Origin of the sequence: Leptobacterium flavescens, from assembly GCF_010671605.1 — a bacterium.
Classification (GTDB): domain Bacteria; phylum Bacteroidota; class Bacteroidia; order Flavobacteriales; family Flavobacteriaceae; genus Leptobacterium; species Leptobacterium flavescens.
On the sequence record NZ_JAABOO010000001.1, the window covers coordinates 1,672,476 to 1,729,189 of the forward strand.

The 56,714-nt window shown below is 38.5% G+C and carries 43 protein-coding genes and 1 tRNA gene (1 of these 44 only partly in view); 7 read left to right on the top strand and 37 right to left on the bottom strand.

Annotation, left to right across the window (positions count from 1 at the left end):
• Nucleotides 1-463, top strand: the 3' portion of a protein-coding gene (upp, locus tag GWK08_RS07270) for a uracil phosphoribosyltransferase (protein ID WP_163606228.1). Its footprint begins 194 nt before the window's first position; only the last 463 of its 657 coding nucleotides appear in the window; its start codon lies off the left edge, out of view; it ends in the stop codon at nucleotides 461-463.
• Here the strand turns inward: upp and GWK08_RS07275 are convergent.
• The gene (locus GWK08_RS07275) at nucleotides 452-1,375 is read right to left on the bottom strand and encodes a DUF6427 family protein (RefSeq protein ID WP_163606229.1); all 924 of its coding nucleotides are present in this window, start codon (nucleotides 1,373-1,375) and stop codon (nucleotides 452-454) included. The genes upp and GWK08_RS07275 overlap by 12 nt on opposite strands.
• Before the next feature lie 48 nt (nucleotides 1,376-1,423).
• Here GWK08_RS07275 and GWK08_RS07280 point away from each other — a divergent pair, with 48 nt between their 5' ends.
• The gene (locus tag GWK08_RS07280; protein WP_163606230.1) at nucleotides 1,424-1,645 is read left to right on the top strand and encodes a DUF6341 family protein; all 222 of its coding nucleotides are present in this window, start codon (nucleotides 1,424-1,426) and stop codon (nucleotides 1,643-1,645) included.
• Here GWK08_RS07280 and purD read toward each other — a convergent pair.
• From purD to GWK08_RS07335, 11 genes are read right to left on the bottom strand one after another with little or no spacing between them, the layout of a single operon-like run.
• Nucleotides 1,640-2,911 (bottom strand): phosphoribosylamine--glycine ligase, encoded by a 1,272-nt coding sequence (gene purD / locus GWK08_RS07285; RefSeq protein ID WP_163606231.1) that lies wholly within the window; start codon nucleotides 2,909-2,911, stop codon nucleotides 1,640-1,642. The two genes, GWK08_RS07280 and purD, sit on opposite strands and share 6 nt — an antisense overlap.
• Nucleotides 2,908-3,672: a glycosyltransferase family 2 protein gene (locus tag GWK08_RS07290; protein WP_239524867.1), complete on the bottom strand. Its 765-nt coding sequence runs from the start codon at nucleotides 3,670-3,672 to the stop codon at nucleotides 2,908-2,910. Before GWK08_RS07290 ends, purD begins: the two co-directional genes overlap by 4 nt.
• A gap of 53 nt (nucleotides 3,673-3,725) precedes the next feature.
• A complete protein-coding gene (locus tag GWK08_RS07295; protein ID WP_163606233.1) occupies nucleotides 3,726-4,712 on the bottom strand; it encodes a UDP-glucuronic acid decarboxylase family protein in 987 nt (328 codons plus the stop codon).
• 3 nt (nucleotides 4,713-4,715) lie between these two features.
• Nucleotides 4,716-5,882, bottom strand: coding sequence for a glycosyltransferase family 4 protein (locus tag GWK08_RS07300; RefSeq protein ID WP_163606234.1), 1,167 nt, complete (start codon nucleotides 5,880-5,882; stop codon nucleotides 4,716-4,718).
• Between the two features lie 38 nt (nucleotides 5,883-5,920).
• Nucleotides 5,921-6,772 (bottom strand): polysaccharide deacetylase family protein, encoded by an 852-nt coding sequence (locus tag GWK08_RS07305; RefSeq protein WP_163606235.1) that lies wholly within the window; start codon nucleotides 6,770-6,772, stop codon nucleotides 5,921-5,923.
• Nucleotides 6,772-7,536: a methionyl-tRNA formyltransferase gene (locus GWK08_RS07310; protein ID WP_163606236.1), complete on the bottom strand. Its 765-nt coding sequence runs from the start codon at nucleotides 7,534-7,536 to the stop codon at nucleotides 6,772-6,774. Before GWK08_RS07310 ends, GWK08_RS07305 begins: the two co-directional genes overlap by 1 nt.
• Nucleotide 7,537: 1 nt before the next feature.
• Nucleotides 7,538-8,239 carry a WecB/TagA/CpsF family glycosyltransferase gene (locus GWK08_RS07315; RefSeq protein WP_163606237.1) on the bottom strand — a complete coding sequence of 234 codons (702 nt, stop codon included), beginning with the start codon at nucleotides 8,237-8,239 and terminating at the stop codon, nucleotides 7,538-7,540.
• The gene (locus tag GWK08_RS07320) at nucleotides 8,236-9,237 is read right to left on the bottom strand and encodes a polysaccharide deacetylase family protein (protein ID WP_163606238.1); all 1,002 of its coding nucleotides are present in this window, start codon (nucleotides 9,235-9,237) and stop codon (nucleotides 8,236-8,238) included. Before GWK08_RS07320 ends, GWK08_RS07315 begins: the two co-directional genes overlap by 4 nt.
• A complete protein-coding gene (locus tag GWK08_RS07325) occupies nucleotides 9,234-9,932 on the bottom strand; it encodes a formyltransferase family protein (protein ID WP_163606239.1) in 699 nt (232 codons plus the stop codon). Before GWK08_RS07325 ends, GWK08_RS07320 begins: the two co-directional genes overlap by 4 nt.
• Nucleotides 9,910-10,923 carry a hypothetical protein gene (locus GWK08_RS07330; protein WP_163606240.1) on the bottom strand — a complete coding sequence of 338 codons (1,014 nt, stop codon included), beginning with the start codon at nucleotides 10,921-10,923 and terminating at the stop codon, nucleotides 9,910-9,912. The genes GWK08_RS07325 and GWK08_RS07330 overlap by 23 nt, the downstream gene beginning before the upstream one ends.
• 5 nt (nucleotides 10,924-10,928) lie before the next feature.
• Nucleotides 10,929-12,086, bottom strand: coding sequence for a glycosyltransferase (locus GWK08_RS07335; protein ID WP_163606241.1), 1,158 nt, complete (start codon nucleotides 12,084-12,086; stop codon nucleotides 10,929-10,931).
• Between the two features lie 131 nt (nucleotides 12,087-12,217).
• Between GWK08_RS07335 and GWK08_RS07340 the strand changes: the two genes are divergently transcribed.
• Complete coding sequence (locus GWK08_RS07340; protein ID WP_163606242.1) at nucleotides 12,218-13,447, top strand: O-antigen ligase family protein; 1,230 nt, start codon at nucleotides 12,218-12,220, stop codon at nucleotides 13,445-13,447.
• Here the strand turns inward: GWK08_RS07340 and GWK08_RS07345 are convergent.
• From GWK08_RS07345 to GWK08_RS07420, 16 genes are all read right to left on the bottom strand, one after another.
• Nucleotides 13,432-14,430, bottom strand: coding sequence for a DUF6369 family protein (locus GWK08_RS07345; protein ID WP_163606243.1), 999 nt, complete (start codon nucleotides 14,428-14,430; stop codon nucleotides 13,432-13,434). The two genes, GWK08_RS07340 and GWK08_RS07345, sit on opposite strands and share 16 nt — an antisense overlap.
• Before the next feature lie 273 nt (nucleotides 14,431-14,703).
• On the bottom strand, nucleotides 14,704-15,978 hold the full coding sequence (locus GWK08_RS07350; protein WP_163606244.1) for an MOP flippase family protein: 1,275 nt from the start codon (nucleotides 15,976-15,978) through the stop codon (nucleotides 14,704-14,706).
• The gene (locus GWK08_RS07355) at nucleotides 15,971-17,110 is read right to left on the bottom strand and encodes a TDP-N-acetylfucosamine:lipid II N-acetylfucosaminyltransferase (RefSeq protein WP_163606245.1); all 1,140 of its coding nucleotides are present in this window, start codon (nucleotides 17,108-17,110) and stop codon (nucleotides 15,971-15,973) included. The genes GWK08_RS07350 and GWK08_RS07355 overlap by 8 nt, the downstream gene beginning before the upstream one ends.
• Entirely contained in the window at nucleotides 17,107-18,237 is a 1,131-nt protein-coding gene (rffA, locus tag GWK08_RS07360) for a dTDP-4-amino-4,6-dideoxygalactose transaminase (protein ID WP_163606246.1), read from the bottom strand. Before rffA ends, GWK08_RS07355 begins: the two co-directional genes overlap by 4 nt.
• A gap of 36 nt (nucleotides 18,238-18,273) precedes the next feature.
• A complete protein-coding gene (locus tag GWK08_RS07365) occupies nucleotides 18,274-19,065 on the bottom strand; it encodes an acyltransferase (RefSeq protein WP_163606247.1) in 792 nt (263 codons plus the stop codon).
• A 3-nt stretch (nucleotides 19,066-19,068) separates the two neighbouring features.
• Nucleotides 19,069-19,938, bottom strand: a complete 870-nt coding sequence (rfbA, locus tag GWK08_RS07370; protein WP_163606248.1) for a glucose-1-phosphate thymidylyltransferase RfbA — start codon at nucleotides 19,936-19,938, stop codon at nucleotides 19,069-19,071.
• Nucleotides 19,939-20,001: 63 nt separating this feature from the next.
• The gene (locus tag GWK08_RS07375) at nucleotides 20,002-22,716 is read right to left on the bottom strand and encodes a heparinase II/III family protein (RefSeq protein ID WP_163606249.1); all 2,715 of its coding nucleotides are present in this window, start codon (nucleotides 22,714-22,716) and stop codon (nucleotides 20,002-20,004) included.
• Nucleotides 22,717-22,760: 44 nt separating this feature from the next.
• Entirely contained in the window at nucleotides 22,761-23,975 is a 1,215-nt protein-coding gene (gene wecC / locus GWK08_RS07380; protein ID WP_163606250.1) for a UDP-N-acetyl-D-mannosamine dehydrogenase, read from the bottom strand.
• Complete coding sequence (wecB, locus tag GWK08_RS07385; RefSeq protein ID WP_163606251.1) at nucleotides 23,954-25,111, bottom strand: non-hydrolyzing UDP-N-acetylglucosamine 2-epimerase; 1,158 nt, start codon at nucleotides 25,109-25,111, stop codon at nucleotides 23,954-23,956. Before wecB ends, wecC begins: the two co-directional genes overlap by 22 nt.
• Nucleotides 25,101-25,901 (bottom strand): dTDP-4-dehydrorhamnose reductase, encoded by an 801-nt coding sequence (rfbD, locus tag GWK08_RS07390; RefSeq protein WP_163606252.1) that lies wholly within the window; start codon nucleotides 25,899-25,901, stop codon nucleotides 25,101-25,103. The genes wecB and rfbD overlap by 11 nt, the downstream gene beginning before the upstream one ends.
• On the bottom strand, nucleotides 25,898-26,443 hold the full coding sequence (gene rfbC, locus GWK08_RS07395) for a dTDP-4-dehydrorhamnose 3,5-epimerase (protein WP_163606253.1): 546 nt from the start codon (nucleotides 26,441-26,443) through the stop codon (nucleotides 25,898-25,900). The genes rfbD and rfbC overlap by 4 nt, the downstream gene beginning before the upstream one ends.
• Before the next feature lie 61 nt (nucleotides 26,444-26,504).
• Nucleotides 26,505-27,554, bottom strand: coding sequence for a dTDP-glucose 4,6-dehydratase (rfbB, locus tag GWK08_RS07400; RefSeq protein ID WP_163606254.1), 1,050 nt, complete (start codon nucleotides 27,552-27,554; stop codon nucleotides 26,505-26,507).
• Nucleotides 27,555-28,613, bottom strand: a complete 1,059-nt coding sequence (locus tag GWK08_RS07405; RefSeq protein WP_163606255.1) for a hypothetical protein — start codon at nucleotides 28,611-28,613, stop codon at nucleotides 27,555-27,557.
• A gap of 4 nt (nucleotides 28,614-28,617) precedes the next feature.
• Nucleotides 28,618-30,303 carry a DUF6909 family protein gene (locus tag GWK08_RS07410; protein ID WP_163606256.1) on the bottom strand — a complete coding sequence of 562 codons (1,686 nt, stop codon included), beginning with the start codon at nucleotides 30,301-30,303 and terminating at the stop codon, nucleotides 28,618-28,620.
• A gap of 40 nt (nucleotides 30,304-30,343) precedes the next feature.
• On the bottom strand, nucleotides 30,344-31,843 hold the full coding sequence (locus GWK08_RS07415; RefSeq protein WP_163606257.1) for a GH3 family domain-containing protein: 1,500 nt from the start codon (nucleotides 31,841-31,843) through the stop codon (nucleotides 30,344-30,346).
• A gap of 6 nt (nucleotides 31,844-31,849) precedes the next feature.
• On the bottom strand, nucleotides 31,850-32,719 hold the full coding sequence (locus GWK08_RS07420; protein ID WP_163606258.1) for a M23 family metallopeptidase: 870 nt from the start codon (nucleotides 32,717-32,719) through the stop codon (nucleotides 31,850-31,852).
• A 213-nt stretch (nucleotides 32,720-32,932) separates the two neighbouring features.
• Here GWK08_RS07420 and tatA point away from each other — a divergent pair, with 213 nt between their 5' ends.
• The gene (tatA, locus tag GWK08_RS07425; RefSeq protein WP_163606259.1) at nucleotides 32,933-33,118 is read left to right on the top strand and encodes a twin-arginine translocase TatA/TatE family subunit; all 186 of its coding nucleotides are present in this window, start codon (nucleotides 32,933-32,935) and stop codon (nucleotides 33,116-33,118) included.
• A 57-nt stretch (nucleotides 33,119-33,175) separates the two neighbouring features.
• Here tatA and GWK08_RS07430 read toward each other — a convergent pair whose 3' ends face one another.
• Nucleotides 33,176-35,302 carry a Tex family protein gene (locus GWK08_RS07430; protein WP_163606260.1) on the bottom strand — a complete coding sequence of 709 codons (2,127 nt, stop codon included), beginning with the start codon at nucleotides 35,300-35,302 and terminating at the stop codon, nucleotides 33,176-33,178.
• A 194-nt stretch (nucleotides 35,303-35,496) separates the two neighbouring features.
• Here GWK08_RS07430 and GWK08_RS19380 point away from each other — a divergent pair, with 194 nt between their 5' ends.
• Nucleotides 35,497-35,664, top strand: a complete 168-nt coding sequence (locus tag GWK08_RS19380) for a DUF6747 family protein (RefSeq protein ID WP_317168141.1) — start codon at nucleotides 35,497-35,499, stop codon at nucleotides 35,662-35,664.
• An 80-nt stretch (nucleotides 35,665-35,744) separates the two neighbouring features.
• Here GWK08_RS19380 and GWK08_RS07435 read toward each other — a convergent pair whose 3' ends face one another.
• The 4 genes from GWK08_RS07435 to GWK08_RS07450 form a co-directional block, all read right to left on the bottom strand.
• Nucleotides 35,745-36,722, bottom strand: coding sequence for a DUF4837 family protein (locus GWK08_RS07435; protein WP_163606261.1), 978 nt, complete (start codon nucleotides 36,720-36,722; stop codon nucleotides 35,745-35,747).
• 20 nt (nucleotides 36,723-36,742) lie between these two features.
• Entirely contained in the window at nucleotides 36,743-38,329 is a 1,587-nt protein-coding gene (locus GWK08_RS07440) for a LysM peptidoglycan-binding domain-containing protein (RefSeq protein ID WP_163606262.1), read from the bottom strand.
• A gap of 741 nt (nucleotides 38,330-39,070) precedes the next feature.
• The gene (locus GWK08_RS07445) at nucleotides 39,071-40,261 is read right to left on the bottom strand and encodes a phosphoglycerate kinase (protein ID WP_163606263.1); all 1,191 of its coding nucleotides are present in this window, start codon (nucleotides 40,259-40,261) and stop codon (nucleotides 39,071-39,073) included.
• 10 nt (nucleotides 40,262-40,271) lie between these two features.
• Complete coding sequence (locus GWK08_RS07450) at nucleotides 40,272-41,330, bottom strand: DUF2652 domain-containing protein (protein WP_163606264.1); 1,059 nt, start codon at nucleotides 41,328-41,330, stop codon at nucleotides 40,272-40,274.
• A 137-nt stretch (nucleotides 41,331-41,467) separates the two neighbouring features.
• On the opposite strand from GWK08_RS07450, the gene GWK08_RS07455 reads away from it, so the two are divergent.
• Nucleotides 41,468-42,619, top strand: a complete 1,152-nt coding sequence (locus GWK08_RS07455; protein WP_163606265.1) for a DNA polymerase III subunit — start codon at nucleotides 41,468-41,470, stop codon at nucleotides 42,617-42,619.
• 37 nt (nucleotides 42,620-42,656) lie between these two features.
• A complete protein-coding gene (locus tag GWK08_RS07460) occupies nucleotides 42,657-43,055 on the top strand; it encodes a DoxX family protein (RefSeq protein ID WP_239524869.1) in 399 nt (132 codons plus the stop codon).
• Between the two features lie 1,452 nt (nucleotides 43,056-44,507).
• Here the strand turns inward: GWK08_RS07460 and GWK08_RS07465 are convergent.
• The 4 genes from GWK08_RS07465 to GWK08_RS07480 all read right to left on the bottom strand — a co-directional run bounded on the left by GWK08_RS07465 (nucleotide 44,508) and on the right by GWK08_RS07480 (nucleotide 56,708).
• Nucleotides 44,508-44,578 (bottom strand) — tRNA-Cys (locus GWK08_RS07465).
• Nucleotides 44,579-44,640: 62 nt separating this feature from the next.
• Nucleotides 44,641-45,006: a dihydroneopterin aldolase gene (gene folB / locus GWK08_RS07470; RefSeq protein ID WP_163606266.1), complete on the bottom strand. Its 366-nt coding sequence runs from the start codon at nucleotides 45,004-45,006 to the stop codon at nucleotides 44,641-44,643.
• A 70-nt stretch (nucleotides 45,007-45,076) separates the two neighbouring features.
• Nucleotides 45,077-46,024 carry a PorP/SprF family type IX secretion system membrane protein gene (locus tag GWK08_RS07475; protein WP_163606267.1) on the bottom strand — a complete coding sequence of 316 codons (948 nt, stop codon included), beginning with the start codon at nucleotides 46,022-46,024 and terminating at the stop codon, nucleotides 45,077-45,079.
• A gap of 13 nt (nucleotides 46,025-46,037) precedes the next feature.
• On the bottom strand, nucleotides 46,038-56,708 hold the full coding sequence (locus GWK08_RS07480; protein ID WP_204336005.1) for a T9SS type B sorting domain-containing protein: 10,671 nt from the start codon (nucleotides 56,706-56,708) through the stop codon (nucleotides 46,038-46,040).
• Nucleotides 56,709-56,714 lie beyond the last annotated feature (6 nt).

Genomic DNA, 56,714 nt, shown 5'->3' on the forward strand with positions numbered 1-56,714 from the left:
AGCTTCTTCCTTTATTTCTAACGACATTGTTATCTGTTCTATTCTCAGGGCGGGCCTTTCTCTGCATCACGGCTTGCTGAACTATTTTGATGGATCGGACAATTGCTTTATCTCGGCTTACCGCCATCACCATAGCGAAACTGAATTTGAGATCGTTGTTGAATATCTGGCGTCCCCTTCGCTGGAAGGGAAAACCGTTCTGCTGGCAGATCCGATGCTGGCTACCGGACAATCTTTTCTGTCTGTTTATGATGCGCTGAAGCCCATGGGAAAACCAAAGGAAGTTCATCTTCTAAGTACCATTGCCGCTCCGGAAGGTATTGCCTACCTAGAGAAAAACCTTCCTAAAGACACCCATCTGTGGGTAGCCGCCATAGACGAACGCCTGAATAATAAAGGCTATATTATTCCGGGGCTTGGAGATGCAGGCGACCTGGCTTACGGAACAAAATTACAGAACTAATAACAGCAAGGGAAGCAACAGGAAAACACCGATAATAGTGTTTTTAAGCCAATCCCGGGAAATAATTTCCAGGTAGTTGGTAATGACGACTGCCAGCGGAAAAGCAATAAATATAAATTCACCACCATTCCTGTTTCCTGACAGAAGTACAATAGAGATCCCGATAAATAATAAGGCCGTTACCATTAAGAGGGAGGCTTGTGTTTTAGAGGTCTTGGCTGCCAGTTTGGAAATAAAAGCCACCAGGGAAATAAAGCCAATGATCATGATAAAAATAAAAGGAAGCAGGTATTTAATATCCTTATTGTCCAGTAGGCTGAAGAGAATATCAAAACTCAACATTTCCTCAAACAGGCTTAGATTGTCATACATAAACAAATAGGTGAATATCAGAATAGCTATCGCAAGAAGTGCAACCAGCGGGATCAACCAGTTCTTAACATCTTTAAAAGCATATACCACAATAGCAATGTAGACCAGGATCAATACCAGAGCCGACCAGTTAAAAAATAAAGTTGCCACACCGATCCAGAAGGTAGCATCGAAAATTTTTCTTTTAATTCCCACCTGCGATTTTAAGCTGATGCATTTACGCACAGCCAGAAGAATAAGGCAGTTTGCAAAAATACTTTCCACATCAAGGAATATCTGAGGAAAAAGGCTTAGCGTAAGCGCAAAAACCAGGATTATATAAGAGTTATTCTGGGATAAACTATTCTTTTTTGCGATAAAATCTATAAGAAAAACAGAGAATACCAATATCCCAAAAGCCAGTAGTTTCGGGAGAAAATAAACGAGTGTTATCTCTTCATCCGAATAGAAAAAAAGGGAGATCAGGAAAAATATAAAGAGGTACGCAATGACAAAAACAAAATTAATGGGTTTAGTTTTTCCAAAAATGCTTGATATCATAATGCGTTTTTATATTTTTGCAGAGTAAATATAATACAACTTTTACTGATGAAAGATTTTTTTAAGGCAATAGAAAGTTTATTTGTAGATGTACTCTTCGCTCCATTAGATTGGTTTCGTTTTATGGACAACTGGTGGGCTTCCAATACTGTAAACTGGATCTTCACGATCATCGGGTTTGTTGCAATGGTATACTGGATCAACAAGCTGAAGCTTTTTAACGATAACAACGAAGAAGATAAGAGCATCACTGCGCATACTTATCTATAGATCGAATCCGATATCTTTACGATAATACATCTTATCAAAGCTTAGGTTTTCTATGTTTTGATAAGATTTTTTTATGGCCTCTTTGTAGGTTTCACCATAGGAGGTAACCGCAATTACCCTTCCACCGCTGGTAACAACCTGCTCATCCTGAAGCTTTGTCCCTGCATGGAAAACAATAGAGTCCTTCACCTTTTCTATCCCACTAATGGCTTTTCCTTTTTCGTAAGCTTCGGGGTATCCTCCCGAAACCAGCATTATCGTAGTTGCCGCTCTTGAGTCAACCTTAATATCGGCCTTATCCAGTTTTCCTTCAGCCACCGCCTGAAGCAATTCTACAAGGTCTGTTTCAACCCTCGGGATCACTACTTCCGTTTCCGGATCTCCCATACGCACATTGTATTCTATGACATAAGGGTCGTCATTTACTTTAATAAGTCCGATAAAAATAAAGCCCTTATACGGGATATTGTCTTTTTGGAGTCCGAGAACCGTTGGTTTTACAATACGCTCTTCAATTTTGGACATAAAAGCCTCATCGGCAAAAGGTACCGGAGATACTGCTCCCATTCCGCCGGTATTAAGTCCGGTATCACCTTCTCCAATACGCTTATAGTCTTTTGCAGTAGGTAACAAGAGATAGCCCTCACCGTCGGTAAGAACAAAACAGCTGAGTTCTATACCCGATAGAAATTCTTCGATAACTACTTTAGCGCTTGCCGCCCCGAATTTAGAATCGACCAGCATCCTGGAAAGTTCTTCTTTCGCTTCCTGAAGATCATTCAGGATCAGTACGCCTTTTCCTGCTGCCAGGCCATCGGCCTTAAGTACATAGGGAGGTTTCAGGGATTCAAGGAATTCATAACCTTCTTCCAGGTTCTCTTTCGTAAAGCTTTTATAGGCTGCAGTGGGGATATGGTGCCTGGACATAAATTCCTTGGCAAACTCCTTACTTCCTTCCAGTCTTGCTCCTTCTTTTTGCGGTCCTATAACAGGAATATGCTTAAGGTTAGGCGATGCCAGGAAATAATCGTGAATTCCGGATACCAGAGGATCTTCCGGCCCTACAACAACCATTGAAATATTCTCGGAAAGAACCAGTTCTTCCACTGCTTTAAAATCTGTTACTTTTATATCTACATTGGTAGCAATAGCCGAAGTACCTGCGTTGCCCGGAGCAACAAAAAGTTTATCTGTTTTAGGGCTTTGCGCGATCTTCCAGCTTAACGCGTGTTCTCTACCTCCCGATCCGAGAATTAAAATATTCATGTTGTGTGTGTTGTAATGAGTCTTGATTTAACAAAAAACTGTTCAAAAAGGAATCTCAATAAATATACTCCCGATTTGAAAGCCCCAAAGTTACATGCCTTTCGGTAAAAAATATAATTATATTTAAGCAAATTGATCTTGTTGGAAGAAACCGAATTTTTTCTCACCCGGTAACCGGCCAGATTTTCCTGTAATCCATAAGCAGATCCTGCTTTTTCGATACACCTTAACCACAAGGCCCAGTCCTGTCTTTTGCGGATGGGTGGCATATAAATTTTACCCAGTTTCTCCGCATTGTAGATCCCGGTGGAATTCCCGATATAATTGGCTTTAAGGATCTTGTTTTTATCTACTTCTGAAAGGACCGTAACCAACCTGTTCAGTGCCTGTCCTTCTTCGTTTATCAATTCGTAGGCAGTAAAGCACACATCGGCATCTTTCTCTTCCATGAATTTAAGCTGTTTTTCCAGCTTTTCAGGCTTCCAGAGGTCATCGGCATCCAGAAATGCCACAAAGTTGCCCTGAGCCATCTCTATGCCCTTATTTCGGGCTATTCCCGCTCCGGAATTCTCCGTCAGTTGAAAAAAACGTATCCTCTTGTCCTTATCTGCAAATTCCCTGATCATATTCAGGGTATTATCTGAAGAAGCATCGTCTATTAAAAGGAGTTCCCAATCCTGATAGGTTTGTGAAATTACGGATGCTATAGTCTCCGCAAGATATTTTTCTGAATTATATGTGGGAGTAACTATAGAAACCAAAGGCAAAAAGGTGTTTAAAAAATGGTCTTATGGATAATTCTTCAGCTTATTCGCTATCTAGTATTATAAACCGAGAAATCTTTGTGTTCTTTTTTTAGCAATTCGCTTTTATCAAGCGATTTAAAATATTCATACGTGATCTTCATCCCTTCTGCCCTTTCTACTTTCGGGCTCCAGTTGAGAACCTCTATTGCCCTGGAAATATCCGGTTGTCTTTGCATAGGGTCATCCACCGGAAGGGGTTTAAATACTATTTTCTGATCTGTTTGTGTCAGCCTGATAATCTCCTCCGCAAAATCCAGAATAGTGATCTCCTCCGGGTTTCCGATGTTAACCGGCTCCACATAATCACTCATCAACAATCTGAAAATCCCTTCTATCTGATCGTCGACATAACAAAAGGACCTGGTTTGAGAACCATCACCAAAAACCGTAAGATCTTCCCCTCGAAGTGCCTGTCCGATAAAAGCAGGTATTACTCTTCCGTCGTTTAAACGCATTCTCGGACCGTAAGTATTAAAAATACGGGCTATTCTTGTTTCCAAACCGTGAAATCTGTGATAGGCCATTGTAATAGATTCCATAAATCGCTTGGCCTCATCATATACTCCTCTCGGACCAATGGTGCTCACATTCCCATAATAGTCTTCCGATTGGGGGTGAACCAACGGATCTCCGTATACTTCAGATGTAGAGGCAATCAATATCCTGGCATTCTTTTCTTTTGCCAATCCTAACAAGTTATGTGTTCCCAGGGCACCCACCTTAAGGGTCTGGATCGGGATCTTAAGGTAATCTATCGGACTGGCCGGTGAAGCGAAGTGTAAAATATAGTCCAGTTTTCCCGGAACATGAACAAACTTGGTAACATCGTGATGATAGAACTCGAAGTTTTCAAGTTTAAAAAGATGTTCTATATTTTTCTGATCACCTGTAATCAGGTTATCCATTCCTATAACATAAAAGCCTTCTTTTATAAAGCGATCGCATAAATGTGATCCTAAAAATCCAGCTGCTCCCGTGATCAGAACTCTTTTCATTGGTTATTCTATTTTGTGTTTTGCAGTGCCCCTATCTATTACCTTGTCTTTGATATTATCTACCTTCTTCTTCATTTTTATTTTCCGCTTAAGGTTGGAAAAGCTGTAATCGAAACGGTAAAAAATATAGCCCAGAATAATAAAAGAGATCATTAGAAACGCCACCAGGATCACATCCGTAGAAGTACTCGCCAACAAAATAAAGAATACCACAAAGATAAAATTAAACGACCCGATGATCAGGCTTGCCTGCTTATGGGTAAGACCCCAATAATCTATTAAAATATGATGAGTGTGATTCCTGTCCGGTGAAAACGGCCCTCTCTTATTGGCCAGTCTTATGGTAAATACCCTGGCAGTATCAAAAAGCGGAACTATCAGGATACTTATTGCTATTATTGGTGCATTTTCCAATAAAAAAGGTAGTTCATTATAAACTGAAGGTTTAAGAGCTAAGAATTTTAAGGTGAGGACACTTATAATAAAGCCCACAATAAGTGAACCGGTGTCTCCCATAAAGATCTTTTTGGTGGAGGAGAAGTTATAGCCTAAGAATGCCATCAGGCTACCATTCAATGTCAGACATACAAGAGCGTAAAAATATTCCTTGGTAACGTAAAAAATGGTCGTATACAGAATAAGGATGACTGTCCCGACTACGGCAGCCAGTCCGTCTATCCCATCAATAAGGTTATAAGCATTAATGATGGTGAGCATCATAAATGCTCCTACCGTGTAATATATATAGGAAGGGATCTCATAGATCCCTAAAAAACCGTTTAAGGAATGGATCCTGAAACTGTCATTCATTAATATGAACACTATAGCCAAAATTTGGGCAGCCAATTTGGTATAGGGAGATAGAACTACGAGATCATCTTTTAAGCCCACTATAAAAAGAATGGTCAGGCCCGGAATAAAATAAATAGCTTCGTCATAGTTGTCCCAGCTTTTCAAAAAGAAGAGTGCAAATATCAGGGTGTAAAAAAAGGATATTCCTCCCAGGGTCGGCGTTCTTTTCTGATGTGAGCTTCGAGCGTTAGGATTATCCATAAGGCTCTTATACTCTACTACTCCGATAATTTTAGGAATGGTAAAATAAGTTATAAGAAAAGCTCCTATAAAAAATAATATTGCCGATGTTAAAAAAGAAAATTCCAGAACCACCATTTTATACATTTAAAAGTACTGACTTTTTTATTAATTTCTCAGTCAAGCCCCACTTTTGTTACTTCATTCCAATTAATCTCTTCACTATATGTTTTCAGATCGACAAAACTATAATCTTTAATAAATTTCTCAAGTTTAGAAAAACTCCCTCCAAGACCATAGTAGGATTTGAATTTTCTGAACGCACTGAGTTCTTTAATAACCGGTTGGCCGGGATCAAAATCTCTGGGATGAAAATACGTCATCATATAAGGTGATTGCTTTGCCATATAATGAACAAGTCTGTAAGGTAATAATCTGAAATACCCTCCTCCAGAAAATATTAAATTCTTGCCAAATAAACTATACGTGTTAATGGGAAACTCTTTTAATTCAATTCCACGATAAGAAATTATACATGGACTGTCCTGTTGAAATTGCGGGATTCCTCCATGCGCTCTGTTAGCTGGGAAAATTGAAGAATCATTTTCAATTCCCATTTCTGCCAATATTTCAAAAGCCCATAAGTTCTCTCTTGTAATAGAAAAGCCCGGAGCTCTATACGATTTAATCTTTTCCCCTATAATTTGTTCCAGAGTATCTATTGAAATTCTAAGATCTTCTCTATATTCATCCGGCTTCATTTCATATGCCAACTGATGCATGTGAGAATGTGTTCCTATTTCATATCCCAACTCATTAATTCTCTTAATTATATCGGGGTATTTTTGGGCAATCCAACCCAGGCAAAAAAAAGTAGCTTTTATGTTATTCTTTTCAAGAACACTAAAAATTCGATCCATATTTTCATGTATTCTGGACTCGTAATTCCCCCACTCCTTCTCTGTTTTTGTAGAGTTATTATCCAATATATGGAACCATTCTTCTATATCAAATGTTAGGATGTTCATCAAAAAAATCTTTTCCCTTTAAGCTTGAAATCCCGAACATCTTCTTTAGTTGGAAAAGAAAAATACGTCTTTTCGGCATCAATATTCGGGATTAGTTTATAATCTCCGTGTTTTATTTTTTTTATAGCTTCAATAATAGCATCCATTCCCAACTGTTTAGAGTCTTTAATAAGCTGTTCCTGCGTTCTATTTCCAATTGCCATTTCCTTCTGAACCAATATTGGACCACTGTCTATTCCTTCATCAACAAAGAAAACACTAACTCCGGTTTTTACCTCGTTGTTCTTCATTACCCAAAAACTTGGCATCAAACCCCTGTACTTTGGTAATAGTGCAGTATGCAAATTTAAGCATCCTTTAGGAGCCAGATTAATTAATTGTGATTTAAAAATTTGGTTTCCTGCTATAGAAATAAGTAAGTCCGGATCATACGATTTTATTTTATCTAACGAATCTCTATGATTAATCGATTTTTCCAGTCTTATTTCGGTAATATTATTTTTTTTGAGAATTCTTGGAACCTTTTTACCTGGCTGCAGTTTTCTGATTAAAAATCTGAAAGAATAAAAAACAAAAAACTTCAAGCCAAAAATAGACAAGGTTTTCTTAGCTTTTTGATAAAACGTTTCTTTTTTGCCAAATGGGGAGGCATTGAAAAGTACAGCAGAAACGATTTCAACATCATCAGGGAGATTGTTCGCTAAATAATCTATATTTTCTGCTAAATAGAACGGCTCGTCCTGAGTAAGTAGGGTTATCTTCATTTTAAATTCTATTGGTAATTACTTTAACGGCAAAATTAAAATAAGTTAGTTGCCTTCTCCATCTTGTAGGTTCAATTAATAATCTGTAAAACCATTCGAGTCCCAGTTTGATAAATAATTTAGGGGCTCTTTTTTTTAAGCCAGTATATACATCAAAACTACCTCCTAAACCCATATATAATGCCTGGTGTTCCTTGTTTAATTCATTCATCAAAAACTCCTGCTTAGGTGTTCCTTGTGCAACAAATATAACATCAGGATTGCATTTTTTGATTTCATTTATTAATATTTCCTTATCTCCTTTCCCCAAAAATCCGTTTCTAAACCCTTTTATATGGATGTCATGGAAGTTTTGCTTCAGTTTTAAAATGGTATTCTCAATCACTTCCTGACTTCCCCCTACAAAGTAAAAGGTCTTGGTTTGCTGGTATCTTTCTATTATATCCAGCCAAAATTCAGCTCCTGCGATTTTCACAGAATCCAAACCTTTTCTGCTAAGTGCCCATACCGCTCCCACTCCGTCAGGATATCCTATATTGTCATTTATGATTTGATCCAATTCTATGTTGGATTTATTTAACTTTTCTGCATTAAGCGCAACCAAAATCTTTTTTTCATTTTCAATTGCATTCAAAAAATCCTCTTTCGACTTGAAGGCATATGTTCTCTTTTTGTTTATGTATGTAAAAGGAGGGGTCTTCATTTATCTCTATCTAAAATGTTTTTATACGTAATTATTGAATTTTCTTTGGACAAAGCACTTGCCAAAAAGTCATCAAACTCGTTAAGTGAGTACTTGGAAAAAGCTTTAGGGTGACCAATCACCACAAAATTATCATTTTCACTATTTTTTTTCCTTTCAGATAACGCTCTTTTAAGGAGGCTTGCCTTAAATCCATCCATAGATACTACAGAATAAGAGGGCAGTAAAAGCATTTTAATAATTTGAAGTTTTGACATCCCGCTGGAAGAGCCATCCCCATAACTCTTATATTTATCCTTACCGAAAAATTTTAAGAAAATAAACTTCCAATAAAATACAGGTGAGACTTTAACGGATGAAATCGGAATCTCAGTAAAATATCCCTTGTCGTTTTCAATACATGGATCGGTATCAAATTTCCAAAAAGACTTATTGGGTGCTTTTGTGAAATCAAACCACTGCGTTTTCGTGGAATTACTGCCATTGAAAAAGACCGTACTATCCATTGAAATCCCATTTTTAATAAAAACATCTTTTGTTTTATTAAACGGCTGAATACACCACCCTCCCGCTCGATAAGCAAATACCTTTTTCCCGGAGAGTTCTTCTAATTCGCTTTTATATTCGTATACAATTCTATCAATGTCCTGGTGTTCAAAGTCACTAAGCCTAAATCGATTTAAATTAAAGATCCATCTATTACCATCATAAAAAGAATCTTCCCAATGAGGGTGAATATGCAATTGTATTTCATGTCCAGAATCTGACAATTCCTTAATTTGAGAAGCAACCAATTCATAATCTTCTCTCAACTTCGGAAACCTTAGATATTCTTTCTTCAGTTTAACCAAATATCCTGCGTCTACGAAAAAAACACACTTGAAATTATATTTGTTCGCAATATTAACCAAGTGTTTTGTCGGTTCAATGATACATTTTTCCGGGGTACCGGACTCACCAAAAAAAAGTTCGTAATCTAAAGTAATAAGTATCTTCAAAGCGTTTTGGTAATAATTTCCTGAATTTCCTTATGCATATATGTATATAATAACCCTCCTTTATTTTCAAAAACGTTTTCTTTAGAACTTTGCAAGAAATCCAGAAGGGTGGAAGGGATCTTTTTTTGAAGTTTTTCTCTCATCATGTAAAAACTATCTTCCTTGTCATAGGGAATCTCTTCTTTTCTAATTATTCCACCTGTATCAATTCCAGCATCAATATAGTGCAAAGTCAATTCACATTTTCCATTTACCAAATAATTCCATTCTATTGCATTTACTCCTTTGATATCCGGAAGTGTAGCATAATGAATATTTAAAATCTTACTATTTATTCCTTCAATAAATCTTTTTGATAAGATTTGATCGATAGCAATTATTAAATAATCATAATTTTTTGATGCAATCCGATCAATGGCTTTTTGAGAATTTATATCCTTAACTTTTACTGGCTTTATTCCCAGTTTGACAAAAAACGAATAATTTTTTTCCTTCTTCTCTTTAAGTCTATTTGAAGCCGTAGAAGTATTCCCGAACTTTCTTTTAGTCAAATATGCTTTTACATATTGGCTTAAATGAGTTTTTCCATAATAAACATCAACGTTATATCCTGCATCTATAGATTTCTGAATAGCAGTTTTTTTCCAATCCACATTATCTATCAATGGATAATTAAATACGAACGCCAGTTTCATTCTTCAACAGGTTTTTAGCACTAATTTTCAAATCTAAAACTTCTACGAAATAAAATAAGGTCCATGCAGGATACTTAAACGGTGACCCGTATTTATAAACAGGAAAAGTGTTAGATATCATTTTTTTATGATTCTTAAGCTGCAGATATTTTCCAATATCGATTAGAAAAAAAGCAGCACTCGCATATCTAAAGTCCTTAATTAACAGAGTGTATCTCAAAAACACTTTTGAGATTAAAAAAATACCTGAGATATTAATTCTATCTGCTTTTCTATAAACAGTTGAGTAAAAGACTTTATGTCTGACGAATATTAAATGTAATTTTTCTAAATACGATTCTAAAATTAGAAAAACATGTTTGCTTTTTGTTTCTTCAAAAATATCCATTAAAATATTCAAAAGATACCCCAATTCATGGCTGGTTGATTGTTTTTCAGGTGAAAAAGAATTATTTTTCATAAGTTCTCTTAAATCCTTGTCTTCCAGGTATTTCATGACTTTGGATTCCAATTCTTTCTTTGTTAAGGCCCCAGAATGGAAATCAAATCTTGATTTTAATAATTTAATATGGAGTGAAGTAACTTCTATTTTCGAGTGGTACGCTTTAATTTGTTCCTCCAGCTCCTGAGCAATCCAATGAAAAGATTTGTTCTTTTTAGAACTAAAATATATTTGGCAAAAATTAAAAAGCTCGTTTTGATTAAGTATTTCTTTTTTCAAGTCAACATTCCCTATATTCTTTTCAAGATCAACCCCATATCGTTTAGAAATGTCGATTGATGCAATAAAATATGCATAACACTTATCACAATAAGCATCGGATTTAAAATTCAAAATGTTAAACTCCCTTATAACTCCTTCTTTTTTGACAAATCTGTTTTTGAGTAAATTAAATGTTATTAATAAATGCTCTTTATCCGATAGTCCTGTAAACCGAATATACTTAAAAAAGGAAAAGAATAATTTATGTTTAAATACATCTAAAATCACAAAGGTTAGTTTTTAATTGAACTGAGGTATACTTTTTTATATTTATAAGCATTTTGAATCCAACTTTTATTGTCAATTATATGCTTTCGTGCACGATCTAAGATCTCTTCTTTACGGCTATCAGTTAAGTCAATTACTTCTTTTAAAATTTTTATAAGCGATTCTGTACTTTCCGATTCAAACAAAAAACAATCGTCATTATCATTCAAAAGATCTTTAATTCCGCCTACATCACTACCAACAAATATTTTTTTATAGGCCATCGCTTCCAATGGTTTTAGCGGTGTTACCGTATCAGTAATTTTATTTTTTAATCGAGGATTTACAATAACATCTATTTCTGAATAGGCTCTATAAACTTCCGACGGTGCAATCTGTCCTTTAAAAAAGACTATTTCTTCCAGAGCAAATTCGCTTATGCTCTTTTCGATCAATTTCATTTCCCTTTCATCCCTAATCGATCCATAAATGATCATTTGAAAATCATCGCGCTCCTTTTTCAAGCATTTTAAAGCTTTAATAAAAAAAGGAATCCCCTCATAATGTGTTATTGATCCAATGTAGCCAAAAACTGTTTTTTTACGTACTACGCTTCTTTCTTGTTTCTTTATATTTTGATCTATCAAGGAGGTATTCACAGCATTGCTAATAATAATTAATTTATCATCTCTGATTCCCAGATTAATCAAGGTGTCTTTTAAATTCTCATTAATAACAAAAACCTTTTTAGAGAATCGCATGGTCATTAATTCAATCTTTAAAGCAATTTTAGCAAGTATTTTACGCGAAAAAGTACCATAAATATTGTCCTTAGGTAACATCCAAAGAGATCGAACCTCATAGAAAACAGGTATTTTTAAGATCCTCCCAACTATTAAGGCTGGTATTCCGCAAAAAAACATTGCATGGGCGTGAATAACATCCGGTTTTTCCCTTTTACATAGTCTATACACGTTTGGAATAAATTTTCCTATTGCAAAGAATTTATTTATCCTTTTTAAAGTGTTTTTTTGCTGGTCGGATATTTCATTTTTTACCCTATTATTAATATTAGTTCTATAATACTTAATGCCATCTATAACTTCTATTTCTTTTCCAGACATATTAGGTAAAAAAGGAACTGTAATTGCAAAAGCATCTATTCCTATTTCCTTTTGAGACATGATTATATCTCTGCTTCGTATAGTAGATCCGGATATTTGTGGAAGGGATTGATAAAGTATATGTAAAACTTTCAATTATTATAAAATTTTTGCCAAAAGTACGTTAATTTGCAGTTTTAACACTGAAGCCCATGAAAAATTTATTTCTGCAAAAAAAGGATGTTTTTTCATTTTTTTTGGTTTGCCTCTTTTTTGTAAGTATTGTTCTAACTCCCAACAGCGTAAACAGCAAAGTAATTATAATTACTCTATTATATTCTCTCTTTTTTTTTAATTGGCGTTCCTTAAAAACCGGCTTATCCAATCATTATCCTTTGCTTCTTTTTTTTATTATATGCTCTTTAAGTTTATTATATTCAGATAATTTATCTCTAGGGTTAAAAAGAATAGAACGACTCACTATTTTGCCAGTTTCCATACTTATTTTTTCTTTTTTACCTCTTAAAAGAAGCTCTCTTACAAATATTTTAAAGTTCTATGTAGTGGTGATTTTCACTGCCACAATTTACTCTCATATAATAACTATTATCACTTTTATTAATAACAATGAACCTCATCTAAGAAATATTTTCAAGTTAAATTATTCCTACCTGGCTTTAGGAAAGACAATCGGGCTACATCCCGCATATTACTCCCTTTACATTCTTACTGCAATCATTATTTTATTTCATTTCTTTAAAAAAAGTAAGCTCCTAAATCAAATATTTGTGGTCTTGGGTATATTATACCTTTCCTTTTTTATTATTCATTTATCATCCAGGACCTCTATTGTTATTCTTTATGTAATAATATTATTTAATCTTATAACATTTCTATTCAAAAAAAAGAAGATTCTAAGAGGTTTTCTTTTTCTTGCCCTTTTTCACATATTTGCTTATTTGGCTATTACCAATATCGGTACTACAAAATACAGGTTTCAGCATATCTTCGGTTTCACCTATTATACTGGTTACACAGTTAATGACGGAGATCATAAACTCAAGTTATGGAGTGCTGCTTTTCATGCCAATAAAAATGTTTTTTGGGGAAATGGGATAGGAGACGTACAAAAAGCACTAAATGAGCAATATGAGTTGAATAACTTAGAAAAACCCTTGAATAGAAGTTATAATAGTCATAATCAATATATTGAATATTATGTTGGAATGGGGGTTATGGGTTTACTGGCTTTTCTTTATATTCTTTTCTATTATTTGAAAAACTTTTATCAACGCCGAAATTTAATAGGGCTTCAATTCATTATTTCAACGTCATTGCTTTATTTGGTAGAATGCGTTTGGAATAGACACAATGGCATTGTTTTCATTTGTTTTATGATCGGTTTGTTGTGGAAACTTAATTCAGATTATGAAGAAGGTTGACTTGAAACTATTTTTTCATCTGTTTTAAAGCCCGCCAGAACTAATAACAAAAATAAAAAGCTATTTTGATACATATAAGATGTCGTGAAACCAATAATTAGAAAATATATTATTACAAATAGTTTAAATTTTTTATTTGTGTGTGTTTTATTTATAAAATAGAAAAGCATAAAAAACAATATACATGACATTAATCCGTATTTGACAAAGAGTGTCATGTAAATATTATCCATGTAAACATTGTAATTATCAATATTGGCCCGGTAAACAAACCACGGTATAAAAAATTTCTCTCCTATTCCCTGCCCTATTATATAATTGTACCATTCAAAATTTGCCATTTTGTCTATAAATGGAGCAAACCTACGTTCGGTGAGTTGGGTAATCAGTAATTGGTAGTCAAATAATGATAATATTCGATCTTTAATAGCATTGTTTAAGTTTAAAATTCCTAAAAACAAAATTATCCCACCTACCAGGAACAATACAGCCCTGCTTAAGAACCTTTTTACATTCGTAACAGACATTAGCAGATTAACTAAAAAGATACATCCTAAAATGATGAAAAAAGTACGGTTACCGGACAAAAAAACAGGTGTAAGTATATAAATTAATTGCAATATCCCTAATTTCCTTTCCTGAGCAATTATTGCTATAAAATAAAAAATGGAAAAAAAAGTTCCCATAGAAAGATATCTCGTTTCTGAAAGTGTAAAAAAGGGATCGTTACTGATTAGCCCTATAAGGTTTGTTTTATTAAGAATAAGAAAGAAAATAATGGATGCATAAAAGTTAATTTTCACAAGTTCATTTGTAAATTTCGCATTCCACTCTATCTGCTTACTCTGCATAATATCAAAAAAAACAAACCCAATTATTAAAAAAAGAATAGGCTTAACATCTTTTAATATGCTAATAATATCAAGACCGGATGTATTTAAGAGTATACTTAAAGGAAGGTAACAAATAACAAAAATGGCCAAGATCAAACTTGAATCAAAAGTTACTTTTTTAATTCTCAGTCTATACAGTTGATTTAACAAAAACAAAATTACCGGGAAAAGCACAAAAGCATAATAGATATTAACTTGAAACTTGGTATGCAGAATAGTTAAAGATGGGGTTATAGGAAGTAATACCGTCCATTTAATGAAATGCTCTAATCTTCGATTTATCCAAAAACTTAATCCAAGATAAAAGTAAAGCAACAAAAAAATAAGAAAAATTATCGCCGATACCATTATTAGAATATCTGATTATTTTATAGAAGGCTTTATTATAGCCCACAAATATTCTTTAAAGCTTGCTCCGGTCATTCTGTTTACCAATAATTTCCAACTTGGGTAGAACAAAATAGCCATTGCAATGTTTAAAGCCCATGCTACATAGGTAATTCCAAATCCAGCTCCTACAAATATAAAAACTGGGATTATCAAAAAGGTAATGCAGTTCCAAATAAATTCTAAATGTGTTTTACCTGTTGCTATTACTAAACTTCCTATAGGGTTACCAATTGCCCTAAAAACCATATAAATACTTAAAATGCGCAACAAGGGAATAACCTCATCAAAACCCTTTCCATAAAAAATCTGTACTAAGATAGGTGCAAAAATTATAGTAACAGCATACACAAAAATGTTAATTTTAGACACAATGCCTATAAGCTTTAAATAATTCTCTTTTAAAAGCTCTTTATGGGACTGAAATTTTGCCAAAGCAGGAGAAGCTACCTTAACCAAAATAGGGTTTAAAATCTGCGCTGGCCTAAAAACCAGTTGCTTTGCTAAACTATATCCGCCTAAAATATCCTGATTAAAAAATTTACCTATTATTAAAATATCCAAATCCCGGTTAAAGTAATTAATTACTTGACCCCCTACCTGATAAACCCCAATTTTAATAAAAGGCTTTGTTTCAGCCAGTTTAAAATGCCTTAGCAGTCCATATTTTTTAATTCCAAAAGAAAAATACAATACGTTCTGAATTAAGTATTGCAGTAGCGCAGAGTATACTAATGAAAGTACACCATAGTCATTTGCAGCTAAATACACTGCAAACAAAAGTGAAGATACCGCAGCAATTATCTCAAAAATTGTAATTTCCTTAAAAAGCAGGTGTTTGGATTCTATTGTTTTAAATATTCTCCCTAGAGCAGAGATGATGAGATTTAGACCCAATAGTTGTATTAGCACATTAAGCTCTGGCTCGTCGTAAAAATTAGCTACCAAAGGAGCAATTAAAAAAAGTAAAGCATAGAGAATAATGCTAAACCCTAAATTAAACCAATACAGGCTAGCGTATTCATTTTTAGTTATTTTTTGTTTATGTAGAATAGCAGAGGTAAGCCCCATATCATTAAAAAGGTTCATAAAACCCATTACAAAGGTTACGAGGGCCATTAATCCAAAATCGGATTTGTCCAAAAATCTGGCCAGAATAGAAATCTTCAACAGAGCAGCAATAGCATTTACTACAGTACCGACTGTAGTCCATTTTACACTTGAAACCACCTGTTTTTTAATACTATTCACCTAATATCTCCAATATTTGTTCTTTGATCTTATTTTTTACTTTATTATAGGAATATAATTCTTTAGCCAGCTTAATATTATGTAGCTGTTCTTCAACACTTAACGGGTTTAGCGCATTTTTATCCATTAGGTCTTTTTGAACTGAAAAAACCAAAAAACCTTCTCTTTTTAAAAAGGAAAATATTGTATTCTCTTCTCGAAGAAAGATTTTACATCCTGCTGTAATGGCCAATAATATAGTATTAAAGGCCTGTTGTCTTTTATGATTCATGATCAAGACCGAGCAGCTTTCTATAATATCATTGTATTCCTTTAAACTAAGGAAATCAACCATCGGATATGCATTCTCTCCGAACAAAGCTTCCGCTTTTTTAATGACAATTCTTTTGTAGTGCTGATCTCCATAACTCAAAGGAATATATATTCTTCTATCATCAATTCCTTTTACTGTTAATTCCTCAAAAATATCAAAATGATTATTGGTTTCTGAGCTGGAATTCCCTATTAAAATATGCTGTTTGTTAATTTGATTATTTATGCTTACTGTTTCCGTATCAAAACTAAAATATGTAAACCAACCGCTTTTCGAATTGTTTTCCGAATATTTATTGAGTCGTTCGACATCTTCCGGAATATTAGTCAATACATAGTCAATTTTGTTTTTGAGAAGCTTTTTAAGCTGTTTCCAATAGTAATGTCTTTTTAATTTCCCTAAAAAGAGCCTTCTAAACCGAACGGATAGTGGAAGGCTTTTTTTGTATGCTTTTTGAGTTAAGGGTAATAGGTTATTAATCTCTTTATTCAAGTTGTATAATTCCGCTCCCCAAAACACCCAGGCAACTTTATTAATATCATCCATATGGGCCCTAAGCTTCAATTTATACTCCTTGTATAGATTGTGGAATATAACAAGAGATGCCTTTTTTACAATTTTCCGGAAAGTTATGATATATTCCCTGGATCCAATATTTTCATATATCACACGATCATGATCTACTATTCCATGGAGATCTTGGACAGGTTTAGGTGAATAAAGGCCTACTAAATAAATATTCCTCCCTGGAAAAACATCTTCAAATATTTTAACGACGCTCTTTAAGAATTTTTCTTCCTCTACAATATGAACGATCATTGATAAAATTCCTTAATAGTATCTGTAATAAATAAAACCTGCTGCTCAGTTAATTCATAAAACATTGGAAGCCTGATCAGACAGTCAGTATAATGATCCGCCATGGGGAGTTCATCTTTATTCTCCTTTTGAATCTTCGTATAATAGTCACTTTTATGTAGAGATAAATAATGAAAAACTGCAAGAATTCCTTTCTTCTTTAGAAAAGCAATTAAACTATCTCTTTGCATTACATTGTCTGCAATTATATAAAACATATGCGCATTATTGGTGGCATATCCGGGAATGAAAGGTAATTTTATAGAGCCCTGGATCTCCAAAGACCTTAGGTTCTTATAATATAAGTCCCAAAGATGAACTCTTTTCTTTTGGATTTCGGGTAGTTTTTCTAATTGAGAATAAAGAAAGGCAGAGATAATCTCTGAAGGCAGGAATGATGAGCCTGTGTCCACCCAACCATACTTATCAACTTCACCTTTGTAGAAAGCCGACCTGTTTGTTCCTTTCTCCCATATTATTTCAGATCTTTCAATAAAGCTATTATCATTAATCGTTAATAGCCCTCCTTCTCCAGATATAATATTCTTTGTTTCGTGAAAGGAAAACGCTCCTAAATGCCCTATACTACCTAAAGCTTTACCATTATAATAGGAGTCGATTGCCTGCGCTGCATCTTCAACAACAAAAATATTGTGCTTTTGGGCTACATCCATAATTAAATCCATATCACAAGCCACACCTGCATAATGAATAACCACAATTGCTTTCGTCCTTTTTGAAATTAAGTTTTCCAATTTCTTTTCGTCAATACCGGGATGATCAGCTCTACTATCGGCAAACACTATTTTAGCTCCCTGACGAATAAAAGCTAAGGCAGAGGAAACAAATGTATAAGAAGGTACTATTACCTCATCTCCTTCTTTTATATTTAATAAAATGGCAGCCATTTCCAGAGCATCTGTACAAGATGTGGTTAGAAGGGTCTTTTTAAAACCAAATTGTTCTTCAAAAAAAAGGTGGCATTTATTAGTAAAATATCCATTTCCGGATATTTTTCCCAGGTTAACCGCTTCTTTTATATAATCGGTTTCTTTACCTGTTAAATATGGCTTGTTAAAAGGGATCATCAAATTACTGGTACTAATAAAAATAGGTTTGTTTAATTATTTTACTACAGGAATAAATTTGGCCTTGTCGTATAGGATATATTTCATAAACTTATACTCATAGTCAGATCGAGTAGGCCAATAAGATCTTTCTTCTAAATTAAATCTCGTATTTCCAACCCGGATCTGCACTTCATCCAGTTCTTCATATTCTAAATCTGCCTCACGAATACTGTTTTCAAGGATAAAACTTTTGTAATAATTCTTAAAAATCTTCTTTTTTTCTTTTATCCCGATCTCAGAAAATTGAGTACCCATTTTATCCTTAACATTCTTAGCTGGAGATCCCGCATATATTTCGTTCTCTTCCATATCCTTCACAACCAGGCTGCCTAACATTGCCATAGATCCTTTCTTAGCATGAACCGGGGATACAATACAATGCCCTACAAACCAAACATCATCTTCGATAACCATTTTCTTTTTGGTATTCCATCTGCATCCATTTAGCATATCTCCAAATTTCATATGTGACCAAAGCTGGGAATATGTTCCAATACCGACATTATTTCCAATCTTCATACCTCCAATGGAGTCAATAATGGTATTCTGACCGATCCAACAATTATGTCCTATTTCGCATTTTTCCGAGCCATGAATCGTTGTGTTTTTATGAATGGTAGTATAATCTCCTATCACTAATTCCGGTACATCTATATAAACATTTTCTCCTATAAAGCACCCGTACCCGATAGTAATCTTTTTACAATTACTTCCTAAAGTAATTTTCTCGTCCAAAAGAGTTTTTTCACCAAGGTTAACTATTGTCGAAGAGTTTCTTATTTCCATTATTTAACTTATTTTCTTTAAGTAGTTTCCGTATCCACTTTTTTTATACTTCTCAGCAATTACCTTTAATTGCTCATGTGTTATATATTTCATACGATATGCTATTTCTTCCAGGCAGGCTATTTTTAACCCTGTTCTTTTCTCCACTGCTTTCACAAATTCCGTAGCTTCCGTAAGTGCTTCATGAGTACCGGTGTCGAGCCAGGCATATCCTCTACTCATAATTTGCATATTCAAACAATTCTTTTCTAAAAACTCCTGATTTACAGAGGTAATTTCTAATTCTCCTCTAGCAGAAGGCTTTACCGCCTTGGCAACTTCTATAACTGAGTTTGGGTAGTAATACAGGCCTACCACTGCATAATTGGATTTAGGATTCTGAGGTTTCTCTTCGATGCTAAGAACATTTCCCTGATCATTGAATTCTGCAACCCCATACCTTTCAGGATCATCTACATAGTATCCAAAAATTACTGCCTTTCGTTCTTCTTTAACCGTTTTTACAGCTTGCGCCAGTATTTTTTGTAGTCCGGCTCCATAAAAAATATTATCTCCTAATATCAGGCAAACGTCATCTTTTCCTATAAACTCTTCACCGATAATAAAGGCTTGTGCCAAACCATCAGGGGAAGGTTGTTCGGCATATGAAATCTTCATTCCAAGCCTGGAACCATCTCCTAAAAGGCCTTTAAAATTTGGTAGGTCGTGAGGTGTGGAGATAATCAAAACTTCCTTTATTCCAGAAAGCATTAAAACCGATAAAGGATAATATATCATTGGTTTATCATAAACCGGTAATAACTGTTTGGATACTACCTGAGTTAAAGGATGCAGACGTGTTCCTGAACCTCCTGCTAATATTATTCCTTTCATATCTTTTCTATAATTTAATTATCAAACACCCATTAAAATTTAGTACTTCACTTTTTGCAGTTCTTATTTTATGATTGTTTCTCTTATCTCAACTATGTTTCCTATTGTTCGTTTATATCCAGCTCTATCATAGAGAAATATTTTTATTTTCTCAAAATCCGTAATAGGCGTATTAATAACTTTTATAACATACTTCTCTTTATCGTTATGATAAATGTAAGGTTCAAAATCCCAGGTATCATAATTCCTATTTTTCTTCTTGGAATATTTTAATAGTTTTTCCTTGTCTTTCTCATATACATAAGTATGAAATCCTATTTTATATTTCTTAATTATTTCATTTGTAATATTGCCATCGAGTTTAAAATAAAATTTAATTTCTTTATTAGAAATTCTTTTTGCATATATTCTATTAATAGTAAAATCTTTAGCTAGTATTGCTCTATCAAGTATAGTTGTACTGTTCTCCGTTTCCTTCGCAATCTTTTCATTTTGATCTAAGAAAAAATTATCTATTTCATATTTTGCAAGCTCTCTTTTATAACCAGGTCTATCAAAAAGAAAGATTTTAAAACTTTGAAATTGTTTTATTCTGGTATTTATATTAATGCTAATATAGTTTCCGTGATTAGTTTGAACTATTTCATTTTCCTTAACATTCCACAATTCATAATTACGCCCTTTTTGTCGTGAATATGTGGATAACATTGGTTTATCTGTATCATCAACAGAACCTCTTAGCCCTATAGTATATTTTCTTAAACTCTCTTTTGTAACATTTTCATCCAATTTAAAGATCAAGGAATATTCATTTTCACTCCATTTTAAAACATACATTTTTTTTAGACCAAAGCCATCAATTTTATTGTTTAGTCTTATTGAATATTCTGTTGAAAGTCGCAAGTTTTCTTCAAAAAAATCTTTATCCAAGCGGAATTTCGGTATTACTAATGATTTTAAAGGCTTTTTAGAATTATTCCATAAAATTTTAAAATTTTCCTTAGTATCACTAATTTCTATTTCATCTATATTTTTCTTTTGAAAGCTCTCTATCTTAATAATTGTTCTATTGTTAAAGGTGCGGGGTATTGAGTCTGTCAAATTAGTCTTAAAAACGATCTGATTTCCTTTTACTGTACGTTCTGCTCTTAGAGCATATAATCCTCTAATGTTTTCCCCATTGTACTTAGTTAGTGAGTATTGATGAGCTAAAAGTTGTTTTATTGATAATTTATTACGCTCAAACATTGCGGTTATGCTATTTCCTCTTTTGCCTTCATTAATTGATTCAACCTTAGTACCTAAATTAAACATCTGAGAAACAGAACGAATTCCTTTTGCTGAATAGACATTATCATCTAAAATTATAATATTGGGCTTTATAAATATCAAGGTTCTATCAAACCTCTCAAAAGGATTAGGTATAAATGTCCCTTTTATAACGGAATAATCTTCTTCAAGCTCTGAATAATTAATATAGCTACTTCTTAAAGGAAAGTTATAATAGTTGGTTTCATTTACAGTAAATGTATTATGCGCTTTAGTACTTTTCAAATACGCTACCGTATCATTCTTTGAATAACCCCAGCTTCCAGGATCAACAATCAAGTCTTCTTTATTTGAAAATAAGGAAAAAGAAAGATTATCAGAATGTTTGTGAACTCTCAAAAAATGCCCAGCTATAAAGTTTATATATGTGGAGGTGTCAAAACTATTTCCTTTTTTCCATTCATCTCTTAAAATTGCATATCCAGCATTTTTAAAAACAACATCACAATGTTCCGGTTGAGTACCTCTCAATCCGTTACTTTCTATGAAATCAAGTCGAGAATCAGGATATCGCTTGGAATACAGAAGTTTTTCGCTTATTGGATAAGTATCTCCTTGAAAAGGGTAGATCAAATTTGGCTTTAAAACATACACCAAATAAGATTTCATTTTTTCCAATAGTCCCGTATATTCTTGGCTTGGAGTGTCTCCAAAATTTTTCATTAATGTTATAAAGTCCTTCAATAAATCCATTATAAATGGATGATATTGAGGTGAGTTCTCAAGGGAAACTCCTTCATCACTTACTTCTTTCCGAATTAAGGTATCAAATCTCGATAAAGCCTTTTTTTTCCACTTTGAGGAGAGCTCATAATTCTTAAGTATATAGCTGAGGTATAGCAAGGCTCTATCCATCATTATTGCATGATTCCCCCCTGTATAATTTCGGTCATCAAATAACCATTCTCCGTACTCAATTAAGTGTTGAGTAATTATTTGCTTAGTAAGTCTATCTAGTTTATTCGCAAATTTTAAGGTATAATATAGATGAACGAGGTTTATAACTCTATTAGCAACAGCATGGTCATTCCAAATAACCAACTTCCTTTTTTTTAAAAGGCTTTCGCTTTTATAATTAGAGTTCCATGAATATAAAATTTCCTTAGCTTTTATTAAATACTTCTCATCAGCCTCTTCTTCATATGCTTTTGTCAAGACAGCAATCATCCTTAAGCTAAAAAAATACGTTTTCCAGGAAGGGTTCTTATACGGGTCAACACTCCAATCTAACTCATCATATTTTACAGATTTCCAGCCTCCATTTAAGTTAATATAGTTCCTTAAGATTGTATTCGCGTTATTAACCAATTTATCTGGTTCGTTATTACCTACTCTGCTAAGTAGCTTGGAAGGTGAAGTCTCAACAAACTCAATGTTTTCTTGCGAACAACTAAAGTGACATACCAATAGGAATGGTATTAGATAATTAAATACTTTTCCGTATTTCATTTGATAAGACATTCTTAAAATTACTATACTTTTTTAGGCTGCTGCTATTTAAAAACCCCGCAAAAATCCAAAATCACTTTATCTTCAGCATATTTTAAATTTTTAAATTCATCATGGGCCACTAAAAATACTACAATATCTGCTTTCTCAGCTGCTTCTTTATAATCCGTAAGCTTAAAAACCTTATGAGATTCAATATTCGGTTCAACAATATAATATTCTTCATTATTGGCATCTTGCAGTACTTTTTGAACAATATATTTTGCTGGAGATTCCCTTAAATCATCAATATTCGGTTTAAAAGCGAGCCCCATTAGTGCAATTCTTGGCTTTCTTCCATTCTTCAACTCAAACTCCAGCTTTGCTGTTTTTACTTTTTCGGCACACCAGAAAGATTTATAATTATTAATTTCTCTGGCCTTACCTATTATCTGAGATTCCATAGGATAATCGGCCACAATAAAGTAAGGATCAACAGCAATACAATGCCCTCCAACTCCACATCCGGGTTGCAGAATATTAACCCTTGGATGTTTATTCGCCAAATTGATCAATTCCCAAACATTAATTCCTGCTTTATCACAGATCAGGGATAATTCATTGGCAAAAGCTATCTGAACATCTCTTGAAGAATTTTCTACCAGCTTACACATTTCGGCGGTTCTGGCATTGGTTTTATGTAGCTCTCCCTGAATAAAGTCGGTATAAAATCTAACTGCTTTTTCTGTAGATTCTTCATTAACCCCACCAATAACCCTGTCGTTATGTACTAATTCGTACATAACATTTCCGGGAAGAACTCTTTCCGGGCAATAAGCAATATATAATTTATCTCTAAGCTCCGGTCTTTCCGAATAAATAAAGTCCATCATTTTTTCGGTAGTCCCAATCGGTGACGTCGATTCTATAATGTATAAATCTCCTTCTTTAAGCAAAGGCAAAATAGCTTTGGTTGCAGCTTCAACAAAGGAAATATCCGGTTCATTCTTATCTTTAAAAGGAGTAGGCACAACTATCAGATAAACATCAGCCTCCACAGGTGTTACAGAAGCTCTTAAATATCCGTCTTTAACCGCGTCTGCGACTGCTTTATCCAGTTCGGGCTCGATGATATGGATTTCTCCTTTATTAATAGTTTCGACAACATTGGGATTGATATCTACCCCGTGAACATGGGTTTTATTCTGTGCTATTAAAGCTGCTGTAGGTAATCCGATATACCCAAGCCCCATCATCACTACACTAGCTTTTCCTTCCATTCTTTATTGTTAAGTTTTATAATATGGTTTGCAATTCTTTCACACGCTTTTCCATCTCCATAGGGGTTATGAAGCTTACTCATTTCCGTATAAGCATTGGAATTATTTAAAAGACGGGTTGTCTCTTTTACAATCTTCTCTTTATCTGTACCTACCAAAAGTACCGTACCGGCATCCACTGCTTCCGGCCTTTCCGTGGTATTTCTCATAACAAGCACCGGTTTTCCCAGACTAGGTGCTTCCTCCTGAACTCCTCCACTATCGGTTATTATTAAATAAGATCTTTCCATTAACCATACAAATGCCGGATAAGCCAGAGGCGGAATTAAGCTTATATTTTCAACTTTCTTAAGCAGCTGATATACAGGTTTTTGAACATTTGGATTTAAATGAACAGGATAGATAATCTGAACATCCGTATTTTCAATTGCTATCTGTTTTAATGATTCACAGATATCAATAAACCCCTGCCCGTGATTTTCTCTTCTATGACCCGTTACCAAAACCAATTTTTTATCTGATTGGACAATGCTTTTGAGTTTTTCGATCTCCTCATTGTCAAAATTTTCAGATTTCACTTTTTCCACACTGTAAAGCAAAGCGTCTATTACCGTATTTCCAGTAACAACAATAGTATCAACGTCCTTGTTTTCATCGATTAGGTTCTTTCTGGAAGTTTCTGTAGGTGCGAAATGTAAATCGGTAACGACCCCCGTCACACATCGGTTCATTTCTTCAGGAAAAGGCGATTGCATATTAAAAGTCCTCAAACCCGCTTCTACATGGCAAACTTTAGCTCCCGCATAAAACGACGCAATACTGGCTGCCATGGTTGTAGTAGTATCTCCATGGACATATACATAATCCGGTTTAAAATCTTCTAAAACTGGTTTGAGGTTCAAAATAATGTCGGAGGTTAATCCATATAGGTTCTGATTTGGCTTCATCAGATCCAAGTCATAATCCGGATCTATTTCAAAGAATGATAGCACCTGATCCAACATCTCTCTATGCTGTGCTGTAATACATATTTTGGTTTCAAAATAATCTTCCCGGGATTGAAATTCCTTTACCAAAGGAGCCATTTTTATGGCCTCCGGTCTTGTTCCAAATATTATTAAATTCTTAATTTTCATTACTCTTTATTGGTTTGTTTGAAGCCAATTCACTGTTCTTTGGTCTTGCGGCAAAAGTACGATAATTCTTCACTCTTTCAAGCTTTACCTTATCTAACATTCCATTCTCTTTAAGAATTTTATAGGCAAAATCAAACCAGGTCATTGCTTCTCCGTCTGTATAGTGATAAATCCCAAATTCTATATCTTTCTTATTTAAAATTGTCAATATAAAGTGTGCTAAATTTAAAGCATGGGTCGGGCACCCTGTTTGATCATCCGTAATTCGCAAGGTTTCATTAGTACCTGCTTTTTCTAAAATGGTCTTATAGAAATTTTTACCAAAGTCGGAATAAAGCCAAGAAGTTCTTATAAGATAATATTCCTCTAATATTTCCTGAATATGTTGCTCTCCTTGAAATTTTGATTTACCATATTCGTTAATCGGATTCGGAGTATCTTCTTCGGTATAAGGTCCTCTTTTTTTTCCGTCGAATACATAATCGGTTGATATATGTATCAAAGCGATCCCCCTCTTTTTACATACTTCAGCCAGGTTCTTAACTCCGTCAGAGTTTACTTTAAAAGTCTTCTCGGGTTCTTTTTCCGCCTGTTCCACATTAGTATATGCAGCACAATTAATACAGTAGTCAAAACGGTTTTCAAAAAAGAACTTTTCCAGCTGATCTTTATCAGTTATATTCAAAGATTCTTTTGAAACGAACTTAAATCTAAATTCATACGAATCACTTATTTGTTTCAACGCGAGTCCAAGTTGTCCATTTGCACCCGTTATAATAACACTCTTCATAATAGAAGGTCCTGAAATGTTCTTAGGTCCTTGTCCTTTTGTGACAAGATTATATGTTCTTTAGGATATTCCCAATCTATATTAAGATCAGGGTCGTCGTATTTAATTCCCGATTCCATTTCCCTATCATAGTAATTATCACATTTATAAGAAAAAATGACATCTTCACTAAGAGCAAGAAAGCCATGAGCAAAATTTCCAGGAATAAACAATTGAAGGTTATTTTCTTCGCTCAACACAGTTTTTATGTGCTTCCCAAAAGTTAGAGAGTTTTTTCTTAGGTCTACCGCTACATCCAGTACCTTTCCTTTTATAACTCTAACCAATTTGGATTGAGCACTTTTATCTTTTTGAAAATGCAATCCACGTAAAACACCTTTTTTGGAAATGGATTGATTGTCCTGAACAAAATTAACATCTATTCCTGTTTGTTTTAGGAATTGCCTTCTATTAAAGCTTTCAAAAAAGCTTCCCCTTTCATCAACGAAAAGGGTCGGTTTAATAAGATAGCAATCTTTAATATATGTTTCTTCTATTTCCAAAACAATTTACAATCAGAAAAATATTTTATCAAAACGATAGGATCGTTCAGTTAGTGTATAACTAATAATTATTATATTGATTTTTGTAATACGTTCTGTATTCTCCAGAAGTTACATTGTTTAGCCACTCCTGATTATTTAAATACCAATCTATAGTCTTTTCAAGACCCTCCTCAAAGGTAACAGATGGTTTCCAGCCAAGCTCCTTACTTATTTTAGAAGCGTCAATAGCGTAACGTAAATCATGACCTGGTCTATCTTTGACATAAGTAATCAGTTTCTCTGAAACCCCTTCTTTTCTGTTTAATTTATTATCCATTAACCTACATAACAGCTTAACCAGATCTATGTTTTTCCACTCGTTAAAACCCCCTATATTATACGTCTGAGCATTTTCACCTTTATGAAAAACGAGATCAATGGCCGTGGCATGATCTTCAACATAAAGCCAATCTCTTGTATAGTTTCCATCACCATAAACAGGTAGTGGTTTGTTGTTGATGATGTTATTTATAAAAAGAGGGATTAACTTCTCTGGAAAATGATTGGGGCCGTAATTATTTGAGCAATTCGTAATTACATAAGGTAAATTATAGGTCTCTCCGTAGGCTCTTACAAAATGATCTGAGCTCGCTTTAGATGCAGAATAAGGTGAATTTGGATCATAAGGTGTAGATTCAGTAAAAAACCCTTCAGCTCCTAAAGAACCATAAACTTCATCCGTACTAACATGATAAAATCTGTTACGCTTTCCTTTATTATTCCAATTCTTTTTGGCTGCATTTAAAAGATTAACCGTTCCTATGATATTTGTCCTAACAAAAGCTAAAGGATCTGTTATAGAACGATCTACATGTGATTCTGCAGCAAGATGAATTACACTTTCTATTTTATGTTGTTTAAAGATCTCGTCTATGAAACTTTCATTTGTTATATCTCCTTTAAGAAATGTATAATTCGGCCTGTTTTCAATATCTTTCAGATTTTCCAAATTTCCCGCATAAGTTAGAGCGTCCAGATTAAAAATATGATAATCTTTATAGTTATTTACAAACCTTCTTACAACATGTGAGCCGATGAATCCGGCTCCTCCAGTAATTAAAATATTCATTTATTCTGTTTTTGAATTTTTGTAAGATTTAAGAAAATGGTTTAGTTCTAACAATAACAATATCAAAAGTGTAAAAGAAATGAATCCGGTAAAGATCAAAAATTTATAGCTTTTAAAAAGGCTATTTGCCCTGGCTCCTCTTGCAGGAAAATCCGATATTACATTGATAATATTAGCTTTATTGGCTTTTTCTTCATTCAATTCAACTATATTTTCCTTTAAGAGGTCCATTTGTTTAATCAACTCAAGCTCTCTATTCTGAGCTATGTTGTTATCCGCCAAGTTGATGCTCGTTCCCGTCCCAGGGTTCTCTGCTGTTTTGATCATAACCTGTCTGTACAGTTTTTGAAGCGAATCTATTTCTTGCGACTGTTTGTTATACAAGCTATCCTGAAGCTTTAAATTCTCATCACTGGTCTGTTTTTGGATCTTGAAATATATATTAGCCGAAATAGAAGAAACAATCTCAGGTTGTACTTTTTTTGCTATAGTATTATCATCACTAACAACCGTGATCTTATGAAATCGGGCATCCAAAGAGTTAAAGTTCTTTAGATAAGATTCAAAATCTATAACTTTTATAGTGTTAGTATCTAGTTGTCGAATAAAATCATCAAAAAGTTTTACTTTCTGATTTTCATCCGAATAAGATTCTGCAAAAACCTTTTTGATCGAAGCCGCTTCTCTTTCCGTAATTTTTAATGCCTGGGCTAAAGAAGTTGAGTCCTGTGCCTGAGCTAATTCATTATAAAAACTGATATTGTTATATAATTGCTGAACACTGTTGAAGTTAGGCTCCACAACCATAGAAGATTCATATATATCTCCTCTTCTCAGGTCGAGATAAAATCCTATTGCCAAACCTATTACTCCTGCAATCGCAAATTTTATAAAGTGCTTTTGAAGGAATAAAAGAAGTAATATCAGTAAATGAAACAGGCCTTTAAAAATACTGGCTATAAAGTTGAAAAACTTGTTAAAAGCATTTCCGATCAACTTGAAAAGTTGTCCCAGGTCTACTTCTTCAGAACTGTTTTGAGGTTGAACATCCTTACTCATTGTGCTATGAATTAAATATTTGTTCTAAAATTTTCCTTGTAATCAAATAGGTGGGTTTAACCCCCGTGGTACCCAATCCTCCGGATGCCAGGGTACTCCCCGTTTCCAGCGGATTATCAGAAGCGTAGTATGCATAACGCACCTTTACTCTTTCCGAAATACTCTTCCGGATCTTCGATGCCGATTGTATGGCTTTTTGATAATGAGCTCCTTCCATTTCCAGACCGATAACATTCCAAGTAGAATCGTGGAAGAATTTCAAAATGTCCTTGTTCTGAAGAGACGTTCCAAGTACGGTAACCATAGATCCCTTAAAAACCTGGAGGCCATGACCTTCAAAGTCCTCTTTTGAGAACTCGTTATCAAAAGGATAATTATCCGCAGTACCTTCAAATATATGTGCATTAGGGATCATAAGATCTCCCTTACCGCCTTCCAGGATACCTGCTTTTCCCATAATGGAAATAGAATCTACATGAAGAAACTCCTGAGATCCTTCTTCTTCCTTATAGGGCTTTAAGAATTCATCTATCGTTTCATAAGCCTGCTCTCCAAAAGCGTAATCCATCACAAAAAGCACCGGCTTTTCCTCGTCCTTAAGCTGGTCATTGATCGCATAGGAAGTTTTGGCAAAATCTATTTTAGCCGTATCGACAATCTGAACATTGATATTGGTTCCCGATACGTCATCTATAGATATCATTCCGTTTTTATGCGCAAAATCCTTTACTTTCTTCCTCAAATGATCATTTTCCGTCTTACTCAGGGCCTCGTAAATATCCAGGTTTTCCTTTCCGGTGAATTCCTTTTTAAGCACATGGTTGGCGTAGATGGAATTCATTACACTGTGCATATTTGCACTGATAATATGAATTGGTCTGCTTAAGAGCTTTTTATCCTTAAGTGTCTTTTTAATCGTGTTTGCCCAGATATCTCCATGGATATGATGCCCCAGGCGCTCTCTTAATACCGGACTGAACGTAATTGTTCTCTTATTCCCCTCTGTTTCTTCTTCAATCGCCAGTTTACCCAGCCAGTAAATGATCTTTAAGAATCGCTCCGGATTTGCTTTGGTAGAGAAAACCTTGTAGATCTCAAGGGTCTCATCGAAGGTCCTTCCCAATGCATTGGACAGGTGGATCAGAGCCACTTCTCTTTCCGCCAGGCTAAGCTTCTTTTTATTTACCGCAGCTTCCAGTTTCTGCCAGTCGCGTATAGTTTCATTGGTCTCGGAAATAAATATCCTTTCCTTGATCTTATTAGACTCGATAAACAGGAAGGTAAGGTGAGTTAGTATATCATAGATATCCGAACGTCCGCGGGTAATCTCAATATTCATCTGCTCCTCATCTATACGGTAGCAATTCCTTCTTCGTTTTGGAGGGATAATTGCCTGAAAATGAGATTTTTTATATCCTTCATCTGAAGTTAATTTGATGAAGCGACATTGCTCTATTCCTTCCGGTAGCCGGTCCAAAACATAGATCAAACCGTTGAGTTCTGTCTTTTCTTCTGCTATAGAACCATATATCTCCGGGCGGATCTGCAATAAAGATTGTCTGAGAGTTTCTCCAGAAACACCTGAGGGCTTATAAAATCCTCTGTTGAACAAATGCCTCATGGTAATATACATACGCTCAATGGCATTTGTAGATTCCTGAGCTCTGGTTCGTGCTTTTATTTTTGTCATAGGCTATTCTTCGTGCAAAAGTACAAGTAATTTCTTAAACTCAATCTTTTTTGAGTTCATAAAGTGCGTCTGCCAGCCGTCTGTCATTGGAGAGTCTCTGTATTTTGTTTTGCCCTCCCAATTTCCCAATCGACCTCATATAATCGGTAAAGCCACCCTCTTTAATTTTAGTGATCTTTAATGTCTGAAGTATTTTTCCTTCTATAAGATCCAGGTAATAACTGTTCTGTTTCTGCATGGACATATCCATTTTCAAAGCAAAATCCTCCAGGTTCTCCGGTTCCTCTTCAAACTCTATAAACCACTCATGATATGGGAGCTCTCCTTCATTTACATCGATCATCGGGGCTACCGTAAATTCGTTTACCACGGCCCTGGTTTCTTCGGTTGCGTGTTTTATGGCTTCTTCCACCTCTTTGGCAATCACGTGCTCTCCAAAGGCGGAGATAAAATGCTTTATCCTTCCCGAAACGATCACCCTGTAAGGCTTAACAGATGTAAACTGCACGGTATCGCCAAGGTTATAGGCCCAAAGGCCGGCATTTGTTGAAATGATCATCACGTAGTTCACGCCGATCTCCACATCTTTTATGGTAAACCGCTGCGGACGGTCTTCAAAGAATTCCTCCGCTTTTATAAATTCATAGAAAATTCCCGAATCGAGTTGCAGCAACATTCCTTTTTCCTTCTGAGAATCCTGAAAAGCAAAAAAGCCCTCACTTGCCGGAAAAAGCTCTATACTGTCTACTTTCCTACCGATCAGGCCTTCAAACCTGGCGCGATAGGGTTCGTAATTCACTCCCCCGTATATAAAAAGCTGGAAATTCTTAAACAAGTCTCCGACCTTTTTACCTGTCCTCGTCTGAAGCCTTTCAAAATACATTTGTACCCAGGAGGGGATTCCGCTTATTAAGCTCATATCTTCCTTCAGGGTTTCTTCTACTATGGCATCGACCTTGGTTTCCCAGTCATCTATGCAATTGGTTTCCCAGCTGGGCATTCGGTTCTTCTGAAGATAATTAGGCACATAATGGGCCACGATCCCTGATAATCTTCCGAGTTTGATCCCGTTTTTCTCATCGAGCTCCGGGCTTCCCTGCAAAAAGATCATTTTCCCATCCACAAAACGGGCATTTCCGCTTTCATGTATATAACATAGAATGGCATTCCTGGCCGCTTCTATATGAGAAGGCATGGATTCTTTGGTAATAGGGATGTATTTTGCTCCCGAAGTGGTTCCGGAAGTCTTGGCAAAATAAACGGGCTTACCTTTCCAGAGTATATCTTCCTCACCGGCAACCACCCTGTCTACATAAGGCCTGAGTGCTTCGTAATCCCGGACCGGAACCCTCTCTGCAAAATCTTTATGATCATTAATACTGATAAAGTCATGATCCTGCCCGAAAGCGGTTAATGTTCCGGTAGCGATAAGTTCCTGAAATACTTTTTCCTGTGCTTCAACAGGGTTTTTAGCCCATTTTTGTATTCTGCTATAGGTGATCTTAGCAAAAATTCTTGCTGCTATAGATTTTACAGACATGCGAGTTTATTCAAAATCAATGTATTGTGTTGGGTTAATCGCATAACCTTCACTCCAAAGTTCAAAATGAAGGTGCGGCCCCGTAGTCAGTTCTCCGGTATTTCCCACCGTAGCTATAACTTCTCCCGATTTCACAAGATCTCCCTGGCTTTTGGTCAGTGAGCCATTGTGTTTATATACCGATATCAGTCCGAAAGCATGTTCAAGGATAATAACGTATCCGGTTTCTGCCGTCCATTCCGAAAAGATCACCGTACCGTCACCTACTGCTTTTACAGGGGTGTCCCTGGGAGCAATAATGTCTACGGCAAAATGCTTTTCCTCCAGGCTGTAATTCTGCGAGATCTGGCCTGTAACCGGCGGAAACAGTACAAAACTCCCGCTGGAGGTTGCCGTTTCAAAAAGGTTGTACTTATCTTCATTAGCTACTTCCACCCTCAGAAGAGAATCCTGTTTATTCGGGTTCAGATTAACAGATGCAGGGTCTATGCGGAATTGATCAAAGAGAGAATCCCTGTTTATAGAGCCTATATTCACCTCTCCTGTAAGAGCCTTTCTCAAAGTATCCAGATATACAATATTCGCGGTCAGGACACGCTCCAGGGAATCTACCCTATCGGTATTCTGAACAGCTGTTCTCCGGAGAGATGTTGATGAATAGCCCGGAATATACTCTCTGAGGGGTGTAAATGCGATCAGTATCGTGGTAAACGCGATCAAAAACACCGTGAACAAAGTTCCTACTACAAAAACATTCAATCTGCTAAGCTTAAAGGAAATCCGCTCCTCGAAAGTATCCTCGTTAAGGATAACCAGGCGATACTTGTGGAGTAACTTTTTCTTTAAATGCTTTCTCTTTTCTTTCTTTTTTGCCATAAGGTGAACAAATATAAACAATCGTACACGCCCAAATATACAATTCCAAAATTATTGTTTTTAACGTATGAAAATAGGGCTTTATTTTATTTTTATTCCGCCATCCTAAAGTTGGTTTCTCAAATTATGGAAAGTCCCTTTTATTTTATAATGGCCTTTCTGTGTTTGTTTTCAACTTTTCTTATTACTTTTGTCTTATTAAAACAGAATAAAATGATGTCATTAAGTATTTTTTTAGCTATAGGTGCACCGCAGATCATTTTAATAGTAGTGGTTGTTTTATTACTTTTCGGAGGTAAAAAAATACCTGAACTAATGCGCGGTCTGGGAAGTGGGATTAAGGAGTTCAAGGACGCCTCTAAAGACGATGAGAAAAAAATTGAGGATAATAAAGAATAAATTCCTTTTTAATTTTTATAAGCTTAAAACCATCCTGAATCAGGATGGTTTTTTTTATCAGTCTACCATTGACAGTTGTATACGTTTTCTGGCCAGGTCTACTTCCATGACCTTAACGCTTACATGCTGATGCAGCTGAACTACACTATTTACATCGCTCACATATTCATTGCTCAGTTTGGAAATATGCACTAGGCCGCTTTCCTTAATACCTATATCTACAAAACATCCGAAATTGGTAATATTATTTACTATTCCCGGTACGGTCATTCCGGTTTTCAGGTCCTCAATGGTCTTAATGTCCTTGGCAAATTCAAAGACCTTGGCTTTCTGCCTCGGATCAAGTCCAGGTTTTTCAAGCTCCTTTACAATATCGGTAAGTGTTGGCAAACCGATCTGTTCCGTACAGTAATTATTGATATTGATCTTTGAGATCAGTTCTTTATTTCCTATCAGTTCTGTCAGGGCCACCTTCTGATCTGCTGCCATTTTCTCCACCAGGGAATAGCTTTCGGGATGGACCGCCGAATTGTCCAGAGGATTTTCGGCATCCGTGATCCTGAGGAAGGCCGCACATTGCTCAAAGGCCTTATTTCCAAGTCTCGGAATCTTTAAAAGTTCCTTTCGCGAATTTATCCCTCCTTTTTCACTTCTGTATTTCACTACGCTTTCCGCCAATGAAGGGCCTATTCCCGACACATAGCTCAGCAGGCTTTTACTGGCCGTATTAATATTGACCCCTACCTGGTTTACACAGCTCATTACTACGGTATCCAGCTCGTCTTTTAGTTTATTCTGATCCACATCATGCTGATATTGCCCTACTCCGATAGCTTTAGGGTCTATTTTAACCAGTTCCGCCAACGGATCGGAAAGACGCCTTCCGATAGATACCGCACCTCTTACCGTTACATCGAAATTGGGAAATTCTTCCCGGGCTACCTTAGAAGCCGAATATACCGAGGCCCCGCTTTCATTCACTACAAATACCTGCAGGTCTCTGTCGAAGGCAATTCGCTTAACAAAAGCTTCGGTTTCACGGGAGGCCGTCCCGTTACCAATAGCTATGGCTTCGATCTTATGTGCGTTGACCAGCGATTTTATCTTTTTCATGGCCGGTCCTGTTTCCCTCTGAGGCGGATGCGGATAAATATTCTCATTGTGCTTCAACGTTCCGTTCTCATCCAGGCAAACTACCTTGCATCCGCTTTTAAAACCAGGGTCTATGGCCAATATCCTTTTCTCTCCCAGGGGAGATGCCAACAGGAGTTGCCTCAGGTTCCCTGAAAACACCTTTATCGCATCGGTGTCTGCTTTTTCCTTGGCAGTTTTCAGCAGTTCGTTAGACAAGGCTGGTGCCAATAGGCGTTTATAAGCATCCTCTATAGCTATAAAAACCTGATTGGTGGCACTTTCCACATCTGTTTTAATAATGATATCGTCTATGATATCCAGGGCATCGTCTTTTTCGACGCTTATTTTCAGTTTTACGATCTCCTCTTTCTCCGCTCTCAGCATGGCCAGCAAACGGTGAGAAGGGCATTTAAATACAGGCTCGGACCAGTCGAAATACTGGCGGTATTTCTGGGCCTCTTCCTGCGTCTCCTTTTCCTTTACCACTTTAGAAAGTATTACAGCCTTTCTGCTGTACAGTCTTCTGAGTTTATTTCGTACCCATTCATTCTCATTGATCCATTCTGCAATGATGTCTCTGGCTCCCTGAAGTGCCTCGTCCTCATTCTTTACTTTATCGTTAATATAACGCGAAGCCGTAAGCTCTACATTATCATCCTGCTGCTTCATAATGATCTTTGCCAGGGGCTCCAAACCTTTTTCCCGTGCTACGGCAGCCTTGGTATTCCTCTTTTTCTTATACGGCAGATAGAGGTCTTCTAATTGCGACAGGTTTTCCGTTTTTAGGATCTTCTCCTTTAGTTCGGGAGTTAAAGCTTCCTGTTCTTCAATCGATTTAAGAATGCTTTTCTTTCGCTTCTCCAGCTCTTCAAACGCAGCTTTTAATTTTGCGATCTCTCCGATAGCTACCTCATCGAGATTACCGGTCATTTCTTTCCTGTATCTGGCGATAAACGGAATGGTACAATCTTCATTTAACAGCTGAAGTGTATTTTTTACACTTCGCTCTGCTGCAGAAACTCTCGAATTTATATAAGATACGACTTCCATAATAGGGATTTTACAGTTCAAAAATACTAAATAAGCTCCTGTCTGAGCCCCCGTAAAGACGGCATTTTTTGGAGCTTTTTTAGGGCTAAAATGGCATTTGGTCTAATTTTCAGTGTTTTATAACAGATATTTTTCACCCGTAATACGGTTATTCAATACTTTAGTCTCGCTATTAATCATTTAATATTTAACATATGAGTAAATTTTTACTTTTTAAACATCTTTATATTGAAGCATTCAGAAATTTAAGTCATCGTTTTATGGCTTCTTATTTAAAGGTGTTAACATGGTCTTGTCTAGCCTTAATAGGTGTAGTAACCTACGCTTTTATTTACAGAATGGCGACAGGATTTTATTTCTAAGGGATCTTTGGACCGATGATCATCGGTTCAAGAAAAAAGGCGCTCAAATGAGCGCCTTTTTATTTTGTATTTATTTTGTTTCAGGATTCTTCGAATCTCAGGCTTTTCAGAATAGTTTCCAATTCAAACATATAATCTCTCTTATTGGTAGAGGGAGCAAAAGTAAAGCCTTCTATAACCAGTAAACGGCCATTGGGTTTATCTTCTACAATATAGTTTATAAAAGGCCCGGCCATAAAGAAATTCTTTACTTCCCACATTCCTTTGGTTTCTGTGGATGTCCTTCCGGCAATACTGGCGTTAAAAACATAAGGAGCATACGCCTTTTCGGTTATCATATACATGCCTTCCTCTCTTCCGGGAATATATCTTTCTCCTATGGAGTCTCGCATCTTAATAATGGCCTCCACCTTGGTAGAATCGTTTGGAATTCCATTCAGAGGTAATTCATAGGCCAGGATGTTCATATGCCCTTTGGTGAGCTCTCTTCGGATCCACACAAAGTCTTCTTCCTGTTTTGCCACCTTGTAAACGGAAGGCATCGTCATAGAAATTCCGAGTTTTTCCTTTAAAACGGTTTCCTTGTTGAGGGAACGTTTCATTCTTTTTACATTTTCCTTCAGTTCATGGTCTTTAAAGGTCCTGATCACCTTAGGAGCCCCTTTCTGGATCAATTCTATAATATCATCGTCGGTCTCTCCTTTAAAGAAGGCCACTTTCTGCGGCTGAGCATACGGATCTTCCGAAATTCCGGAACCGGGCTCTACTTCTTTTTGCACTACGATAATATTGCGGCTGTTCCTTGCAAAACCATCAAATACCACAGGAGGCATCTGGTGAATTGAGAACAAGGGTTCATCCCACGGCAAACCGTCTACCGGAGCTGCGAAATACTTTCTTATCTCGTCTCCTACTTTGCCTTTCCACATTTCATTATCGATTACAACTGCCAGGGTATTTATGGCTCCCACAGAATCGGGAAGGTATTTTTCATCGGTCCCTTTTTTACAGGAAAAGAAAAAAGTCGCCACCAGAGCGATCCACAAAATTTTTTTCATTTTATATATTTTATTTGCGGTTAACAGTTACATAACTTTAACTGCATCCCGGGTTTCAGATTGTTACCACTAATATCGTTCCAATCTTTAAGATTCTGAACAGAAATTCCCGGAAATTTTTGAGAAATTGTCCAAAGGGAGTCTCCGGAACGCACAGTATAGGTCTTACTATTAGTGGTATTGCTTACTTTCTCGGTAGTTTTTTGGGGAGTACTTTTCTTTTTAGGTTTGGCGCTAAAGCCTGGTTTTCTCGGATATATGGTAAGGCGTTGCCCGATCCTAAGATTGTTGTTTCTCAGTCCGTTCCAGCGTTTAATATCACTAACCCTTACTCCATAGCGATTTGCGATCTTACCCAGGTAATCTCCGCTTCGCACCCGGTAACGGATCCTGGAATTTACTTTTACCAGTTCCGGAAGGGGTTTTTCACGCTTTGACAGCTCCGCAGCCACATAAGAATAAATAGAGTCTTCGTTGGCAACAAATTTGCCCAGAGCCTCTCTGGAGAGTCGTAACGAATACTCTTTTTCCTTAATAAAGGGTATGATATCCAGTTTATAGGACGGATTAAAGAATTCTACTTCCTCTCTGTCTACCCCCGTGAGTTCGGAGATCTGGTCGAAAGTAATAAGGCTTTTTACTTTTATGGTATCGGTCTCAAAATAGGTGACCTCTCGTTTTTTCGTTTTAAAACCGTGCTCCTCGGCATATTCAAAAATATACATGGTAGCCAGGAAAGCAGGTACATATCCGGCGGTTTCCCTTGGTAAGAAGGGTCGCAGGTTCCAGTAATTCTTATATCCTCCCGATCTGCGTATCGCTTTGCTCACATTTCCGGGGCCGGAATTATATGCAGCCAGTGCCAGGTCCCAATCGCCGAAGATCTCGTATAATTTAGCCAGGTACTTTCCGGCGGCAACTGTCGATTTGATCGGGTCCATACGCTCATCCACATAACTGTTTACATCCAGGCCATATAATCTACCTGTAGAAAACATAAACTGCCAAAGGCCTGTGGCTCCAACCCTGGATTTTGCTCTGGGGTTTAATGCTGATTCAACTATGGCCAGGTATTTAACTTCCAGTGGAATATCGTGATTGTCGAGCTCCTGTTCAAAAAGCGGAAAATAGTATTCGCTTTTGTCCATCACCCTTTGCATCAGGTCTCTCCGGCGCTTTAAAAAGTTCTTGATCACACTTTCAAGCGAAGGATTGTATGAAATATTAAAAGGGGTTTTCTGATTGATCCTCTCCAGTCTTGCTTTTAACGTATCTGTGGGCAGTTCGTTATACTCTACCTCATCGTAATTCAGATTACTCACTTCATTGTAGAGCGAATCGAAGAGATTGGTTCTCACCAGTTCCCTGATCCACAAACTATCTATTCTGGCAGCAAAAGGGTGGTCTTTGAGTTGTATTTTCCCCTTATCTCTTTTAAACAGGTTTTTAATTGCTGAAAATTCATCTTTGGTATCCGTCAAAAGCCCGGTTGGGATGGTGTCCTGCTTTACCGTATCCTTTACAGTAGTTGGGATACTATCTGTTTTTACCTGGGAAAACAGGAGGCATGGAAGCAGTAAAAAAACGGATATAACAGCCTTCTTCATCTATTCTTCATTTATAATTTAAACAGCATTTGCGCTAAAATCGTATTTTTTGCGATAAAAGCAAACTAAAAATATCTTAAAAAGCTTGTTTAACGGGAGTTGTTCCCTGTTCAGGTTCGGTTGCCGAAGTCAATTTAAACAACCTTTATCCAAAAAATAAACCCCGGGAAGTAGGGCCCGGGGCTTATTTCTTTCTATGTTCACCGATAGTATTAAAAGTTTGGGGACATTATAACTATCAAACAATTATGTTGTATTACCATTTCGACACTTCAAACATAGTTTCTTTCTCCAAAAAGCTAAAATTTTTGTTGTGTAAGTGGCAAAAGTTGTTGTGAAACCTCTGGGATCTTTCATATAGCGGGTATAAATGTTGAATGTTAGGTTTTGAATGCTCAATTTCCCATCTCCATACTCCGAAGTCTTGACGTAGGAGTACAAATCAACCTCTCGACGAGCCTGTATCGAGCGCAGTCGAGATGCTCGAGATGACCAGTTGAATAACCAAACTCCAAATCCCAACAACAAAAAGTTTGCTTCGCATACGCTCGCAAAGACAGGAAAATGTTGAATTTTAAGTTTTAAATGGGCAATCTTCAATACTTAATACTAAAATATACCCCTCTTGTTTTCTCCCCTCCAGGGGAGAACGAAATCCTTGAGGTGACAAATCGAACAACCACCAACTATCAACAAACAACTCATGTAGTCCGAAGCTTTAGCGAAGGACTAACGGCTAAATCAATTAAGAATAGCTGCAATTCCCGGTAAAACCTTTCCTTCCAGGCTTTCCAGCATGGCTCCACCACCGGTACTTACATAGCTTACCTTATCATCAAAACCGAATTGCTTAACGGCAGCTACCGAGTCGCCTCCCCCAACAAGGGAAAAAGCACTTTGCTGAGTGGCCTCATCTATAGCATTTCCAACGGCAATGGTTCCTTTGGCAAAGTTTTCCATTTCAAAAACCCCGACAGGGCCGTTCCATAAAATGGTCTTGGAAAGTAAAATAAGCTGACGGAAACGCTCCATCGTCTGCGGGCCTACATCAAGTCCCTGCCATCCGTCCGGGATCTCATCTACAGCAGTAAGCTGGGTATTCGCATCATTGCTGAAGTTATCTGCAGCAAGGACATCTACCGGTAAATGGATCTGAACTCCTTTTTCTTCGGCCTTTTTAAGGATACTTAAAGCCAGTTCCTGTTTGTCATCTTCACAAATGGAGCTTCCTATCTGGCCGCCTCTGGCCTTGATAAAAGTATAGGTCATCCCCCCACCGATAATAAGGTGATTAACTTTATCGAGAATATTCTCTATAATGGTGATCTTGGAAGATACCTTGGCCCCGCCAAGAATAGCTGTAACCGGTTGTTCCCCGCTTTGCATCACCTTATTGATGCTTTCTATTTCCTTAGCCAGCAGATATCCGAAACACTTACTTCCGGTAAAATACCTGGCAACAATAGTAGTCGATGCATGTGCACGGTGAGCCGTACCAAAAGCATCATTAACATAAATATCTCCCAGTTTCGAGAGTTGTTCCGCAAACCCCTCTTCTCCCTTTTCCTCTTCGGCATAAAAACGAAGGTTTTCAAGAAGAAGCACTTCTCCGGGTTGCAATTGGCCCACAGCCTCTTCAGCTGTCTGACCGATACAATCTTCCACAAACTTTACCTGAACACCTACAATATCGGATACCGTACTTACAATATGCTTTAAAGACATACTATCTACACGTTGCCCTTTAGGTCTCCCCATATGGCTCATAAGCACACAGCTTCCTCCATCTTCCAAAACTTTAATAATAGAGGGTTTGGCCGCTTCGATCCTGGTAGTATCCGTAACGTTCAGGTCTGCATCCAAAGGAACGTTAAAATCTACGCGGATCAACGCCTTTTTATTCTCAAAATTAAAATTGTCTATTGTTTGCATTCGTCCTTATTTATGTTGCTATTTTGAATTCTGAATAGACGAGCAAGATAAGTTCTTTTAAATTTGTAGCGACTCTTTTTTGAAGTTTTTTTACGATAAATGGCTTTAGTAAAAATCCGAGGATCTTAAAATCTGCAAAGACCTCGATATTGAGCTTTGTTTTTCCTTTTTCGGTCTCCTCCAGGATATAGAAAATACTCATTTCTTTCATTAGCGGAATGTCTTTGGTGTTCTCTCCGTATACCAATTGTCCTTCGCCTGCTTTTTTGGTAACCGTTTCTATAGATACCAGGCACTGATGTTTGGTTCCGGCTCGGTTTACCTTGTTTTTTTCGTATTCTATATAATCGATTTCCTTATTCCACAACAAACGGTAATCAAAATTGCTGATCACCTCATACAGGTCCAGTACAGGTACATTGACGATCTCGGTTACATCATAGATCTTATGCTTTGGGATATCTTCGGGAATAGGAGCTACATACGGCAGTTCTTCCTTATAGGCTGAGATCGGGAAATACATATATCCGATACTTCCGAAATCGTAATTTTCCCGGGCTTCCTTAGCTTCTTCGGCAATGGTTACATTTCCGAATGAGTTGCTTACATTTTCGGTGATCAGGGCGTATTCGTTTAAGGGAACCTGGTTCTTTAAAAGGCGATGAGCCTGAATAACCGGGCTTCCATGAGGTTTTACCCGGTCTTTTATTTTTATAAAATCGATCTCTCCAAAATGGATAACAAACTTAAGAGATAAGTTATAGGCTGAAGAACAAGCCCCGCACTGGCAGATCCTTTCGTATTCATACCGCTTCAGATGGGTGTGAAAAGCAATATACATCTGCTTTATTTGCTCCCGCAATGCTTCGGCATCTGTGTTTTCCTGGATCTTATAGAAAAACAGTGCATCCCCCTCTATTTCTGCCAACTCAAAATCCATCGTATTGCTATCTATAAGGATCTCCAGCAATTCTGAGATGATATGTCTGCTGTGGCTAATAGCGGTATTATGCACAAATTCGGTAAAGCCGGAAATATCCGGGATAAAAAATAGAGCGGTCTGAGTCATTTGTTTTGCTACCTGGTTTATTGTAAAGTTAATAGAACCAAATGTCCTATCCCTTAAAGTTAGTGTTAAAAAATAACAGCTCCTTTCATTGTTCAGAAAATAATATTTCTCTTTTATAAAACCCATATATTTGCTCCATGCTATTTAAAGACATCCTGGGCCAGCAGCATATTAAAAAACACCTGACACATAGTGCCGATATGGGAAGGATCCCTCACGCACAACTTTTTGTGGGGCCCGAAGGCAGCGGTACCTTACCCATGGCCATTGCCTATGCACAATATATCCTTTGTTCCAACAGCGGAGCGGAAAACAATAGCGGGAATGAAGCCTGTAATTTAAAATTTAACCAGATAGCTCATCCCGATCTTCACTTTGCCTTTCCCGTGGCAGCCAACGACCGCGTAAAATCGCATCCGGTAAGTAATCACTTTATGGAAGAATGGAGGTCCTTCCTTGCAGAGCAGCCTTACGGGAACCTGTTTGACTGGTATCAGTTACTGGGGATAGAGAACAAGCAAGGGCAAATAGGAGTAGATGAAGCCATGGAGGTGGTAAAGTCGCTTTCCCTTAAGTCTTTTGAAGGAAGTTATAAGGTCATGATCATCTGGATGGCCGAAAAAATGAATACTTCGGCGGCCAACAAGCTCCTGAAACTGATTGAAGAACCTCCGAATAAAACCCTGTTTATACTGATAGCCGAAGAGGAGGAACAGATCATTCAGACCATAAGATCGCGTTGTCAGGTCCTGCATTTCCCTCCTTTGGCTGAATCTGTTATAAAAGAAGCGCTGCAAGCCAGAAATGTTGTGGAAAATGAGGCCGTTAAAATAGCACATCGCGCCAACGGGAACTTTAACAAGGCCATAGACCTCGTTAACAGGGATTCTGAGGACCTTACTTTTGAAAAATGGTTCATCCTATGGGTGAGAAGCGCTTTTAAAGCCAGAGGCAATAAAAAGGCCATTCACGACCTGATCAAGTGGAGTGAACAGGTGGCCGCTACCGGAAGAGAGACGCAAAAACAGTTCCTGCATTTCTGTCTGGATGTTTTCAGGCAGGCCATGTTGTTAAACTACAAAGCAAACGACCTGGTATTTATCGATCTGGAGACGAGCGGATTCGAATTAGAGAAATTTGCCCCCTTTGTTCACGGCAATAATATTATGGAAATCTCTAAAGAATTGCAGGATGCCATCTATCATATTGAAAGAAATGGTAATGCAAAGATCATTCTTACCGACTTATCTATAAAACTTACGCGTCTGCTTCACAAAAAAGCAGAGTAAAGCGCGTATTCACTCAAACAGATAAAACCTCTTTTTTATGAAGTACTTAATGGAAAATATTACGGAAATCCTGATCCTTCTTTTTTTAATGATCACTTTTTTACAAAGTGCCGTAGATAAGATCCTCGACTGGAAAGGCAATCTGGGATGGTTGAAGGGACATTTCTCCAAAACATTTTTAAGGAATATGGTACCCCTTGCCCTGTTTAAGGTATTGGTTGTTGAACTGATAGCCGGATTACTCAGTGCATATGGTATTTATGAGCTGATCGTTAACAACGACAGGACCATTGGGCTATACGGAGCCGTATTCTCCTGCCTTGCACTGATCATGCTTTTGTTCGGACAGCGACTGGCAAAAGACTACGATGGTGCAAGGACCATTGCCATTTACTTTATCGTTGCGATGATAGGAGCTCATTTTCTATCGCAGTAAAACCCTTTTGCTTTTAAGTAGAGTATATACAAAGTCCCCCTCCTTCTCCTTCGACTGCGCTCAGGATGACAGGTGGGGTGGTTTTTTACACCCCTCTTGTTTTCTCCCCTGGAGGGAAGAACAAAATCCTCAAGGGGGCAATTCCTATTTACGAGAGTTCTCCTTAATCGTAAATCTAAAATCGTAAATCATACCCACTTCTCTTTTTCAAAAAAAGTTACTGTGTAGATACATTTGTCTCCTCTCCCTGTGGGAGAGGATTAAGGTGAGGGCAGCCCCTCATCCCAACCTGCCAGAAGGCAGGCCGACCTTCTCCCATGGGGAGAAGGGGTATTATTATGATAATCTTTTCATCCACTATTAAAACAACCCGGAACATCTATATTCAGGACTTGTTTTAGAGTGGTTAAACAAATCACCAAAAGTTGTTTAACCTTTTTTCCTGAGTTGTTTAACTTCTCTTCTTAAACTGTTTAACCTTTTATTTTGAGGTGAATAACAAATCTTAATGAGTTGAATAACATTTCTTTTTAAACTGAATAACAAGTCTCCAGGAGTTATTTAACCCTTCCGTCTTTAACTGCGTTAAAGCCACCTTCCCTTGTTTAAGGGAAGGAATTTTTGAGTGTAGAAATATTAAAATTCCCCTCCTTTGAAAGGAGGGGTGCCTGCTTTCAAGCAGGTGGGGTGGTTTTTACACCCCTCTTGTTTTCTCCCCTGAAGGGAAGAACAAAATCCTCAAGGGGACAATTTGTATAATAAGCAATCATCAATAAACTCCAATGAGCAATGGTCAATGACTAATAATCAAATAAGTGAAAACAAAATTTGTCAATTCGAGTGATCCTAAAAGGATTGTATCGAGAATCAAATTTTGTGTTTATCCTTTATAACTGTTCTCGATACTTTTTCCTGCGGAAAAAACTCGAACTGACATTTCCTTAATGCTCAATACTCATCCCTATAGCTATCGGGACGCAATACTCACATCTCCTTACTCCGAAGCCTTGGCGAAGGAGTAACACCCCTAAAGTCCCCTCAAGGGGACAATTCCTATTTACAAGAACCCTCTTCAATCTTCAATCTAAAATCGTAAACCATATTCACTTCTCTTTTTCAAAAAAGGTTACTGTGTAGATACATTTATCTCCTCTCCCCATGGGAGAGGACTAAGGTGAGGGCAGCCCCTCATCCCAACCTGCCAGAAGGCAGGCCGACCTTTCCTTCGACTTGCGCCTCCGCTATCCACATGTTGTCGAAACTTTAGTGGAGACACTAGCTTCAGCAGCACGCGGACGCTCAGGATGACAGGCGGATGCCTGCCTTAACCAGGGTAGGAGTTTTGAGTCATCGCGATCCCGATAATGATCGGGAGAAGCGATCTCTTTGTCTAAAACCCTTTACATTCTTATACAAACAAAAAAACCACCTTAAAAAGGTGGTTTTTAGTTGAGGCACCGAGCAGATTCGAACTGCTGTACAAGGTTTTGCAGACCTCTGCCTAGCCACTCGGCCACGGTGCCCTGATAGTGGTTGGCAAATGTAATAATTTTATTTAAAAATCCTTTAGTAGGAAATGTGAATATTAAAAGTTTTTGCGGTTTAGTGTCATTTCTACGGTAACCATTTCCACATTCCCCCCGATAGGCGGGTTTATTTTGGAAACATCGACCGTTGCTTCTTCTGCAATTTCAATCTCCTTAAAGATCCTGTCCAGGATCCTTCTGGCTACATGCTCGAGAAGTTTGGACCTGATCGCCATCTCTTCTTTTACTATTTTGTTGATATGAACGTAGTCTACCGTATCTTTTAGCTGATCGCTTTTGGCAGAAGCCTGAAGATTGGCTTTTACTGCAACATCCACTCTGTAATCGCTGCCTATCTTACCCTCTTCCACAAGGCAACCGTGATAGGCATACACCTGGATATTCGTAACTTTTATAACTCCCATAGCTATTTAATTGGTTATTGCAAAAGTAATAATAGCTATGGGAATGTTTAAAAGAAATGAAATTAAAAAGTTAATAAGTACATCTACAGTTACTCAGACCCTGGAAGAGGTCTACACCTACTGTAATTAAATGTGTTCCGCTGTTAAATCCGATAAGGTCATTCAGCACTACCTGATAGGAGTAGGCAAAATAGAAACTTCTCTTCTTAAAGCCCAGCATAGGACCTACATTAAGGGGCTCCAGTATCTGATCGTTCAGAAAACGATAGGAAATACCTGCCCAGTAATAATCCTCAAAATCGTATACTCTGAATTTAAGGTTGATATCGGTACTGGAACGTCCGTCATTCTCAAACAACTGATAGAATATCGAAGGTTCTATCTCGAATTCACTGTTCCTGCTCTTTCTCCACTTATACCCGGTATAGAAATAGTAATTCCTCAAACGGTTAGGCTCTGAAATTGCAAAGAGATCCAGGTCCTTATTCAGAATATTGGAGGCATTGGCACTGAAGAAAAAGTTCTTGTACCGGTACAATACCCCTACATCGAAATTATGATTGGTAGTAGCCCTGTTATTGGTAACGTTAGGATCGGGGATAGAAGGATCGAACTGATCTATATCTATCCTGAACTGATTAAAGTTATAGGAGATCCCCAGCGACAGGAAGTGATCGTCATACTCATCAATGGTAAGGTGATGGGCAAAGGACAAACGCGCCCCGTACTGCCTCGTATTTCCGTTCCTGTCATTATAAAAAAGCGCACCTACACCCGATCTGTTCCCTATTCGAACATCTGCCGCCAGCGATTGCGTATCCGGCGCATCCTTGATCCCTACCCATTGTGTCAATCCGTTTAAACGTACTTTAACGTGATCTCCGATTCCTGCATAGGTAGGCGATATCACAAAAGGGTTATCGGCCAGGTACTGCGTAAAAGTTGGCAGGGTCAACTCCTGTGCAGTCAGTGTGTAGGTAACACTGCTTACTAATAGGGCTGTTAGTATTTTCTTCATTTTAAGCATAAGTTTATCGATATAGGGTAAAGTTTCCAACAAATTCCCTTCCATCAAATGAGGCATTCAGTTTAACTACGTACCAGTAATCTCCGGAAGGCAGCGGATTACCATTATAAGTTCCTAGCCATGATTCACCTTGTCGCAATTCGGCGATCAGACGGCCATATCGGTCAAAAATTTGGGTCAAAATATCCGGGAACGGTTCTGTATTCTTCGGACTCCATGTATCGTTCGTTCCGTCACCATCCGGGGTAAAGAAGTTCGGGATAAAGATATCTATGAATTCGATAAATATAGACGTTACCGCTTCACAACCATTGGCATCAACAACTCTTACTTCATAGGTTCCTGTCTGGTTAACGAAGAAGGAGTTACTGCTTCCGTTGGATACTCCGTTAAAGAAGTATTCATATGGCTCTACACCTCCGGTGGCACTGGCAACGATCTCGTTGATCAGTCCCTGAGTTGCTGTAATTCCAAGAGGAGCTACATTATCTATCGTGAAGTTTACAATCTCTTCACAACCGTTGGCGTGTACTACTCTCACAAAGTGTGCTCCCGGAGCTACATCCTGGAAGCCGTTAGGATCGAACAATTGCAGGTCATTATTATCCATAGAGTCCATAGCGAACATTACGTCGTTCTGAACCGAAGGATCTACTGTAATTGTAACATTATGACTAGGTAGGTTTCCAGTACATACTGTTTCTACATTAGCAGCAGCATTTATATTGATACCTGCCGGAAGATCCATTGCTATCTGGCTTTCACAACCATTAGCATCTCTCACCAATACTACATAGGAGTATCCTCCTGCAAGTCCGGTGAAGGTGAACTGATCCTGTACAAAGTTCGGATCGAAGGTCAATGGGTTATCCGGTGAAGAAACGAGTCTCGTAAAGTACGGAGCTGTTCCTCCTGTAATATTCACTTCTATGAATCCGTCAAGGTCTCCCGCACACAGTTCTCCCTGCATATTAGCTACGGTACCTGCTACCTGAGCCGGTGCCACGATCTCTCTTTCGAAGATAAACGGTCTACATCCGTTAGAATCCTGAGCGATGATCGTATACATTCCCGGAGCCAGGTTATCGAATACATTCTCTGACTGGAATTCATTCAGGTTCGGAGATATCGCAAACTGATATTGTCCGGTACCACCTTCAAGGATAATGGTAATACTTCCCATATCATCCACACAAAGCGGGTTATCAATGATCGGCTCACGAGCTGTAAGCTCAACACCTTCAATGATCGTGATCGGTTGTGTCAGCGCCTGACAATCACCACTATCTACTCGTACAAAGTACTGTCCTGCTGGCAGGTCTCTGAAGATATCTTCAGTCTGTGCCGGACGGATCACTGTCGTCTGATCTGAAGCAAGCAGGGTAAAGGTATAATTACCAAGACCTCCTGAAGCTCTTACCTGGATCAATCCGGTAGATTCTCCGTTACATCCTACATCTACTGTAGTTTCAGGATCTATAGTCAGCGCCGGAACCGGATCTATACTTACCTGATTTGAAATATCAGATACACATAAATTACTGTCTCTTACGAAGAACTGGTAGTCTCCAGCCGGTGCCGGTAAAGTAATGCTAGAAGCAAAACTTCCGGTATAGTTAACACCATCGGTACTATAGCTATACGGAGCTGTTCCTCCTGAAGCCGTAAGTGTGATCGTAGCTTCAACTAAACAGCTTGCCGAAGTATCCTGTACCAGCGTAGCAACAACTTCTGCAGGATCTGAGATAATAACTTCATTCGTTGTTACATCACAGTTCCATCCGTCTATAACGGTTACAGAATATCTTCCTGCGGATAGATTACCGAAGGTATTGCTGCTCTGAGCTGCAGAGCTGGATAAAATAGTTCCTGTTGTAGGATCCAGCACATTCAGGATATACTGATAAGTAGCCGTCGGATCTACATCCGGACGTCCTCCTGTAGCTGTTACTTCAATACTTGCTGTTGCATCACCCGCACAAACCAGTGCATCTACCTGAACAGCAGTAGCAACGATCTGAGTAGGCTGTACAAGGATCTGATCGGTACTTACCACACATCCGTTAGCATCTCTTACTTCAACCGTATAGGTTGCCGCATCCAGTCCTGTAAAGGACGTAGCTGCTCCAAACGGAACTGTTTCCACTCCGTTTCTCAGTAGTCTGAACTGGTAACCAGCCCATCCTCCTGTTGCCACAGCAGTGATCTCACCATCATTACCATCACAAGTAAGGTCGTTGGTAACATCAAGAGTCAATGTTAATGGTGCTGCTGGTGAGTCTATAGTAACAACGTTGGTTGTTTCCTCACAGAACGGCGTCTGAGTTTCTACCACTCGTACCGTATATACACCGCTAGGCAGATTATTTATCTGAATGGTACCCGGAGCGACATCATTACCGTTCGCAATTACAGCACTGGTTTGATCCAGTACTTCGTAATCGTAGGTACCTGTATAATTACTTACTGTTAATTCAATAACTCCGTCAGCATCTCCGAAACATGTAATATCGGATATCTTGGTAGCGCTTACCTCGATCAGATCGAACGGAGGCACATCGTAAACGATGGTCTCGAAACATCCGGTTACATTATCGGTTACTCTGAAGGTATAAGAATCAGGAGTGGTTAAAGTAAACAGGTTATTGTTTACCTGTACCGGTCCTCCCGGAAGGATCTCATAGGTAAAGTCTCCCGAACCTCCTGTTACATCCACACGAACTTCTTCAGGGTTCGCACAGGTAATAGCTGTGATCTGCGTAACCGCATCCAGGGTAAAGGTCGTTAACGGATTCACGGTTACAGGAACAGTGAATACACATGCATTATCATCCTGAATTGTGATCGTATAAGCACCTGCAGCAGTTACATCAAAGTCGTAGGTGTTTGTTCCGTTAGTGAAGAAGTTCACTCCGTCTATACTGAACAAATATCCTCCGGTTGCAGATGTTCCCGTAGTGTTATCAGCCACAGCAGTAATCGTTGCCGTAGTTGAACTGTTATCAGGGTTACATGCAAATTCTGAAGTTACGCTTGCAGTACCTGTTAGAGATAAAGGCTCTCCTATAGTTACTGTATCCGTAGCCACACAATTACGGTTTGAGGTAACGGTAATGGTATATGTTCCCGGGTTTAATCCGGTAAATACTCCTGAGTTCTGCGTAATGGCAGGATCGGTTCCGTTATCCACCGTAAATACGTAAGGAGGATTATCATTTGCAGGAGCAGGCTCCAGGTTAACCGTTATGGTTCCGTCTGCAGCTCCGTTACAGGTAATATCGGTTACGTCTGTTGGTAACAGGGTTACAGGTGTTGGTATTTCCAGTGTAATGGTCTCTTCTGCAATACATGCAGGAGCTCCTACTGTAGTATCAACAAACTGAACTCTGTATATAACACCACCGGTCAGTCCTGTAAATACACCCGTAGTATTTGGTCCCTGAAGTACGGCACCACCGTTATCTAAGAGCGTATATTGATAGTTGGCAGTATTTCCTGAACCTCCGCTTCCGGTGGCAGTAATACTTCCGTCATTATTAGCACATGAAGGCTGAGTCGTTACATCTACAACCACATCAAGCGGCGGGAATATAGTAATAGTATCTGTAGCTGTACATCCATTGGCATCACGTACCGTTACCGTATACGCTCCATCCGTGCTCACCGTAAAGCTAGCCGAACTCTGGAACGATACTCCGTCTATACTGTACTCCAATGGAGCTACTCCTGTTCCTACAGCAGTAAAAGTATATGAACTTCCGTTTGACGTACACTGATCATCTGCAAACGCAGGTACCGTTACCGTCGGGTCAGGATCCCTGTCCACAACAATATCTACCGAACTCGTACAGATATTCGCCGCTGCATCCCTTACAAATACCGTAAAGGTAGCCGGGTACGTTGCAGGGTTCACCTCAAACGAAGTAGCACTTGTAAAGGCTCCTGCCGGGTTACCCTGTGGTACCACAGAATACTCATATGTTCCGTTTCCTCCGGTTCCTACAGGAGTAATAATAGCTCCTACATTACAGTTCGCCAAAGTAGCTGTTGCTGTTACCGCTACCGCAGCATCCGGAGAAGTGATCGTTACCACGTTAGTGGTCGCCTCACAGAACGGATTCTGAGTCTCTACTACTCTCACTGTATAAACTCCTGTTCCTAATCCTCCGATATTGATCGTCTCCGGTGCATTTCCTGATCCGTTAGCTACTACAGCTCCTCCCGCATCAAGCACCTCATAGTCATAAGTTCCTGTATAAGCTGCCGTGGTTAAGCTAAGCTCTCCATCGGTTCCTCCAAAACAGGTTACATCGCTTACATGAGCTGCACTTACCGTGATCAGATCAAACGGTAGTACTTCAAAGCTCTCAATGGCAAAACATCCTCGGTCTAAATCATTCACCTGGAAGCTGTATACTCCCGGAGCCGTTAATGTAAACTGATTTGAAGCCTGTGGAGTTCCACTTGGCAGTAAAATATATTCATAGTTACCTGACCCTCCCGATACATTGATCTCTACGATCTCCGGTTGAGTACAGTTGATGGCCTGTGTTGAAGTAATGTTATCGATAACCACTCGCTGTAGCGGAGCAATAATCTCGTTAAAGGCAAAGGTACATCCGTTAGCATCACGTACCGTAAGCGTATAAGTAGCATCGGCACTTACATCAAAGACATTGCTGCTTACAAAGTTCACTCCGTCTATACTGTACGTATATGGCGCTGTTCCTCCCGCAGGGGTAACAGTGATCTGTGCATCATTCACCGTGTTATCCGTAGGATCACAACTGAATAAGGTAGATGCTGCCGTGGCTGTCAACGCAGCAGGCTCGCCTATATTGGTAGCTACCGTAAGCGTACATCCTTTAGAAGAGATCACAGTAACATTATATGGTCCCGCAGTAAGTCCTGTAAATAACGGACTCGTCTGGGTTGTTGTTCCTCCATCCAGACTGTACAGGTATGGAGGTTCGTCATTACTTGCATCAAGGTTTACAGTGATCGTACCGTCAGATCCACCGTTACAGCTTACATCTGTCGGAGTAAGTGTAAAGGCAACCGGTGTCGGAGCATCTATGGTGATCGTTACCGTATCGGTACAATTTGTAGTCGTGTCTTCAACTTCCAGGGTATAAGTACCGGCAGTTAATCCTCCAAATACGTTAGAAGCCTGGAATGGTGTAGCTGCAGGAGCAGTGATTCGGTACTGATAGTTACCGGATCCGCCTGAAGCCGTTAAAGTAATCTCTCCGTCGGTTGCAGGGTTACAGGTTTCTTCTGCTGTAACGCTTGCAGTCATATCTACCGGCGGGAATATAGTAATGGTATCTGTAGCTGTACATCCGTTGGCATCACGTACCGTTACCGTATACGTTCCATCCGTGCTCACCGTAAAGCTAGCCGAACTCTGGAACGATACACCGTCTATACTGTACTCCAATGGAGCTACTCCTGTTCCTACAGCCGTAAAGGTATATGAACTTCCGTTCGACGTACACTGATCATCTGCAAAAGCAGGTACCGTTACCGTCGGGTCAGGATCCCTGTCCACAACAATATCTACCGAACTCGTACAGATATTCGCCGCTGCATCCCTTACAAATACCGTAAAGGTAGCTGGATACGTTGCAGGATTCACCTCAAACGAAGTAGCACTTGTAAAGGCTCCTGCCGGGTTACCCTGTGGTACCACAGAATACTCATATGTTCCGTTTCCTCCGGTTCCTACAGGAGTAATAATAGCTCCTACATTACAGTTCGCCAAAGTAGCTGTTGCTGTTACCGCTACCGCAGCATCCGGAGAAGTGATCGTTACCACGTTAGTGGTCGCCTCACAGAACGGATTCTGAGTCTCTACTACTCTCACTGTATAAACTCCTGTTCCTAATCCTCCGATATTGATCGTCTCCGGTGCATTTCCTGATCCGTTAGCTACTACAGCTCCTCCCGCATCAAGCACCTCATAGTCATAAGTTCCTGTATAAGCTGCCGTGGTTAAGCTAAGCTCTCCATCGGTTCCTCCAAAACAGGTTACATCACTTACATGAGCCGCACTTACCGTGATCAGATCAAACGGAAGTACTTCAAAACTCTCGATCGCAAAACATCCTCGGTCTAAATCATTCACCTGGAAGCTGTATACTCCCGGTGCTGTTAATGTAAACTGGTTTGAAGCCTGTGGTGTTCCACTTGGCAGTAAAATATATTCATAGTTACCTGACCCTCCGGATACATTGATCTCTACGATCTCCGGTTGAGTACAGTTGATAGCCTGTGTTGAAGTAATGTTATCGATAACCACTCGCTGTAGCGGAGCAATGATCTCGTTAAAGGCAAAGGTACATCCGTTAGCATCACGTACCGTAAGCGTATAAGTAGCATCCGCACTTACATCAAAGACATTGCTGCTTACAAAGTTCACACCGTCTATACTATACGTATATGGCGCTGTTCCTCCCGCAGGCGTAACAGTGATCTGTGCATCATTCACAGTATTATCCGTAGGATCACAACTGAACAAGGTAGATGCTGCCGTTGCCGTCAATGCAGCAGGCTCGCCAACCACAACTGTTCTTGTAAGATCACAGTTCCTGTCTGAGGTAACTGTAATATCATAACTTCCGGCACTTAGTCCGCTGAATAATGGACTGTTTTGAACGATCGGCGGGTTCGTACCGTCATCAAGGGTATATGTATAAGGCGGGTTATCGTTGGTCGGATCGAGAACTACTTCTATACTACCGTCGGATCCGCCATTACAGCTTACGTCCTGTACATTTTCTGTGAAGTTCACCGCAGTCGGTACTTCAAGATCTACCGGACGGTTAGCGCTACAGTTAGATCCTCCTGCAATATCAAATACCACAGCAGTATAGGAATCTGCAGCAAGACCGGTAAATACATTAGAAGCCTGACGTGCTCCTCCGGTTAAACTCACTCCACCTCCGTCAAGCAGGTCGTATTCGTAAACTCCGGAACCTCCGGTTACATTAATCGTAACAACTCCGTCATTATTATTACAAGTCGGTTGAACCGTAACAATAGGAACAAGATCGGTAGGCTGGAAGATCTCTACATTTATTAGGTTTCCACAACCATTAGCATCTCTTACTTCGATGGTATAAGTACCTGAAGAAAGGTTTGTATAATCGAAATTAGCTGCTGCCTGAGGTTGGAAAGCTCCTCCGTTAAAGCTATACGTATAAGGAGCAACTCCGGCAGTATCAAGGTTTACGTTAATAGTAAAGTTACCTTCAGATTCCGTACACTGATTCGGTACCGTTGCTGAAATGACCGGAGAAGGGTCAAGATCAACGGTTACAGGTGCAGAAGCCTGAACACAATTACTGGCATCTCTAACATAAACGATATAGTTTCCTGATTCTACATTGGCTGTATTGGCAGTTCCCCATCCCGGACTTGTTGCCGTCGGAGCAGGATCTGTAGCCAGTAAGAACTGATATTCATATGGTGCTACCCCTGCCTGAGCCGTAGCGGTGATCACACCGGCATTCGGGTTACAGTTATCATTTACAGGAGATGTAGCACTAACGGTTAGTAAGGCAGGAGCCTGCTGAATTATAAAGTTAGTTGAAACAGCTACACAGCCATTATTAACTCCTCCGTTTTCCGTAAATACGATATAGTATTCTCCCGGAGCAAGGGCTCCGAAGTTGTTTACAGCAACAGGGCCAGCAGGTGGGTTCACTGTTGAATTTCCAGTGATTCCGGTACTAACATTTGTAAGCGCTGTAAATATCTCATAGTCAACGCTGGTAGCACCGGCGTCAAAATTATCAAACGTAAAGCTTACATTTCCATCCGCCGCACCAAAACAGGATACATCTGTTGGGGTAACGCTCGATGTAAGACCTGAAAGGTTGGCTACAGGAACAGTAGCTTCCTGAATAAATTCACAATTGGTATCATCGTCATGAACAATGAATGTATAGGTTACACCCGGGTTTAATCCGGTAAATGTAAACGTATTAGGTGATGCAGCCGGAGGCGAAGGATCGGCAGCAAACCATGTAATACCTACCTGAGCAGGACTAAATGGCGGAGCCGGGTAAATTGCAAAGAAGAAGTTACCTACTCCAAGCGTTCCGTTACTTGCCTGTGCTTCTACCAGCATGCTACCACTACCTACGGTACAACCGGCAGCTCCTGAAGTAGTAATCAATACATCAGGACCGGTAGCCACGGTAACTGGTCTTACGATCTCACAACCATTGGCATCTACTATTCTAACCGTATAATCACCGAAATCTACATCGGCAAAAGTAAGGTTAGTTGCAGCAGTCGGCCCGGTTGGGTTGGCCGTAGAAGTTGCAGCCAAAGCACCTGTATTATCCAATAAATAATAGGTGTAGTTAGGTGTGCTTCCCGTGGTTATAGTTATATCTACAGAACCTAACTGGTTTCCTACAGGTGTACAGGTAAGCGGGTTTCCTACTACCGTAATATCAAGAGCGTTTGGCTCTGCAATCGTAACAGGGAAAGGTACTGATGTACATCCTTTGGCATCGGTTACCGTTACCTCATAATTTCCGGCAGGTAAACCGTTGGTTTGAGTTCCGAAGTTTGTCGCTGTGGTTGTATTTACCACATTGATCACATAAGGCGGAACTCCTATGGTGGTGTCTATTGTTATATCTAAAGCTCCTGTCAGGTCTCCGTTACAAAGAACATCTGTCGGAACTACATTATTAATTACAGGTAAGTCTGCAGGTGTTACCGTAACCGGGTTAGTTACTATCTGACATCCTTGCGTATCAGTTACTCTAAAGGTATAATCTCCTGCTGTGGTGGTCGTAAACGTTGATCCCGCTATTCCACTGAAAGCTCCTCCGTTAAACGATACCTCATAAGTGTATCCAGGATATCCGCTTCCTGCCGTAATATCTATCACAGCATCCGGACTCACAGAACAATCAAGATCCTTGGTCAATACCGCCGATGCAGTCAATGCGTCGTTGATCGTGATCGTATTCGATGTTCCAGTACATCCGAAGTCATCTCTTACCGTTACCGTGTAAGTTCCAGGAGTTAGTCCTCCAAACGAAGCCGAACTCTGGAATGCGCCTCCGTTCAGACTGTACTCATAAGGAGCTACTCCTCCTGCAGGAGTCGCCGTTATGGTCACTCCCGTAGCTACATCATAACAGAAGGTATCCGGTGCGATCGTTACCGTCGGTGCTACCGGAGCGGTGATCGTCAATGGCTGTGTCACTTCACATCCTCGGGTATCTCTAACAAATACCGTATAAGTTCCCGCAGTCAGTCCCGCAAATACATTACCGTTCTGATATGGGAAGTCTATTCCGGCTGATCCCGTATCATCCAACTGATACTCATATCCTCCCCAACCATCGGCTGCGGTGATCGTAAGTACTGCATCACTGATACAGGTAAGCGGATCAAGACTCTGAGTAAAGGTCAATGCAGCTGGCGGACCAGAGATCACTACTGCTGATGAAGTATCCGTACAGAATGGATTCGAAAGATCCACTACGCGTACTGTATAAGTATCAGGACCAAGCCCTGTAATCGTTTCTGTAGTATTTGATGAAGTTCCGTTAGCCACTACTGCAGCTCCAGAATCAAGTACTTCATAGTCATATGATCCTGCAAAGTTGCTTACCGTGAAAGAAAGACTTCCGTCAGCAGCTCCAAAACAAACTTCATCACTTACCAATTGTGCCGTAACACTGATCGGTACTATATCATCTACCGTATAACTCTCCGTAATGGTACATCCTTTGGCATCGGTTACCTGGATCGTATAGGTTCCTGGTCCAAGACCTGTAAAGACATTGTTGTTCCCGTTGTTTACCACAGATCCCGCAGGTGCAGTGATCTCATAAACAAACGGGGCATTACCATCAGTTACCGTTACTGTTACATCCGTTACTAAAGCAGGACATATAATCGGTGCTGAGGCAAAACTTAGATCGGTAGGCGCATTTAACGGATCTAAAGTAACTGCATTGGTTACAATAGTACATCCGTTAGGTACATCTCTTACCGTAATGGTATAAGTACCATCGGTAAGACCTGCAAAGGTTGGTGAGGCCTGGAAGTTTACGCCATCCAGACTATATTCATAAGTACCTGTTCCTCCGGCTGCTGTTCCTCCCTGGATCGTGATCGATCCGTCGGTTAAACAAGTATAGTCTACTGCGATCTCTGCCGTAGCGGTGATCGGAGTGGCCGGGTTTAAGGTTACTGTATCGGTAAAGGTACACTCCTTGGAATCACGAACCGTATAAGTATAGGTTCCAGGGGCAAGACCGGCATAAACCGTCTGTGTCGAAAAGGCACTTCCGTCAAAGCTGATCTCATATCCAGGGGTACCGAAATTAGTGTCTATGTTGATCGTTACAATACCATCGCTTCCGCCTGCACAACTTACATCCTGGGTAATGGCTGCAGTTGCCTGAGGGTTCTCCGCTGGAGTCACAGTTACCACATTGGTCACTATCTGACATCCTTGCGTATCAGTTACTCTGAAGGTATAATCTCCTGCGGTGGTAGTCGTAAAAGTAGATCCGGCTATTCCACTGAAAGCTCCTCCGTTAAACGATACCTCATAAGTGTATCCAGGATATCCGCTTCCTGCCGTAATATCTATCACAGCATCCGGACTCACAGAACAATCAAGATCCTTGGTCAATACCGC

Coding starts and splice junctions, on each gene's coding strand:
- GWK08_RS07415 (WP_163606257.1), bottom strand. CDS start 31,843: ATGTCTGTAAAATCTATAGCAGCAAGAATTTTTGCTAAGATCACCTAT.
- GWK08_RS07325 (WP_163606239.1), bottom strand. CDS start 9,932: ATGAAACTGGCGTTCGTATTTAATTATCCATTGATAGATAATGTGGAT.
- rfbA (WP_163606248.1), bottom strand. CDS start 19,938: ATGAAAGGAATAATATTAGCAGGAGGTTCAGGAACACGTCTGCATCCT.
- rffA (WP_163606246.1), bottom strand. CDS start 18,237: ATGATCCCTTTTAACAAGCCATATTTAACAGGTAAAGAAACCGATTAT.
- purD (WP_163606231.1), bottom strand. CDS start 2,911: ATGAATATTTTAATTCTCGGATCGGGAGGTAGAGAACACGCGTTAAGC.
- GWK08_RS07445 (WP_163606263.1), bottom strand. CDS start 40,261: ATGCAAACAATAGACAATTTTAATTTTGAGAATAAAAAGGCGTTGATC.
- GWK08_RS07365 (WP_163606247.1), bottom strand. CDS start 19,065: ATGGAAATAAGAAACTCTTCGACAATAGTTAACCTTGGTGAAAAAACT.
- GWK08_RS07315 (WP_163606237.1), bottom strand. CDS start 8,239: ATGAAGACCCCTCCTTTTACATACATAAACAAAAAGAGAACATATGCC.
- GWK08_RS07355 (WP_163606245.1), bottom strand. CDS start 17,110: ATGATCGTTCATATTGTAGAGGAAGAAAAATTCTTAAAGAGCGTCGTT.
- GWK08_RS07305 (WP_163606235.1), bottom strand. CDS start 6,772: ATGAACATCCTAACATTTGATATAGAAGAATGGTTCCATATATTGGAT.
- GWK08_RS07340 (WP_163606242.1), top strand. CDS start 12,218: ATGAAAAATTTATTTCTGCAAAAAAAGGATGTTTTTTCATTTTTTTTG.
- GWK08_RS07460 (WP_239524869.1), top strand. CDS start 42,657: ATGAAGTACTTAATGGAAAATATTACGGAAATCCTGATCCTTCTTTTT.
- GWK08_RS07295 (WP_163606233.1), bottom strand. CDS start 4,712: ATGAAAAGAGTTCTGATCACGGGAGCAGCTGGATTTTTAGGATCACAT.
- GWK08_RS07475 (WP_163606267.1), bottom strand. CDS start 46,024: ATGAAGAAAATACTAACAGCCCTATTAGTAAGCAGTGTTACCTACACA.
- GWK08_RS07275 (WP_163606229.1), bottom strand. CDS start 1,375: ATGATATCAAGCATTTTTGGAAAAACTAAACCCATTAATTTTGTTTTT.
- GWK08_RS07375 (WP_163606249.1), bottom strand. CDS start 22,716: ATGAAATACGGAAAAGTATTTAATTATCTAATACCATTCCTATTGGTA.
- GWK08_RS07410 (WP_163606256.1), bottom strand. CDS start 30,303: ATGACAAAAATAAAAGCACGAACCAGAGCTCAGGAATCTACAAATGCC.
- wecC (WP_163606250.1), bottom strand. CDS start 23,975: ATGGAAGGAAAAGCTAGTGTAGTGATGATGGGGCTTGGGTATATCGGA.
- folB (WP_163606266.1), bottom strand. CDS start 45,006: ATGGGAGTTATAAAAGTTACGAATATCCAGGTGTATGCCTATCACGGT.
- GWK08_RS07420 (WP_163606258.1), bottom strand. CDS start 32,719: ATGGCAAAAAAGAAAGAAAAGAGAAAGCATTTAAAGAAAAAGTTACTC.
- GWK08_RS07430 (WP_163606260.1), bottom strand. CDS start 35,302: ATGGAAGTCGTATCTTATATAAATTCGAGAGTTTCTGCAGCAGAGCGA.
- GWK08_RS07300 (WP_163606234.1), bottom strand. CDS start 5,882: ATGGTGGTTCTGGAATTTTCTTTTTTAACATCGGCAATATTATTTTTT.
- GWK08_RS07455 (WP_163606265.1), top strand. CDS start 41,468: ATGCTATTTAAAGACATCCTGGGCCAGCAGCATATTAAAAAACACCTG.
- GWK08_RS07450 (WP_163606264.1), bottom strand. CDS start 41,330: ATGACTCAGACCGCTCTATTTTTTATCCCGGATATTTCCGGCTTTACC.
- GWK08_RS07440 (WP_163606262.1), bottom strand. CDS start 38,329: ATGAAGAAGGCTGTTATATCCGTTTTTTTACTGCTTCCATGCCTCCTG.
- GWK08_RS07280 (WP_163606230.1), top strand. CDS start 1,424: ATGAAAGATTTTTTTAAGGCAATAGAAAGTTTATTTGTAGATGTACTC.
- rfbB (WP_163606254.1), bottom strand. CDS start 27,554: ATGAATATTTTAATTACTGGAGGAGCCGGATTCATCGGCTCACATGTT.
- wecB (WP_163606251.1), bottom strand. CDS start 25,111: ATGAAAATTAAGAATTTAATAATATTTGGAACAAGACCGGAGGCCATA.
- GWK08_RS07335 (WP_163606241.1), bottom strand. CDS start 12,086: ATGTCTCAAAAGGAAATAGGAATAGATGCTTTTGCAATTACAGTTCCT.
- GWK08_RS19380 (WP_317168141.1), top strand. CDS start 35,497: ATGAGTAAATTTTTACTTTTTAAACATCTTTATATTGAAGCATTCAGA.
- GWK08_RS07435 (WP_163606261.1), bottom strand. CDS start 36,722: ATGAAAAAAATTTTGTGGATCGCTCTGGTGGCGACTTTTTTCTTTTCC.
- tatA (WP_163606259.1), top strand. CDS start 32,933: ATGATGTCATTAAGTATTTTTTTAGCTATAGGTGCACCGCAGATCATT.
- GWK08_RS07405 (WP_163606255.1), bottom strand. CDS start 28,613: ATGAGTAAGGATGTTCAACCTCAAAACAGTTCTGAAGAAGTAGACCTG.
- GWK08_RS07310 (WP_163606236.1), bottom strand. CDS start 7,536: ATGAAGATAACCCTACTTACTCAGGACGAGCCGTTCTATTTAGCAGAA.
- rfbD (WP_163606252.1), bottom strand. CDS start 25,901: ATGAAGAGTGTTATTATAACGGGTGCAAATGGACAACTTGGACTCGCG.